This is a genomic window from Pseudomonas sp. C32 (genome assembly GCF_030417915.1).
Lineage (GTDB): Bacteria > Pseudomonadota > Gammaproteobacteria > Pseudomonadales > Pseudomonadaceae > Aquipseudomonas.
In genome coordinates this window covers 1-57,671 of record NZ_JAUHUK010000003.1, presented here as the reverse complement: position 1 = coordinate 57,671, position 57,671 = coordinate 1, and the positions used below count along the sequence as shown (strand labels likewise).

General features: G+C 59.5%; 48 protein-coding genes and 1 pseudogene. 36 read left to right on the top strand and 13 right to left on the bottom strand.

The window, feature by feature from the left end; translation table 11 throughout:
• The first annotated feature begins 51 nt into the window (after positions 1–51).
• From QYH43_RS04200 to QYH43_RS04175, 6 genes are all read left to right on the top strand, one after another.
• On the top strand, positions 52–1,212 hold the full coding sequence (locus QYH43_RS04200) for an acyl-CoA dehydrogenase family protein (protein ID WP_095060408.1): 1,161 nt from the start codon (positions 52–54) through the stop codon (positions 1,210–1,212).
• A gap of 18 nt (positions 1,213–1,230) precedes the next feature.
• The gene (locus tag QYH43_RS04195) at positions 1,231–3,330 is read left to right on the top strand and encodes an acetate--CoA ligase family protein (RefSeq protein WP_301156447.1); all 2,100 of its coding nucleotides are present in this window, start codon (positions 1,231–1,233) and stop codon (positions 3,328–3,330) included.
• Positions 3,331–3,340: 10 nt separating this feature from the next.
• Positions 3,341–4,948, top strand: a complete 1,608-nt coding sequence (locus tag QYH43_RS04190) for a 5-guanidino-2-oxopentanoate decarboxylase (protein WP_301156446.1) — start codon at positions 3,341–3,343, stop codon at positions 4,946–4,948.
• Positions 4,949–4,972: 24 nt separating this feature from the next.
• Complete coding sequence (locus tag QYH43_RS04185; protein WP_301156445.1) at positions 4,973–6,163, top strand: pyridoxal phosphate-dependent aminotransferase; 1,191 nt, start codon at positions 4,973–4,975, stop codon at positions 6,161–6,163.
• On the top strand, positions 6,156–7,571 hold the full coding sequence (locus tag QYH43_RS04180) for an aldehyde dehydrogenase family protein (protein WP_301156444.1): 1,416 nt from the start codon (positions 6,156–6,158) through the stop codon (positions 7,569–7,571). Before QYH43_RS04185 ends, QYH43_RS04180 begins: the two co-directional genes overlap by 8 nt.
• Positions 7,572–7,658: 87 nt before the next feature.
• The gene (locus QYH43_RS04175; protein ID WP_301156442.1) at positions 7,659–8,369 is read left to right on the top strand and encodes an NAD(P)H-dependent oxidoreductase; all 711 of its coding nucleotides are present in this window, start codon (positions 7,659–7,661) and stop codon (positions 8,367–8,369) included.
• A gap of 144 nt (positions 8,370–8,513) precedes the next feature.
• On the opposite strand, the gene QYH43_RS04170 is transcribed toward QYH43_RS04175, so the two are convergent.
• Positions 8,514–9,650 carry an RHS repeat-associated core domain-containing protein gene (locus QYH43_RS04170; RefSeq protein WP_301156441.1) on the bottom strand — a complete coding sequence of 379 codons (1,137 nt, stop codon included), beginning with the start codon at positions 9,648–9,650 and terminating at the stop codon, positions 8,514–8,516.
• A 93-nt stretch (positions 9,651–9,743) separates the two neighbouring features.
• On the opposite strand from QYH43_RS04170, the pseudogene QYH43_RS04165 reads away from it, so the two are divergent.
• Positions 9,744–10,190 (top strand): annotated as a pseudogene (locus QYH43_RS04165) (NAD(P)H-dependent oxidoreductase); the annotation flags it as partial.
• A gap of 121 nt (positions 10,191–10,311) precedes the next feature.
• Here the strand turns inward: QYH43_RS04165 and QYH43_RS04160 are convergent.
• Positions 10,312–11,418, bottom strand: coding sequence for an RHS repeat-associated core domain-containing protein (locus tag QYH43_RS04160; RefSeq protein WP_301156439.1), 1,107 nt, complete (start codon positions 11,416–11,418; stop codon positions 10,312–10,314).
• A 288-nt stretch (positions 11,419–11,706) separates the two neighbouring features.
• Here QYH43_RS04160 and QYH43_RS04155 point away from each other — a divergent pair, with 288 nt between their 5' ends.
• From QYH43_RS04155 to QYH43_RS04130, 6 genes are all read left to right on the top strand, one after another.
• Positions 11,707–12,162: a YMGG-like glycine zipper-containing protein gene (locus QYH43_RS04155; RefSeq protein WP_301156437.1), complete on the top strand. Its 456-nt coding sequence runs from the start codon at positions 11,707–11,709 to the stop codon at positions 12,160–12,162.
• Positions 12,163–13,046: 884 nt separating this feature from the next.
• A complete protein-coding gene (locus QYH43_RS04150) occupies positions 13,047–13,376 on the top strand; it encodes a DUF6124 family protein (RefSeq protein WP_301156436.1) in 330 nt (109 codons plus the stop codon).
• A 43-nt stretch (positions 13,377–13,419) separates the two neighbouring features.
• Positions 13,420–13,590: a hypothetical protein gene (locus tag QYH43_RS04145; protein ID WP_159953411.1), complete on the top strand. Its 171-nt coding sequence runs from the start codon at positions 13,420–13,422 to the stop codon at positions 13,588–13,590.
• 94 nt (positions 13,591–13,684) lie between these two features.
• The gene (locus tag QYH43_RS04140; RefSeq protein ID WP_301156435.1) at positions 13,685–14,185 is read left to right on the top strand and encodes a GNAT family N-acetyltransferase; all 501 of its coding nucleotides are present in this window, start codon (positions 13,685–13,687) and stop codon (positions 14,183–14,185) included.
• A 118-nt stretch (positions 14,186–14,303) separates the two neighbouring features.
• A complete protein-coding gene (locus tag QYH43_RS04135; protein WP_301156434.1) occupies positions 14,304–15,173 on the top strand; it encodes a transcriptional regulator in 870 nt (289 codons plus the stop codon).
• Complete coding sequence (locus tag QYH43_RS04130) at positions 15,166–15,666, top strand: hypothetical protein (protein ID WP_095060430.1); 501 nt, start codon at positions 15,166–15,168, stop codon at positions 15,664–15,666. The genes QYH43_RS04135 and QYH43_RS04130 overlap by 8 nt, the downstream gene beginning before the upstream one ends.
• Before the next feature lie 23 nt (positions 15,667–15,689).
• On the opposite strand, the gene QYH43_RS04125 is transcribed toward QYH43_RS04130, so the two are convergent.
• The 3 genes from QYH43_RS04125 to QYH43_RS04115 form a co-directional block, all read right to left on the bottom strand.
• Positions 15,690–17,012 carry a DUF1329 domain-containing protein gene (locus tag QYH43_RS04125; protein WP_301156433.1) on the bottom strand — a complete coding sequence of 441 codons (1,323 nt, stop codon included), beginning with the start codon at positions 17,010–17,012 and terminating at the stop codon, positions 15,690–15,692.
• 203 nt (positions 17,013–17,215) lie between these two features.
• Complete coding sequence (locus tag QYH43_RS04120; RefSeq protein WP_301156432.1) at positions 17,216–18,781, bottom strand: PAS domain-containing methyl-accepting chemotaxis protein; 1,566 nt, start codon at positions 18,779–18,781, stop codon at positions 17,216–17,218.
• A 316-nt stretch (positions 18,782–19,097) separates the two neighbouring features.
• The gene (locus tag QYH43_RS04115) at positions 19,098–20,441 is read right to left on the bottom strand and encodes an MFS transporter (protein ID WP_301156431.1); all 1,344 of its coding nucleotides are present in this window, start codon (positions 20,439–20,441) and stop codon (positions 19,098–19,100) included.
• A gap of 315 nt (positions 20,442–20,756) precedes the next feature.
• Between QYH43_RS04115 and QYH43_RS04110 the strand changes: the two genes are divergently transcribed.
• Positions 20,757–23,606 carry an EAL domain-containing protein gene (locus tag QYH43_RS04110; protein ID WP_301156430.1) on the top strand — a complete coding sequence of 950 codons (2,850 nt, stop codon included), beginning with the start codon at positions 20,757–20,759 and terminating at the stop codon, positions 23,604–23,606.
• A 256-nt stretch (positions 23,607–23,862) separates the two neighbouring features.
• Positions 23,863–24,126 carry a hypothetical protein gene (locus QYH43_RS04105; RefSeq protein ID WP_095060440.1) on the top strand — a complete coding sequence of 88 codons (264 nt, stop codon included), beginning with the start codon at positions 23,863–23,865 and terminating at the stop codon, positions 24,124–24,126.
• Between the two features lie 106 nt (positions 24,127–24,232).
• Here QYH43_RS04105 and QYH43_RS04100 read toward each other — a convergent pair whose 3' ends face one another.
• Both QYH43_RS04100 and QYH43_RS04095 read right to left on the bottom strand, forming a co-directional pair.
• Positions 24,233–24,502 (bottom strand): hypothetical protein, encoded by a 270-nt coding sequence (locus QYH43_RS04100; RefSeq protein ID WP_301156429.1) that lies wholly within the window; start codon positions 24,500–24,502, stop codon positions 24,233–24,235.
• Between the two features lie 158 nt (positions 24,503–24,660).
• Positions 24,661–26,133: a DUF1254 domain-containing protein gene (locus QYH43_RS04095; RefSeq protein ID WP_301156428.1), complete on the bottom strand. Its 1,473-nt coding sequence runs from the start codon at positions 26,131–26,133 to the stop codon at positions 24,661–24,663.
• Between the two features lie 407 nt (positions 26,134–26,540).
• On the opposite strand from QYH43_RS04095, the gene QYH43_RS04090 reads away from it, so the two are divergent.
• Positions 26,541–28,412, top strand: a complete 1,872-nt coding sequence (locus QYH43_RS04090) for a DUF1302 domain-containing protein (protein WP_301156427.1) — start codon at positions 26,541–26,543, stop codon at positions 28,410–28,412.
• A gap of 26 nt (positions 28,413–28,438) precedes the next feature.
• On the top strand, positions 28,439–29,806 hold the full coding sequence (locus QYH43_RS04085; RefSeq protein WP_301156426.1) for a DUF1329 domain-containing protein: 1,368 nt from the start codon (positions 28,439–28,441) through the stop codon (positions 29,804–29,806).
• A gap of 129 nt (positions 29,807–29,935) precedes the next feature.
• Here the strand turns inward: QYH43_RS04085 and QYH43_RS04080 are convergent, their stop codons facing one another.
• Complete coding sequence (locus tag QYH43_RS04080) at positions 29,936–32,632, bottom strand: LuxR C-terminal-related transcriptional regulator (protein WP_301156425.1); 2,697 nt, start codon at positions 32,630–32,632, stop codon at positions 29,936–29,938.
• 247 nt (positions 32,633–32,879) lie between these two features.
• Here QYH43_RS04080 and QYH43_RS04075 point away from each other — a divergent pair, with 247 nt between their 5' ends.
• The 10 genes from QYH43_RS04075 (at position 32,880) to QYH43_RS04030 (ending at position 43,081) form a co-directional block, all read left to right on the top strand.
• A complete protein-coding gene (locus QYH43_RS04075; RefSeq protein ID WP_301156424.1) occupies positions 32,880–34,010 on the top strand; it encodes a CaiB/BaiF CoA-transferase family protein in 1,131 nt (376 codons plus the stop codon).
• A 153-nt stretch (positions 34,011–34,163) separates the two neighbouring features.
• Complete coding sequence (locus QYH43_RS04070; RefSeq protein ID WP_301156423.1) at positions 34,164–35,351, top strand: lipid-transfer protein; 1,188 nt, start codon at positions 34,164–34,166, stop codon at positions 35,349–35,351.
• A 175-nt stretch (positions 35,352–35,526) separates the two neighbouring features.
• Positions 35,527–35,964, top strand: a complete 438-nt coding sequence (locus tag QYH43_RS04065) for a MaoC family dehydratase N-terminal domain-containing protein (RefSeq protein WP_301156422.1) — start codon at positions 35,527–35,529, stop codon at positions 35,962–35,964.
• Between the two features lie 10 nt (positions 35,965–35,974).
• On the top strand, positions 35,975–36,409 hold the full coding sequence (locus QYH43_RS04060) for a MaoC family dehydratase (protein ID WP_301156421.1): 435 nt from the start codon (positions 35,975–35,977) through the stop codon (positions 36,407–36,409).
• A 46-nt stretch (positions 36,410–36,455) separates the two neighbouring features.
• Complete coding sequence (locus QYH43_RS04055; protein WP_301156420.1) at positions 36,456–37,286, top strand: SDR family NAD(P)-dependent oxidoreductase; 831 nt, start codon at positions 36,456–36,458, stop codon at positions 37,284–37,286.
• A 72-nt stretch (positions 37,287–37,358) separates the two neighbouring features.
• Positions 37,359–38,504: an acyl-CoA dehydrogenase family protein gene (locus QYH43_RS04050; protein ID WP_301156419.1), complete on the top strand. Its 1,146-nt coding sequence runs from the start codon at positions 37,359–37,361 to the stop codon at positions 38,502–38,504.
• 61 nt (positions 38,505–38,565) lie between these two features.
• Positions 38,566–40,134 carry a long-chain-fatty-acid--CoA ligase gene (locus QYH43_RS04045; RefSeq protein WP_301156418.1) on the top strand — a complete coding sequence of 523 codons (1,569 nt, stop codon included), beginning with the start codon at positions 38,566–38,568 and terminating at the stop codon, positions 40,132–40,134.
• A gap of 90 nt (positions 40,135–40,224) precedes the next feature.
• Positions 40,225–40,560, top strand: a complete 336-nt coding sequence (locus tag QYH43_RS04040; protein WP_301156417.1) for a helix-turn-helix transcriptional regulator — start codon at positions 40,225–40,227, stop codon at positions 40,558–40,560.
• Between the two features lie 11 nt (positions 40,561–40,571).
• Positions 40,572–41,474, top strand: a complete 903-nt coding sequence (locus tag QYH43_RS04035) for an enoyl-CoA hydratase (RefSeq protein ID WP_301156414.1) — start codon at positions 40,572–40,574, stop codon at positions 41,472–41,474.
• 50 nt (positions 41,475–41,524) lie between these two features.
• Positions 41,525–43,081 (top strand): long-chain fatty acid--CoA ligase, encoded by a 1,557-nt coding sequence (locus tag QYH43_RS04030; protein WP_301156412.1) that lies wholly within the window; start codon positions 41,525–41,527, stop codon positions 43,079–43,081.
• Positions 43,082–43,517: 436 nt separating this feature from the next.
• Here QYH43_RS04030 and QYH43_RS04025 read toward each other — a convergent pair whose 3' ends face one another.
• Entirely contained in the window at positions 43,518–45,017 is a 1,500-nt protein-coding gene (locus QYH43_RS04025) for a DUF1254 domain-containing protein (RefSeq protein ID WP_301156410.1), read from the bottom strand.
• A gap of 58 nt (positions 45,018–45,075) precedes the next feature.
• Positions 45,076–46,572: a DUF1254 domain-containing protein gene (locus QYH43_RS04020; RefSeq protein ID WP_301156409.1), complete on the bottom strand. Its 1,497-nt coding sequence runs from the start codon at positions 46,570–46,572 to the stop codon at positions 45,076–45,078.
• Positions 46,573–46,899: 327 nt separating this feature from the next.
• On the opposite strand from QYH43_RS04020, the gene QYH43_RS04015 reads away from it, so the two are divergent.
• The 8 genes from QYH43_RS04015 to QYH43_RS03980 all read left to right on the top strand — a co-directional run bounded on the left by QYH43_RS04015 (position 46,900) and on the right by QYH43_RS03980 (position 55,181).
• Positions 46,900–48,093 carry an acyl-CoA dehydrogenase family protein gene (locus tag QYH43_RS04015; protein WP_301156407.1) on the top strand — a complete coding sequence of 398 codons (1,194 nt, stop codon included), beginning with the start codon at positions 46,900–46,902 and terminating at the stop codon, positions 48,091–48,093.
• A gap of 14 nt (positions 48,094–48,107) precedes the next feature.
• Complete coding sequence (locus tag QYH43_RS04010) at positions 48,108–49,250, top strand: acyl-CoA dehydrogenase family protein (protein ID WP_301156406.1); 1,143 nt, start codon at positions 48,108–48,110, stop codon at positions 49,248–49,250.
• Between the two features lie 64 nt (positions 49,251–49,314).
• Positions 49,315–50,142, top strand: coding sequence for an enoyl-CoA hydratase-related protein (locus tag QYH43_RS04005; RefSeq protein WP_301156405.1), 828 nt, complete (start codon positions 49,315–49,317; stop codon positions 50,140–50,142).
• Between the two features lie 55 nt (positions 50,143–50,197).
• Positions 50,198–50,959, top strand: a complete 762-nt coding sequence (locus tag QYH43_RS04000) for an SDR family oxidoreductase (protein WP_301156403.1) — start codon at positions 50,198–50,200, stop codon at positions 50,957–50,959.
• 35 nt (positions 50,960–50,994) lie between these two features.
• Positions 50,995–51,774, top strand: coding sequence for an SDR family NAD(P)-dependent oxidoreductase (locus QYH43_RS03995; RefSeq protein ID WP_301156402.1), 780 nt, complete (start codon positions 50,995–50,997; stop codon positions 51,772–51,774).
• A gap of 60 nt (positions 51,775–51,834) precedes the next feature.
• Positions 51,835–53,127, top strand: coding sequence for an acyl-CoA dehydrogenase family protein (locus tag QYH43_RS03990; protein WP_301156401.1), 1,293 nt, complete (start codon positions 51,835–51,837; stop codon positions 53,125–53,127).
• A gap of 34 nt (positions 53,128–53,161) precedes the next feature.
• On the top strand, positions 53,162–54,226 hold the full coding sequence (locus QYH43_RS03985) for a phosphotransferase family protein (RefSeq protein ID WP_301156400.1): 1,065 nt from the start codon (positions 53,162–53,164) through the stop codon (positions 54,224–54,226).
• 91 nt (positions 54,227–54,317) lie between these two features.
• Positions 54,318–55,181 carry an MBL fold metallo-hydrolase gene (locus QYH43_RS03980; protein ID WP_301156591.1) on the top strand — a complete coding sequence of 288 codons (864 nt, stop codon included), beginning with the start codon at positions 54,318–54,320 and terminating at the stop codon, positions 55,179–55,181.
• Positions 55,182–55,841: 660 nt separating this feature from the next.
• Here the strand turns inward: QYH43_RS03980 and QYH43_RS03975 are convergent.
• From QYH43_RS03975 to QYH43_RS03965, 3 genes are read right to left on the bottom strand one after another with little or no spacing between them, the layout of a single operon-like run.
• Entirely contained in the window at positions 55,842–56,168 is a 327-nt protein-coding gene (locus QYH43_RS03975; protein WP_301156398.1) for an AzlD domain-containing protein, read from the bottom strand.
• Positions 56,165–56,905 carry an AzlC family ABC transporter permease gene (locus QYH43_RS03970; RefSeq protein ID WP_301156397.1) on the bottom strand — a complete coding sequence of 247 codons (741 nt, stop codon included), beginning with the start codon at positions 56,903–56,905 and terminating at the stop codon, positions 56,165–56,167. Before QYH43_RS03970 ends, QYH43_RS03975 begins: the two co-directional genes overlap by 4 nt.
• A 39-nt stretch (positions 56,906–56,944) precedes the next feature.
• Positions 56,945–57,241 (bottom strand): NAD(P)-dependent oxidoreductase, encoded by a 297-nt coding sequence (locus QYH43_RS03965; RefSeq protein WP_301156396.1) that lies wholly within the window; start codon positions 57,239–57,241, stop codon positions 56,945–56,947.
• Between the two features lie 213 nt (positions 57,242–57,454).
• Here QYH43_RS03965 and QYH43_RS03960 point away from each other — a divergent pair, with 213 nt between their 5' ends.
• Entirely contained in the window at positions 57,455–57,643 is a 189-nt protein-coding gene (locus QYH43_RS03960) for a ribbon-helix-helix protein, CopG family (protein WP_095056214.1), read from the top strand.
• The last annotated feature ends 28 nt before the right edge of the window (positions 57,644–57,671 follow it).

Sequence of the window (57,671 nt, the reverse complement as noted above, 5' to 3'; positions counted from 1 at the left end):
TCGCCTTCAGCCTCGCACACCATTCTTTGTGAACGAACAACAGGTAGCAGCATGAATTTCCAACTGACCCAAGAACAAGAAATGTTGGTGGACTCGGTACGCAGCTTCGTCGAGAAGGAACTGCTGCCTTACGAAGAAGAAGTCGACCGTGCCGACGAGGTTTCCCCGGAACTGGCTGCACAGATTCGCGGCAAGGCCATCGCCGCCGGTTTCTATGCCTTCAACATGCCCGAAGAAGTGGGCGGTGGCGGTCTGGACTACCTGTCCCAGGCGCTGATCGAACGTGAGCTGTCCAAGGTGTCCTGGGCGCTGCACGTGTTCGTCGCGCGGCCGTCTAAAATCCTCATGGCCTGCACCGGCGACCAGATCAACGACTACCTGTTGCCGTGCATCCAGGGTGAAAAAATCGACTGTTTCGCGCTGACCGAACCGGGTGCCGGTTCCGACGCCAACGCGATCAAGACCCGTGCCGTGCGTGAGGGTGACGACTTCATCCTCAACGGCAGCAAGCACTTCATCAGCCATGCCGGTCATGCCGATTTCGCCATCGTCTTTGCGGTGACCGACACCTACGAACACAACGGCAAAAAGCGCAACGCCGTGACCTCGTTCCTGGTTGACCGCAACACCCCGGGCATGACCATTCGCCGTGGACCGAAGTGCGTGAGCAACCGTGGCTATCACACCTTCGAAATGTTCTTCGACGACTGCCGCGTGCCGGCCAGCAAAGTGCTGGGCGAAGTCGGCAAGGGTTGGGACGTGGCCAACGCCTGGCTGACCGCTGGACGGGTGATGGTCGCCGCCAACTGCGTCGGTCAGGCGCAACGTGCGTTGGACGTGTCGCTGCAATGGGCGGCGGACCGCAAGCAATTCGGCCAGCCGATTGGCACCTACCAAGGGGTGTCGTTCAAATTGGCCGACATGGCCACGCAAATCCGTGCCGCCGAACTGCTGACCCTGCACACCGCGTGGAAAATGGACCAAGGCACCATGACCGATGGCGAGGCCGGTATGGCCAAGCTGTTTGCCAGTGAAGTGCTGGGACGCGCCGCCGATGAAGCGGTGCAGATTTTTGGCGGCATGGGCCTGATGGATGAAGGTCCGGTGGAGCGCATCTGGCGCAACGCACGGATCGAACGGATCTGGGAAGGCACCTCGGAAATCCAGCGCCACATCATTTCCCGCGAATTGCTGCGTCCGCTGCTGCGCTGATTGGCCCGGAGAACTCCCATGTCGCAAACCATTCGTGACAACCTCAAACGCATGCTCGCGCCGCAACACGTGGCGTTTGTCGGCGGCCGCAGCATGGCGCGCGCACTCAAGCGCTGTGCCGAGGGCGGCTACCAAGGGCAGATGTGGCTGGTCAATCCGCAGCACGACAGCCTCGAAGGCGTGCCGTGCGTGCGCAGCATCGCGCAACTGCCGTGCGGGCCGGATGCGGTATTTATCGCCACCAACCGCGAACTGACCCTGAGCTGCGTCGCCGAACTGGCCGCCATCGGTTCAGGTGGCGCGATCTGCTACGCCTCCGGTTTCGCCGAAACCGGCGCCGAGGGGCAGGCACTGCAACAAAAGCTGCTGGAAGCCGCCGGCGACATGGCCTTGCTCGGCCCCAACTGCTACGGCCTGCTCGACTACCTGCACAGTTCCGCGCTGTGGCCGGTGGCCCATGGCGGCAAAGCGGTGGAGAAGGGCGTCGCGGTGCTGACCCAGAGCGGCAATTTCGCCTACAACCTGTCCATGAGCGACCGCTCGCTGCCGGTGGCCTACATGGCGTCGGTTGGCAATCAGGCGCAACTGGGCGTGGCCGAATTGATGGACGTGTTGCTCGACGAACCTCGGGTCACCGCCATCGGCCTGCATCTGGAAGGTCTGAAGAACGTGCCGGGTTTTGCCCGCGCCGCGCACAAGGCGCTGGAGAAGGGCATCCCGATCATCGCGCTGAAAACCGGCGTGTCGCAGATTGGCGCCGAACTGGCGCTGAGTCACACCAGCTCCTTGTCCGGCTCCGATGCGCTGTACGACGCGCTGTTCGACCGTCTCGGCGTGATCCGTGTCAGCGGCCCGGTGAGTTTTGTCGAAACCCTGAAAGCGGCGGCGTGTGGCAACTTGCCGGCGGGCAATCGCCTGATCGCGCTGGCCTGTTCCGGTGGCGATGCGGGACTGATCGCAGATTACGCCGAACGCAACGAGCTGGACCTGCCCAAACTCGACAACGGCCAGGTCGGCGAACTCGCACAAGTGCTGCCGACCTACGCCAACCTGGTCAACCCGCTGGATTTCACCACGGCGATCTGGGGCGATGGCGAAGCCTTGAATCGCATGCTCGACAGCGCGCTGCGCACCGAAGCGGACGCCGCAATGCTGGTGCTCGACTACCCGTCGGAGTTCACCGGTGAGCGCAAGGAATGCGACCTGCTGCTGGAGCTTTACTGCGCGGCACTGCAACGCCACGGCAAGACCGGTTTTGTCACCTCGGCCTTCCCTGAATTGCTGCCGGCCCATGCCCGTGAGCGTCTGCATGCGCAAGGTGTGGCGGCGCTGCAAGGCGTAGAAGACGGCTTGGCCGCGTGGGGGCGCATCGCGGGCTATCAGCGTAATCGTCAGGCGTTACTGGCCTTGGGCGAATCGACGTTGGTGCCGCTGTGCCCGCAAGCGCTGTACGGCGAAGGGCAGTTGCTCAATGAGTGGGATTCCAAGCAGGCGTTAAAAGCCTTTGGCCTGCCGACGCCCAACGGCGTTCTGAGTACGGTAGTCAATGCGCTGAAAGACGCGGATTCGCTGGGTTATCCGCTGGTGTTGAAAGCGGTCAGCGCACAATTGCCGCACAAGACCGAGGCCGGTGCCGTGGCGCTGAACCTCAAGGACGGCGCGGCAATAAGCGCTGCGCTTGAAAAAATGACGGCCAGCATTGCCGCTTACGCGCCGGGCGTGCCGTTCGATCAAGTGTTGCTGGAACCGATGGCCAAGCCGCCGCTGGCGGAACTGATCGTCGGTATCAAGCGCGAAAACGATTTTTGCCTGGCGTTGGTGATTGGCGCAGGCGGCATTCTGGTGGAATTGCTCAAGGACAGTCGCAGCCTGTTGCTGCCGACCACTGACGGCGCGATCCGTAATGCCGTGCTCAGCCTGCGCAGTGCGCCGTTGCTGCAAGGTTTCCGGGGTCGCGAATCTGCTGACCTGGACGCCTTGGTGACCGCCATCCGCGCCGTGGCGGACTACGCCTGCGAAAACGCCGCACACCTGCTGGAACTCGATGTGAACCCATTGTTGGTCGGTGCCCAGGGCACGACTGCGGTCGACGCGTTGATTCGCCTCGGCCATGCGTGAGGACATGAACATGCAAAGCAAAACCTTGACCGGTGGCCAGGCGCTGGTGCGTCTGCTGGCCAATTACGGCGTTGATACCGTGTTCGGTATTCCCGGCGTGCACACCCTGGAGCTGTACCGCGGCTTGCCCGGCAGCGGCATTCGTCACGTACTGACCCGCCATGAACAGGGCGCCAGCTTCATGGCCGACGGCTATGCGCGGGTCAGCGGCAAGCCCGGCGTGTGCTTCATCATCACCGGCCCCGGCGTGACCAACGCCGCCACCGGCATTGGCCAGGCCTATGCCGATTCGATTCCGATGCTGGTGATTTCCAGCGTCAACCACAGCGCCAGCCTGGGCAAGGGCTGGGGCAGCCTGCACGAGTGTCAGGACCAGCGAGCAATGACCGCGCCGATCACCGCGTTCTCTGCCGTGGCGTTGACCGCTGAAGACCTGCCGGAACTGATCGCCCGTGCCTACGCGGTGTTCGACAGCGAGCGTCCGCGCCCGGTGCACATCTCGGTGCCGCTGGACGTGTTGTCGGCACCGATTGCCCGTGACTGGAGCCATGAAGTGGTGCGTCGCCCGGGTCGCGGCCCGGCTTCTTCCACGGCACTGGATCAAGCCGTGGCCAAACTCAACGCTGCCAAACGCCCGATGATCATCGCCGGTGGTGGTGCGCTGAATGCGACTTCTGAACTGCAAGAAATCAGCACCCGTCTCGCCGCGCCACTGTTCACCAGTGTCGCCGGCAAAGGCCTGCTGCCACCGGATGCGCCGTTGAGCGCCGGTTCATCGCTGTGCGTAGAACCCGGCTGGAACCTGATCGCCGAGGCCGATGTGGTGCTGGCGGTCGGCACCGAAATGGCCGACACCGATTACTGGCGCGAACGCCTGCCACTGAACGCCGAACTGCTGCGCGTCGACATCGATCCGCGCAAGTTCAATGACTTCTACCCGTGTGCGGTTGCCTTGCACGGCGACGCACAACAAACCCTCAGTGCCTTGCTTGAGCGTCTACCGTCCGAGGTGCGCGATGCCAGCGCTGCGATTGCCTCGGTCGCCGTCCTGCGTGAAGCGGTCAAGGCCAGCCATGGCCCGTTGCAGTCGATCCATCAATCGATTCTCGACCGTATCGCCGCCGAGCTGCCGGACAACGCGTTCATCAGCACCGACATGACCCAACTGGCCTACACCGGCAACTACGCCTTCGACAGCCTGGCCATCCGCAGCTGGTTGCACCCGACCGGCTACGGCACGTTGGGTTACGGCCTGCCGGCCGGCATCGGCGCCAAGTTTGGTGCACCGCAACGGCCGGGTCTGGTGCTGGTGGGCGACGGTGGTTTCCTCTACACCGCCCAGGAACTGGCCACCGCTGTTGAAGAACTGGACAGCCCGCTGGTGGTGCTGCTGTGGAACAACGACGCGCTGGGGCAAATCCGCGACGACATGATCGGCCTGGATATCGAGCCCATCGGCGTACTGCCGCGCAACCCGGACTTTGCTGCCCTCGGCCGCGCTTTCGGTTGCACCGTGACCCAGCCACAAAGCCTCGCCGAGTTGCAAACCGACTTGCGCCACGGCTTCAAACGCAACGGCGTGACGCTGATTGAACTCAAGCATGCCTGTGCGCATTGATCTGTATTTCAAGGGGATGAAGCCATGCGCTTTTCCGATCTGACTCAACGAATCGCCGGTGACGGCGCCGCCGCGTGGGAGATTCACTACCGCGCCCTGGCGCTGCGCGAGCAAGGCGAAGACATTCTGCTGTTGTCCGTGGGCGATCCGGATTTCGACACGCCGCAACCCATCGTGCAGGGCGCTATCGACAGCCTGCTGAATGGCAACACCCATTACGCCGAGGTGCGCGGCAAGCGCGCCCTGCGTGAAGCCATCGCCAAACGTCACCAGCAACGCAGCGGCCAAACCGTCTCGGCGGATCAGGTCACCGTGCTGGCCGGGGCGCAATGCGCGCTGTTCAGCGTCGCCCAATGCGTGCTGAACCCGGGCGACGAAGTGATCGTCGCCGAGCCGATGTACGTCACCTACGAAGCGGTGTTCGGTGCTTGCGGCGCGGTGGTGGTGCCGGTGCCAGTGCGTTCGGAAAACGGTTTTCGCGTGCTACCCGAGGACGTTGCTGCGCGCATCACGCCACGGACCCGGGCGCTGGCCTTGAACAGCCCGCACAACCCGTCCGGCGCGAGCCTGCCGCGCAGCACGTGGCAAGCCTTGGCCGAACTGTGCATCGCCCACGATTTGTGGCTGATTTCCGATGAGGTCTACAGCGAACTGCTGTTTGAAGGCGAGCACATCAGCCCGGCGAGCCTGCCGGGCATGGCCAAGCGCACCGCGACCGTCAACAGCCTGTCGAAATCCCATGCCATGACCGGCTGGCGCGTCGGATGGGTGGTGGCGCCGCCATCCCTGGCCGCGCATCTGGAAAACCTGGCGCTGTGCATGCTGTACGGCTCGCCGGATTTCATTCAGGACGCCGCCGTCATTGCGCTGGAAAACGACCTGCCGGAACTGAACGCCATGCGCGAAGCCTATCGCCAGCGCCGCGATCTGGTGTGCGACAGCCTGGCCGATTGCCCAGGCTTACGCGCCCTGAAACCCGATGGCGGAATGTTCGTGATGGTCGATATCCGCGAAACCGGGCTCAGTGCCCAGGCGTTTGCCGACCGCTTGCTGGATCGTCACGGCGTGTCGGTCCTGGCGGGCGAAGCCTTCGGGCCGAGCGCGGCGGGGCATATACGCCTCGGCCTGGTGGTTGGCGCCGAACCGTTGCGTGATGCCTGCCAGCGTATTGCCCGTTGTGCTGAAGAACTGATGGAGGCGTTGGTCGATGCTTGATCACAAGGCACTGTTTATTAATGGCCGCTGGCAAAAACCGTCGGGGCAGGGTGTCGCCGAGGTGATCAACCCAGCCACCGAGCAAATCTGCGGCAGCGTCCCGCTGGGGGACGAACTCGACGTCGAAAACGCCGTGGCGGCTGCACGTCGGGCGTTCGATTCATGGTCGCGCACGCCGTCCAGCGTGCGGGCCGGCTACATCCGCGCTCTGGCCGATCAACTGCGCAAGCGCGCCGATGAGATGGCCGCAGTCATCACCACGGAACTGGGCATGCCGGTGCAATGGTGCCGCTCGGTGCAGGTCGAAGGGCCGATCGCGGGCCTTGAGCAATACGTCGAACTCGCCGGCTTGATGGACGAAGTGCGCGAAGTCGGTAACTCGCTGGTGATCCGCGAAGCGGTCGGCGTCTGCGCGTTCATCAATCCGTGGAATTACCCGCTGCATCAGTTGATCGGCAAACTCGCGCCAGCACTCGCCGCCGGTTGCACGGTGGTGGTGAAGCCGAGCCAGGAAACGCCCCTGCACGCGTTCCTGCTGGCACAGATGATCGAAGACATCGGCCTGCCGGCCGGGGTGTTCAACCTTGTCAGCGGGCCGGGCTCGAAAGTCGGTGAAGCCTTGGCCAAACACCTGGACGTAGACATGGTGTCGTTTACCGGTTCGACCGGCGCAGGCGTGCGGGTTGCGCAAGCGGCGGCGCCTTCGGTCAAGCGTGTGTGCCTGGAACTGGGTGGCAAGTCGGCGCTGCTGATTGCCGAGGATGCGGACCTGGCGGCCGCTGTGCGCTACGGCGTGCAGGACGTGATGATCAACTCCGGCCAGACCTGCACGGCGTTGACCCGCATGCTGTTGCCGGCCAGTCGTTATGCCGAAGCCGTGGAACTGGCACTCGAAGAAACCCTCCGCTTGCGCATGGGCGATCCCCTCGACCCGCAAAGTTTCCTCGGGCCGATGTGTTCGGCCGGGCAAAAACGCACCGTGCTTGACTACATCAAGGTCGGCCAGGAGGAAGGTGCGCGGCTGCTGTGTGGCGGTGATGCCGCGCCTGCATTCGAGCGCGGCTTCTATGTCAGCCCGACGCTGTTCGCCGACGTCGACAACCGCATGCGCATCGCCCAGGAAGAAATCTTCGGCCCGGTGCTGTGCCTGATTCCCTACAACGATGAGGCGCAAGCGGTCCAGATCGCCAACGACTCACCGTTCGGCTTGTCCAGCGGTGTCTGGGCCGGCAGCCCTGAGCGCGCCTTGCAACTGGGGCGTCAACTGCGCGCCGGTCAGTGTTTCCTCAATGGTGCGGCGTTCAATTATCAAGCGCCGTTCGGTGGCTACAAACAGTCGGGTAACGGGCGCGAATGGGGAGAGGAGGGGCTGAACGAGTTCGTCGAAGTCAAGGCAATTCAGGTGTGACGGTTGGTGATTCAAACCGTTCATTACCACCGATATCGCTACTCCATACCTTCAACCGATACGCTGGAACAATGCTAAGGAACCCCTATGAAAGTACTGATCGTCCACGCTCACCCGGAGCCGCAATCCTTCACCGCCGCCCTGCGTGACCAGGCCGTCACCACCCTCGAAGCCCAGGGCCACGAAGTGCAGGTCAGCGACCTCTACAAAATGAACTGGAACCCGGTGGCCAGCGACGCCGACTTCTCCAACCGGGAAAATCCGGAATACCTGGTCTATGCCCTGGAACAACGCCTGGGCGTGAAAAGCCAGTCGCTCGCGGCAGACATCCAGGCCGAACTCGACAAACTGCTGTGGGCCGACCTGCTGATCCTCAACTTCCCGATCTTCTGGTTCTCCGCCCCGGCCATGCTCAAAGGCTGGATTGATCGGGTGCTGGTGTCGGGCATTTGCTACGGCGGCAAGCGGTTTTACGATCAGGGCGGGTTGGCGGGGAAGAAGGCGCTGGTGACCGTGACCCTGGGCGGGCGTGAGCATATGTTCGGCGAAGGCGCGATTCATGGACCGCTGGAGGATATGTTGCGGCCGATTTTGCGGGGGACGCTGGCGTATGTGGGGTTTGAGGTGCTGCAACCGTTTGTGGCTTGGCATGTGCCGTATATCAGTGATGAGGCGCGGCAGCAGTTTTTGGTTGAGTATGGGCAACGGTTGCAGCATTTGAGTGATGAGCAGGTGTTGGTGTTTCCGAAGTTGGCGGAGTTTGACGATAAACTCTATCCGCTCACCAGGAATGCCTAACTAACCCCACAACCCTTGAAGCAGCAAGTTTTCTCGCGATTAGGCCATCAGCCTTTATATCAATGCTGGCTGATTCGCCGAAATCACGAGTAAACTCGGTTATTGTATTTTTTAGTTTCGTTCTCGCTGTTTTCAGTCACCGGCCTAGAAACCTTTAAAACGGATCTTTTTGGCTTTTACTTTGACAGAAATATATCCATAGCGCTCATGCTTACGAAAGATGTCAGGTAAAGGCACGTCAGCCTGTCTATATATTTCGTTTTGCCTAGCCATGTTGATTTTATTGCCCCAAAACTTATCCGATTTTGATATTAGTTTGCGGCTTGTCGTTAAAAATTCTGTTCCTTCCGACACTTGAATTGAATACTTCATCGCTCTAGAGGGTAAGACGCCATTAAGTTCGCCTCTCAAGCCTGAACTAATTACATCATACAGTGATGAGTCACCGATGCTGTCACCAGCGTGTCCTCGCATGTAATGAAGTCCGTGTTTTTGATCCCAGATTTCTATGGCGTTGTCTCCTCGGCTGTTGGCCAGGGATTCTAGCTGCCTGCCAGGCTTTGAACCAAATTCATGTGCGAATTTTTGTTGCTTGGCTAGTTGTTCAGGTGAGAGTGAGGGTGATGTCAGATCTAAAAAATCAGAGTAGTTAAACCTGTTCGTGGGGTTAGTTGTTTTGGCTCCTTTTGCTATATTGGCAGCTGAATTGCTTTTCCAGAACATAAGTTTTGATAGTTTGAATGTTGGCCAGTGCCCATTGGGATCGAAGAAGTTAACGGGGTCACCTAAGCAGTAAGCATACGAATTAAATCCTCCCTTCCCAAACGGACTCAAACTATCCGGGCTATTAAACCGCATCAAAACCGGGTTAAACGCCCGATACCCATTCCCCAACAAATAACACCCCGTCACCGGATCCCATCGTTCACCGTTGAAGCCCAGCAAACTGGTCAAACCGCTTTCAGCAGGATGATGTCCGTAGGGGGAATAGGCGATGGGTTGGGGTGGATGGTTGGGTTTGATTGTTTGCAAGACCGAACGTTGCAAGTCAGTGGCCAGCAAGGTGGTGTCGAGCACATCGCCTTGACGCTGTTGTTGCGCCAGCAACTGATCGCCGGCCTGGACGATGGAGCGACGAGTTGCCCCTTGTATTTCCGTGGCCAGGCGGCTTTTGCAGTAGAAGCGTTGGTGGACAGGCGTCCCTGACTGCATCTGTCCGATGAGGCGGTCCAATGGGTCATATCGATACTGGCAGAGCAAGGTGTTCGGTGAGGTAGGCATCGGTTGTGTTCCTGTCTTCCAATGTCTGGCGGTGCTTTAGTATCGGCCCGATTGTTTGGGGTGGGTACTAGCAGAACTGATAGGTAACGTGAGGTGTGGGGCGACTTGATGATCCTCAATTTTCCGATCTTCTGGTTCTGTGCCCTGGCCATGCTCAAGGGCTGGATTGATCGGGTGCTGGTGTCGGGCATTTGCTACGGCGGCAAGCGGTTTTACGATCAGGGCGGGTTGGCGGGGAAGAAGGCGCTGGTGACCGTGACCCTGGGCGGGCGGGAACATATGTTCGGCGAAGGCGCGATTCATGGGCCGCTGGAGGATATGTTGCGGCCGATTTTGCGGGGGACGCTGGCGTATGTGGGGTTTGAGGTGCTCGCGCCGTTTGTGGCTTGGCATGTGCCGTATATCAGTGAAGAGGCGCGACAGCAGTTTTTGGTTGAGTATGGGCAACGGTTGCAGCATTTGAGTGATGAGCAGGTGTTGGTGTTTCCGAAGTTGGGGGAGTTTGATGAACATCTTTACCCACTGTCAGCGGATGCCTGAACTAACTGTTTGATCCGCCAGCCCCACACAATGGGGCTAGTGGATACCTTTCGGTAGTGACTTCGCTGTCTTAGATAGTGCAGCGTGATGCTATGGAATTAATCATTGCGTCTTAAAAAGTTTATCCATAATAAACCCTGCCAGTTACTCGGTATAAAAGTCCGCCATGCCTCTCTATGACTTCCTCCCTAACATTATCGACTGCATGGTTTATTCTATCTCTGTATGCATTGATGGTTGTTGGGTTTATTGAGCGGCCGGATGAATGCGTTAAAGGATAATTCGACAGAAGTGAGTTTATGTCGAATTCCATATTTTTGGCGGGGTTGCTTTTAAGTACCTCAAGCAAGTCGCTGGAGTCATATGGTAAGTGAGGAGTCTTGGCAAATTTTTGCAAAGTGACGGGCAGGCCATCTGTTCGCAAATTAAACTGATTCACGACACCTGCACTTAGGTTTTTCAAATTTGGCGTTTTTCGGTTTTCATAATCTAAATTGAAAACACGATCTTGGTGTGAATCTATTTTGCTAAAATCATCGTAAATTTGGAGAAGCTCGTCGGAAGCTTTCAGTCTTTCCGTTGGATTCATGCTGAAGTGTGGCGTCTGGATTTGCCGCCTGTTTGGCAAGATTTTATTAAGTCTAAAATTTCTTGATATTTTTTTAGCTATAACAATACTTGATATGCTGTAGCCTGCATGCCCGTTGCTGTCTGTTTTATTGATGGGGTTTCCCAAGCAGTATGCATAAGGGTTTAAGCCCCCTTTCCCAAACGGACTCCAACTATCCGGACTATTAAACCGCATCAGCACCGGATTAAACGCCCGATACCCATTCCCCAACAAATAACACCCCGTCACCGGATCCCGTCGCTCACCGTTGAAGCCCAGCAAACTGCTCAACCCGCTTTCCCCAGGATGATGACCGTAGGGGGAATAGGCCACGGGTTGGGGTGGATGGTTGGGTTTGATTGTTTGCAAGATCGAGCGTTGCATGTCTGTCGCTGATAGCGTGGTGTCGAGCGCATCGCCCTGACGCTGTTGTTGCGCGAGCAACTGGTCGCCGGCCTGGACGATGGAGCGGCCAGTTGCCCCTTGTATTTCCGTGGCCAGGCGACTTTTGCAGTAGAAGCGTTGGTGGACTGGAGTGCCTGACCGGGTTTGTCCGATTAGGCGGTCCAGTGGGTCATATCGATACTGGCAGAGCAAGGTGTTCGGTGAGGTAGGCATCGGTTGTGTTCCTGTCTTCCAATGTCTGGCGGTGCTTCAGTATCGACCCGATTGTTAGGGGTGGGTACTAGCAGAACTGGTAGGTGGATAGTTTTAAGTTTTCGCGTATTGAGGCGCTGTAAACCCGTATTTCTGTATAGACGCCTGATCGACGGAGCGGAAGGTGAGCGGCAGTGAACTACACTTAATGGTTGTTTCACTTGATCGGCATGGCGACGCGTGTGGTCGCTTGCCGTTTGCCACTAGACCTGAGGCTTGCCCCGTGCGGCAGGCCTGTCGGAGCTCATTATGAAAAGGTTTTCGCCGGTTAGCCTGTGCGTCGTATTGTCGATTTTAAGTGCCCCGGTATGGGCCCAGACGGTCGTGCCGTTGAAGGGGCAGACTTCGCAGCAAACGCAGACGGACATGACCGAATGCCAGAACATCGCCAACAGTCAGAGCGCATCGACGTCTTCTTCGTCGTCCGGTGGGCGGGTCAAGGGCGCGGCGGCGGGGGCGGCGGCTGGGGCCGTGGCGTCGGGCGTGCGCAGTAATCAGCACGAGGAGTTTGATGATCGTGTGGACAGTGATGTGAAACAGGACGTGCGCCAGGACCGGGCCAAGGAGACTGCGGCGGCCGGCATGGTTGTCGGTGGTTCGCGTCAACGTCAGGATCGCCGCGAAGAGGAGAAAACCTCGGCGGCCAATACCACGACGGCCTACAACAGTTGTCTGCAGGGCAAGGGGTATCAGATCAATCCTTGAGCTGACATTCACCCAACCCTCCTGTAGGAGCGAGCCTGCTCGCGATGGCGGTGGCACATGCAGTATTTATGTGTCTGACAGACCGCTATCGCGAGCAAGCTTGCTCCTACAGGTTTTTGTGTTTGCAGCTTTTTATCGAGGACGGTCACCAACATCCCCTGTAGGAGCGAGCCTGCTCGCGATGGTGGCGTCACATTCAGTATTTATGTGTCTGATAGATCGCTATCGCGAGCAAGCTTGCTCCTACAGGTTTTTGTGTTTGCAGCTTTATATCGAGGACGGTCACCAACATCCCCTGTAGGAGCGAGCCTGCTCGCGATGGTGGCGTCACATTCAGTATTTATGTGTCTGATAGATCGCTATCGCGAGCAGGCTCGCTCCTACAGGTTTTTGTGTTTGCAGCTTCACATCTAGGAAGATCACCAACATCCCTTGTAGGAGCGAGCTTGCTCGCGATGGTGGCGGCACATTCAGTATTTATGTGTCTGATAGATCGCTATCGCGAGCAAGCTTGCTCCTACAGGGTTTTGTGTTTGCAGGTTTGTTTAAGGGGGGTAGGACGTTACTTCTCGCAAGCTACAGCAGCTTGCGTAGTTGCCTACAGCTACGCCAGAATCCGCCGGCTTGTGCGCCTTGGCGCCGGGTTTTATCGTTTGCCGGTCGCTGAAAAAACAGCAGCGATCGGGTTTGGTAGCCCGGATTTACAAGGTGCAGCACGTCACTATTTGCAGTCTTTTTCAGCTCTGCTCAATGGTGGCCATGCACAGGGCGTCCTCGGGCGCGCCGGTTTCCTTGTACCCGGTCTACCAACCTGCGTATGGCCACCACCCTACGTTTGGTAGCGTCAGAGTGATGGCTCCTTTTACGGTACAAGGAGTTTCACTATGTTCAAAGTCACCCCCAACCCCCCAGACACCGACCCCGCATCCCTCAACGAAACCACCACCAACACACTCGACGCGGGCGCCAGCATCATGGCCATCCCACGCAAACTCAACTCCATGTTCATCGTCGACCCAACGCTCGATATCGAAACCCTGCTGGCCCATGCCTGCGAGTCGCTGGCGTCGGCCAATGTCATGACCATGGATCTGGCGGACCAGATCGACGGGCCCAGGCGCAACGCGCTGCTGGGCATCGCACAAGTGATCATGCTGGGAGAGTTGGCGGTGAACCGGGCGCTGGATCAGCTCGAACCGCCGGAGCGGCCCTGACAGCATTCGGCCGGGTTTGCGCCCGGCTGCGACGCTTTTGGTGATGACCTTATCGTTCATCGCATACGCGACGGGGCCGGGTTTGCTGGGGCAAGAGGGTTCCGGTGGGTACGCCGGTGATGTAAAAGTCAACGTTGGTTTGATCGACCACGACGGTCACGGTGCCGGTGAGGCTCGTCGCGATCAACAGTGCCGCATTGCCAACCTCCAGTAGAGGATCAATTGCGTGATGGCGTTATTGGGTATAGCGCATTAATGCAGCCCTGCGAGCCGATTAAATGCAGCCGCAAAAAATGGAGATGTGTTGAATGAAGTCATTTCGCGTTCGCGAGCTCAAACGTACCGATGTTGAGGCGCTGCTGGCGTTCGAAACGCATAACCGCGCATGGTTCGAATCGCATATCGATGCGCGCGACCTCGATTTTTACTCCGAGCAGGGTGTCGCCGAGCATATCGAAGGCTATTTGTCCGGGTTTGCAGTGGGCGCCTGGCACCCATTCGTTATCGAAGACGCCAACGAGCGGATAGTGGGCCGCGCCAATCTGAAGTGCATAAACGCACTGACGGGCCGCGCGGAAGTCGGTTATCGGATCGATCAGGGCGCATGCGGGCAGGGGCTTGCCACCCTGGCGCTTCGACATTTGATCCAGGAGGCCAAGGTGCGCTGGCAACTAACGCAGCTGGTGGCTTACGTGTTTGAGGAAAATGTCGGTTCCAGAAAAGTACTTGATCGCTGCGGCTTCCTGCTTGAGCAACCTGCTTGTACCGACAAAACAGCGGGCGAGTGTCGATTCGTTCTGTCGATCTAAACGAAAGTGCTTCACCGAAGCTCAATCGATTGCCGTCAAATCCGGGACAACATTGCTAAAGACCGCAAAGCAGACTTGAATTACCAGACTGTTGAATTGCCAAGTATGGAAAGGCGCTATGGGCCTCGTGCTAATTGATAAACAACTGGTATTCGACGAAGACAATTTCCTCTTGTTTCGGCTTGATACCGCTGGTGAAGAGCCCTTGCGGGTAGGTGCAATCGCCAGCCGTTGCCTGGCGATGCTGCTCAGGTCCGGTGGTTCCGTGGTGCGCAAACGCGATCTGATGTCCGGGGCATGGGGCCAATACGGTTTGGAAGTGACCGACAACAGCCTGGCCCAGGTGGTCCGCCAGTTGCGGTTGGCGTTGGAGAAACTGCAACCTGATCGGGACTTCATCCAGACGCTGCCCCGCATCGGTTACAAGCTCTCGGATGGTGTGCGCGTCGAGGAGTGGCCGGGCCTGCCAATCGATAACGCGGATGCCGTTGAAAGCGCGATCCCCATTGATGCATCGCCGGTGGCAAGCCCGGTCGATCAGGCAGAAGAGGTGATTGCGTGCCGGTCGATGCCGCCGACACACGCCGCGGCCGACACCGATCCTGCGCCATCGCCCGTAAGTCCTGTGACACCGCAACGGCGTTGGGGCCTATGGCTCGCGTTGCCCGTGTGGGGCGCGTTGGCATTCCTGCTGGGCAACCTGGGATGGGGACTGTCCGTTGATGCGCCAGCGCCCGAATTCACTGCGCCCGTGACCATGGGGGACGTGCACGTGCATCGTTCGGCTCAAGACGTGCAAATTCTGGCAGCGCCCCATCTGCAACGGATGGTCGAGCACAGTCGAAAACTGGCGGAGTTGCTGGATCTCTCGGCGCAAAACATCCACCTGTACCTGTTACCGTCGCGTCGTGGGGCGGATCAGATCCTGTGCGATGGCGAACTGGAGAACGCCGACAGCCGCTGCATAGGCGTAAAACAAAATGACTAGACGCGCGGAAAATGCAGCGTGGTGCCTGGCCTTCGTGGTTCTGGGGCTGTTGGGTGTGGCGCTGGGCCGGTGGACAGCAGAGCGTGATGCGCGGCTGGACCTTTGGTGCACGGGGGAGAGCGCGCATGAAGCGTCTTCCGGCGTGCGTCCGGCCTGGTTGACGACGCGTTTCAGGCTGGATTTGAGCCCCGACGGGATCAGCCATATGCGCATGATCGCCCAATTGGTCGATGCCGAAACCGGGGCTGAAATCGGCACGATCCACCGCAACAGTGCCTTTGAAGTGGCTCAACAGAAGCAGCGCTTGCAGCTCAATGTGATGCGCGGTGCCAAGGGCGAAGCCGACAGCCCGATTGCTGATTTGTCAGGCAGGTTGAGCATGTTTATTTTTCGCCCCGACAGCAGCCTGAGCTACTGGGTGCGGTCGTTGTCGCAGACGCGTTACCTGTTCGACGATGGCAATGACATGTTCATCTTATGCTCGAAAAGGTAACGCATCGGCTGGGCCGATCCGCGTCAGCGAACGCCGGCGCCCGCCATGGATTCTGGTACCCACTGCGCCGTCGATAACGGCTGGATGTAGTGGATTCCGCCATGGGGACCGACCACGCCGTTAATGTTGTAGGTGCCGAGGGACAGGTCGTAGGTCATGAACGGCGTGGCATCCGGGACCTGCTCGTCATAGCTCTGGCTGAGGAATGCGAAGGAACCACGGTAAAGCTGACCACGGGTGTCGAACTGATCGGAGGCGACGGCGGCCCAAGTGTCTTCATCCAGGTAGAAACGGCGTTTCTGGTAGATGTGCTTTGCGCCCGGCTTGAGGTTGCCTTCCACGACATAGACCCGGTGTTTTTCCCAGCGTACGAAGTCCGGGGAAATGAAGTTGGGGGTGGTCAGCGACTTGGCATCCCGGGCATAGGTCAGTTTGTACGTGTTGTAGGGCACGATCATTTCTTTCTTGCCCACCAGCGTCCAGTCATACAGTTCCAGGGCACGGGCGGTGCCGGGGTTCGGGGTGTCGTAGGCCAGGATCGAAATCTGTTTGACCCGGCGCTGGGCCGGCATGTACTGCCAGGCGCGGCCGGGACGCTGCAGTGGGTTGGTGGCGTTCTTGAGCATGATCGACTCGCCGGCACGCCGCGCAGGTCCGGTGTAGGACAGTTTCAACTGGTAGTAGATGTCGGAGTTGTTGATCGGCTTCGACATGTTCTCGTAAATCGGAAACGAGACAAATGCCTCGCCGGTGACAGCAAGGCTCGGCACACCCGCCGAGTCGACACTCCAGGAATCGTACTTGGAACGGGTGTTGACGCCCTGGTAGCGCAGCAGGAAATTCCACATCGCCTCGGCACCCGATTGCGGAATCGGGAACGGCACACCAGGCAATACATTATCGAACGCTAGCCCGCCATTGAGTGACCGGGCGTCGGTGGCGTTCTTGCGGCTATTGTCCAGCACCGCTTGCGGCAGCGATGCCGTGCGGTGGGTCGGGTAAACGTCGATGCGGTAGTCGGGGAAACGCTTGGCCAATGTGACGGTGGTTTCCGTCAACATGCTCTTGTACTGATCAACGTTCTTGCCGTTGATGACCAGTAGCGGTTTCTCGCCTGCATAGGGGTCCGGGCGCATGCTGTCACCGGTCTTGAAACCGGTCGGCGCAGTGGTCAGGCCTCCGCTGTATGCCGGGATGGAACCATCGGCATTCCCGGCTTTTTCAGCCCCCACCATAGTGAGGCGGGCGCCCAGTTCAGACGCTTCCTGACTCGTTACCAAGGCCTGTGCATCAAAGGCCAGTGTCGTCAGGAATGAAGCAGTCACAAGACTTTTCACGAATTTCATATTGTTATTCTCCTGCTCGGCGTACCAAACATCGCGTGACTCAGGCGGAGCTTTTTAGTGCGGACATTAAAACGCCCCCGAATAGGGGGCGCTTTTCATTTGACGACAGTCGCTTGGCTATCAATGACAGCCGCCAACTCATGCGCGGGCATGTCAGCTGCGGTTTAGACAGCTGGATGCGGGGAGGGAGGTGCCTGCGATGGCTATCGGTTGAAGCGCTCGGCCAGGCCGTGCAGATAATCGGCCATTGCCTCAAGGTCCTGGCTGATTGCTGCGCCTTGCTCGGCTTGTCCGGCACTGTGATCACAGAGTTGAGCGATTCGAGTGATCTGTTGATTGATGTCTTCCGTTACGTGGCTCTGTTCTTCGGAGGCAGACGCCATCTGTTGGCTCATTTCGGTGATGCGACTCACGGCTTGGCTGATACCGACCAGGGCCGACTGCACCGCCTCGACACGCTGCATGCTCTCGCGGGAAATCTGCTCACCTTTGCTGGCCGATGAAACGGCGCGATCAACGCCGACATGCAGTGAGGTGATGATGCCGTGGATCTGCTCGGTAGAGGTGCGAGTGCGCTGAGCCAGGGAACGCACCTCATCGGCCACCACCGCGAAACCTCGTCCTTGCTCGCCTGCCCGGGCCGCCTCGATTGCCGCATTGAGCGCCAACAGATTGGTCTGTTCGGCAATGGACGTGATGACATCCACGACCGTGCCGATCGATTGCGTCTCGCTCGCCAACGTGTTGACTGCCTGGCCGATGTCGTTGACGGCCTCATTCATGGCTTCCATGGCGCTCAGGCTTTGCTGGGCCAGCTGACGGCCGTCTTTGGTTAGCTGATCGGCTTCGGACGCGGCATGCGCCGTACTGATGACGTTTTCCGTCACTTGTTGATTGGTGGCAGCCATCTGCGAAATGGCAGCGGCGGACTGATCCGTTTCATTGCGCTGACGATCCAGCGACTGCGCTTGCGAACCGGAAAGTTCGGATGACTGGGACGCCTTGGCCTTCACGTTGACCACCGCATCGACAAGCCTGGTCAGGGCTGTCTGCAAACGCGCTTCCTCACTGAGCATGGCCATGTCCAGTCGACCCTGGGGACCATGGTTGTCGCTGTAGGTGAGCGCAACCAACGGATCGGAAAATGCTTTCGGGTGCTCGGCCAAGGTGCGCTCAATCGCTCGGCGCTGCCGGGACTCGATCAAGTACCAGGCAATACCCAGACTCGCTACCAGCACGCCCTGAGCCGCAGCGTCGGGTAACAAGTGCTGAGCCAGCAGTGAAGCCCCGCCAGCCACTACCAATGGCCAACCGTTTTTCAGGGGTCGCAGAATCCGCGCGCTCCGGGCAACGATCGGCTTGCCGGCCCGCATCCTGGCATAAAGGGCGGCTGCCCGACGGACCTGGTCACGGGTGGGCACCGAGCGCACCGACTCGTAACCACTCAGGCGTCCGTGTTCATAGATGGCCGTGACGTAGGCACTGACCCAATAGAAATCACCATTTTTCGAGCGGTTTTTCACAATGCCCATCCAGGGCTTGCCTTGCTTGATGGTGTGCCACATATGAACAAACACCCCGGGTGGCATGTCGGGGTGTCGAACCAGGTTATGCGTCTGACCGACCAATTCGTCGTAAGTGAAACCGCTGATGTCAGCGAAGGCGTCGTTGCAGTAGGTGATGCGGCTGTCCAGGTCGGTCGTGGAGATCAATCGCTGGTCGGCGGGGAAGGTTCTTTCATGCTCGGTAACGGGCAGATTCACTCGCATAGAGTGCAATTCCTTTTCGGATTATTAGTATGAGTCAGAGCATGTAAATCAGAACTGGCAGAGCGGCGGTACCGGACAAGTACCCGTGCCTCAGGCTTCGTTCTACGCGGTTTTCCTTGCGGTAGACCACGCATTCGACGACATCCACTTTTCATTTGATGACACATTTCGGCGCCGTTATTGCGCCAAATCAGTTGAAGTGGCCTTTGAGGCCTGGCGTCAGCAGCACCAGCGCCATACCGGTCACCCGTTGGCTCAAACCTCGATCGGCCCAGCGTCCGGCTCGCCTGGCCGCAAGGGCACCGTCTTCGCTCTTTTACGTTTCAACCGTAGCGTTCACACCCACGCCTTTTTCTGGCGACGCAATGTCATGCAGGGAAATCCGTGACGTCTCTGGCAGTGCCAGCCCGCCGGCCAGCGCGAGCAACGCAATCGCGATCAGATAGAACGCTGGCGACAGGTTGCTGCCGGTGGTGGTGATCAGCCACGTGGCCACCAGCGGTGCTGTGCCGCCGAAAAGGGTGTACGCCATGTTGTAGGTGATCGCCGAGGCGGTGTATCGCGTGCGGGTGGGGAAGGTTTCTGACAGCAGGGCCGCTGTGACCACGCCGCACAACACCGCGCCGACCGCCAGGAGCATCACGCCGACGACGGACGCTGCGAACGAACCGGAACTGGCCATCAGGAACGAGGGGTACACGACCACCATCAACAGCACGCAAGCCGTCACCACCGTCATTCGACGTCCGAACCGGTCTGAATACAGCCCGGCCAGCGGGCAGATCGCCGCAGCGAACAGCAACGCAATCAGTGACACCAGCAACGCAGTGGCACGACTCAGGCCACCCGCAACTTGCAGGTAGGTCGCGAAGTAGGTGGTGAACATATAAAACGAAAGTGCGGTGAGTGACACAAAGGCGCCCAGGCAGCAGATCGCCGCACCATGATTGCGCAAGGTTTCCTTGAGGGGAGAGTGGGCGACGGCATGCTCCTCAGTCACTGCCTGGAATGCCGGTGTCTCATCCAGTTTCCAGCGCAAGTAAAGGCCCACCAGGCCCAGCGGCGCCGCAATCAGGAACGGCAGGCGCCAGCCCCAGCTGCCCATCGCTTCGGCGGAAAGTGACGCCTCGAGTGCGTAGGCCACCACCGCTGCCGCAGCGAAGGCGGAAAATGTCGACACTGGAATGAAGCTGCCGTACCAGGCGCGTTTATCGCTCGGTGCATGCTCCATCAGGTACGCACAGGCCCCCGCGTATTCGCCCCCGGCGGAAAATCCCTGGGCGCAACGGATCAACGACAGAAGAATCGGCGCCATTACCCCGATTGCGGCATAGCTGGGCAAAAGACCGATCAAGGTCGTCGCTGCAGCCATCAGCAGGATCGTCATCGCCAGGGTTCGTTTGCGGCCGATCCGGTCGCCCAGCATGCCGAAGAAAATCCCGCCAAGGGGCCGAAACGCAAACGCCACGGCGAATACCGCAAAGGTCTTCAGCAGCGCGGCACTGGCATCGCCACTGGGGAAAAATTGCTGGGCGATGGTGGTGGCCAAAAAACCATAGACCGCGAAGTCGAACCACTCGACGAAATTGCCGATGCCGGCGGCCACAATCACTTTTCTCAGCGTACGTGGGCTGACTTGTTCGGTAGTTGCGCTCGTCATACCTGACCTCGACGGTTCATCAATTAGCATTCGATTATCGAGGCAGGCATTGAGGAGGCTCACTCCAAAAGTGTCGTCCACATAGTCAGCACCGACTTCACCTGTTCAAACACGCATGATTCGCGCCAGTTGGATTGATTACTGATGTCAGAGCCGGGGGCGTTATGTCGGTCCCAAAATTGCTACTAAAGTGAACAAAGTCATTGATAAAAAACTTTATTAGCTTTAAACGGGAAGCTCGATGGTGCACGGCTAGTATTGAGTCAGCGCGCATCGCCGGTTTTTGGCTCAGGGAGTGCAGATGAGTTTTCGTACATGACCCAATTCCCGTGGCAATCCACAGACTGCGAGGGTGTCGGCACGGTCTGCGCTGGCAATGAGAACACGATCGAACAATTACTCGACTCAGCGCGGTCTTGGGACCATACCCGCGCGTGGGTGGTTTACCGCGCCGGTGAACAAATGCATCTGCTCGGGCAGGGCGACCCGCAGGCGCAGTGGCCATCAAATGTCGCCAATGAAGCATTCGATGCTTTCTGCGCGACCCGGCGCTTGCAGCGTTGGCCGACCGGTAAAGGTGAAAGTGTTCTGGGTTGGTTACTGGCGCCAGTCAATGACGCCGAGGAGCCGGCGCTTGCCGAGTTCGCCCGGCGCCTGGGGATGGAGGTTCAGACCAATTCCCTTGCCCGTGCGCAGATTACTCAGCGTGTGCTGTATGAAATTACCTACCTGGCCAGTTCGACCCGCGACCGGTCTGTGTTCCTGGTCGGTGTTCACCAACTGCTGGCCAGCCTGATCGACGCCGAGAACTTCTATCTCGCCCTGTATGACCCGCACACCGGCAAGATTGACTACCCGTATTACGTCGACATCATCGACGTTGATGCCGTGGAAGCCGAGCATTACGAATATCTCGACATGACGCACTTGTCGTTGACCGGCCAGGTGTTGACCTCCGGCCAGCCGTTGCTGATCGACTCCGCCGGCATTCTTGCGGCTCAGGTCGAGGACCGTTTCCATTGTGTGGGTGATCGTCCGGAGTTCTGGATGGGCGCTCCGCTGAAAAACGCTTCGGATGACGTGTTCGGCATGCTGGCGATGCAGGTCTACGACGTTTCTCGTACCTACAGCGCTGAAGACCGCGCGCTGTTTCTGGTGGTGGCCCGCCACGTGGCCATGGCGCTGGACCGCATTCTGCACCGAGAGGATCTGGAGCAGACGGTGATGCGTCGCACCCTGGAGCTGTCGGCGCTCAATGACGCATTGCGCCAGGAAGTGGCGGAACGGGAGCGTGCCGAACATCTACAGAGCGCGTTGTTCCAGATTGCCGAGCTGTCGAGCCGGCCGGGCGATATGGCTGAGCTGTTTCAAACACTGCATGGCATCGTCGGCGAACTGCTGTTCGCGCAGAACTTTTACATTGCACTGTTCGAGGACGCGACCGGTGAAGTGACCTTTCCCTATTACGTCGATGAGCGGCAGACGACCCGTCCGATGGCTCGGCGTGGGCGACGCGGTTTGACGGAATATGTTATCCGCCAGCGTCGTCCGTGCCTGATTGACGCAGACGAGGCTGAGCGCTTGGCTGCGCAGGGTGAAATTGAACGGGCCCATGAGTCTGTCCGCTCCTTCTCCTGGCTGGGCATTCCATTGTTCGATGGCGATGTGGTGCGGGGCATGCTGGCGGTGCAAAGTTATACCTCACCGGTGCGCTATACCCTGCGTGACCAGGAACTGCTGACGTTTGTGTCGCGCCACATTGATACCGCGTTGTCGCGGCGTACGGCTGCCGAAGCGATTCATGCCGCCAATCTCAGGCTGGAGGCCCGGGTGCAGAACCGCACCCGCGAACTCGATCACGCCAATGCCAAACTGCAACACGAAAACTCTCACGATGCGCTGACCGGGCTACCGAATCGCACCTACCTGCAACAGCGCCTCAATCTGGCCTGGTCGCAGTTCCTCAGCGAAGCTGGACACCTGGCGGTCATGTTCATCGACCTCGACCGTTTCAAAATGGTCAACGACAGCCTCGGCCACCATTTTGGCGACCTGCTGTTGATGCAGGCTGCCCACCGGTTACGCGGGTGCCTGCGCGAAGCCGACATGTTGGCCCGTTTGGGGGGCGATGAGTTTTCGGTGCTCGCGCCCGAGGCGCCGCTGGATGTGATGATCGAAATCGCCGAACGGATCCTGGTGGCGTTTGACCTGCCGTTTTTCATCAATGGCTATGAAGTCTTTTCGTCCTGCAGCATCGGTATTGTCAGCGCCGACACGCAGTTCCATGATGAGCCCGCCGACCTGCTGCGCGATGCCGATGCGGCAATGTATCGGGTCAAGAGCGCCGGACGCGACAGTTACGCCGTGTTCAACCAGGAAGTGCGCCGTGAAGTCTCTGACCAGGTCGAGCGTGAAGGCGCCTTGCGCAACGCGCTCAAACGGACCGACGAACTGCTGCCGTATTTCCAGCCGATTGTCAGCGTCGAAACCGGCGAGCTGTTGGCCCTTGAGGCGTTGATCCGCTGGCATCAACCGGGCGGCCGGGTGATCGCGCCGGGCGAGTTCTTGCCCGATGTCGAAGGTTTGCGCCTGATCGGTCGCCTGGACCTGTACATGCTCACCAGCATCGCCGTGATCCTTGCACAGCCCGAGCACGCCAATTGGCCTGCGGTGCACGTCAATTGCTCCAGCTACAGCATGACGCGCCCCGAGTTCGCCGCAGAGGTGCTTGCCTTGTTGGAGCGGCATCGGGTCGCGCCGTCACGGATCTGCCTGGAACTGACGGAAGGGGCGCTGGTGGCCGAGCCGGCCATTGCCCGGCTGACCATGCAGCAACTGGCCGACAACGGTATGTCGGTGGTGCTCGATGACTTCGGTGCCGGGTTTTCATCCCTGAGCTATGTGCATCAATACCGGTTCAGCGGTTTGAAGATCGACAAATCGTTCATCCTCGAATTGACCACCAGTGCTCGCAGCCGCGCCATTGTCCGGGCGATTGTGCGAATGGCTGAGTCCCTGGACCTGAGTGTGGTGGCCGAAGGTGTCGAGGATAAAGCGACACTGGACCTGCTGCGTGAAATAGGCGCCGGGCAGGCCCAGGGTTACTACTTTTCCAAGCCGATGGGGCTGGAAGCGTTGTTGGCCAGTGCACTGGTGAGTGCCTAGGGTTTGTGGAGGTTTCGCGACCGGCGGGAAGCGACTTCCTTGTGGGACGGCCTATGTCGACCTATCGTTAAATCCCCTGAGGTCATGCTGCTGTTGTAGGAGCGAGCCTGCTCGCGATGGTCGTTAACGATAACGCGCGTTTACTGATTAAACGTATCGCTCTAGCGTCCATCGCGAGCAGGCTCGCTCCTACAGAGAAGAATCGGCATTGCCGACCAGGCAAGAACTGATTGATGACTCTGGAAGGAGGTAAATCATGATTCGCACGTTTTATCTGACAGCCCTGGCCACTTTGGCCATTGCCGCGGGCGGTACCTGGTTGCCGACGCAGGCCTACGCGACCGATCAGGCAGACCAGCGACAGGAATCGCGAGATACCAAGCAGGAAGGGCGCGACGCATCCCGAGAGGTCAAGGAAGAATGCAAGGAAGGCGATGAAAAGAGCCGCAACGACTGTCGCCAGGACAAGCGCAGCACCAAGCAGGACAACCGTGACACCGCGCGAGACATCAAATACTAATCACCTGCCTCCAGCCCCCCGCATCACGCGAGGGGGCTGAAAAGGGGCGACTCTTTCCTGCTCGATCTATTCTCCGAATTCGCCTCGGGCAGCCGAACATACGGTCTCAGTTCTGGACTTCGTCCATCGAACGGCTCGACGACGCCGCGTCTTTTTCCGTTTCATGTGTTTGCGCCCCCGAATTTGAACCTGCCGCCTCTTCGCCTTTTTTGTCGGCCTTCTCCTCATTCGATTCAGGCCCTTGAGGCGTGTTGACGCCCGGAACAGCGTCCGGGGGGAGGGTGTGCTCATGAACATTCTTCTCGGCAGCCAGCGCTGAAAATGAGCCCATCGACAACAAGCTTGCCAGCGTAAGTACGGCTATTTTTCTGTTCATGACGGGGCGCCATCCATTCGAGGGGTATAGAGCGTTGGAAGCGCAGGCACGGCGAAAGGTGCTGACTCGCTGACGAGCGGCAGCAAGTTGCCGCCCGGAAGGACACTCGGTGAGCCGTCGTGGCTCACGAGCTTGAATAATTTGACCTACAGCCTCGGTCAGTTGGCCTTCACCACCGGCGGCGGGGTCCAGTCACCGTCGAGGGCATCGGCTTGCGGCCAGTAGGCGCGGATGTACAACGAGAAGTCGGCGTCTTTTGGCGCAGGCAACCAGTTGCTTTCCTTGTCTTTGCCCGGCGACTCGCTCTGCACATACAGCGTCAGCGACCCGTCAGGGTTGGTTTGCAGGGATTTGTTCTTGGTGCCGATGGAGTACCGCTTCAGCTCATTGGGTGAGAAGAAGTGCTGTTCGTTGTACAGCGTCAGTGACCAGAAACCCTTGACCGGCGGCAGCTTGCCCTTGGCGAACGTCACGCTGTAGCCGTACCGGCCATTGAGGCGCAAACCGTTCTGGTCGAGGTCCTGGTAGAAGTATTTGGTTTCTTTCTGCGGGTTCACGAAAATATTCGAACGCGCCACCGCCGTACGGGTGAAGTAGTCCGTGCCAAAGGCTGCACCATTGTTCACGGTGCTCCAGTGATCCGGTAATTGCAGGCCATAGTTGCGGAACTGCAACAACGGGTCGATCACTTCGCTGTCGGCTTTTCTCGCTTCGTCGATCATCGCGGCCCGAAGTTTCGGATCGGCCTTGGCGATGGCCGCCAGGGCAGACATTTGCGCGTAACGAGCCTCTTCGCCCGGCAAAGGCTTGGCGTCCTTGAGCAGGGCCGGCAGCTCGTCGAAGAACGTCTCCGGTGTCACCCACTTGGTTTCGGCGTTGCCTTCGGCGCCCTGAGCGGGGAATTTCGGCTGTTGCCTCCAGTCGCGTCGTTTGGCCTTGCCGTCGTACTTGGACAGCGGGTACATGTCGATCCCGGCCAGTGCCGGTTGTACAGCCAAGCGGTCTTCGGCGGTGTCGTCCTGGAATACCCGTGGAATCACGAAGCCGGTGTTGGTGCGTGCGCGGTAAACCCGGGTAATGCCCGGCGGTACCTTACCGTTCCAGTCCGGGCCCACCAGCAGGTAAAACCCCGGCTGAGTGTTATACATCTTGCCCAGTTCGGCGAAGCTGTCGGAGCGCAGGTCCACCACTTGGTAGACCCAGAAGCGTTTACCGAAGTCTGGCACTTGCAACACCACCGGCTCGATATCCAGCGCAATGCTGCCGGCGCCGTACACCACGTCCTGGTTCGGGTAGGCCACCAGCCGTTCGGCCGGGTCGATGTAATCGCTGAGCATCGACAGCTGATTGATCGGCGCCACAGGCACAATCCCGCCCATCAAGCCTGGCTGGGGCAGGTCCTTGAACGTCTGGCGGCGGTTGAAGATGTTGGCCATCGGCCAACCCCAGAAATAGGCCTCGCGCGCCATCATGCGCACATAGGGCTCGGTCACTTTTGTGCCCGCGACGGGGCCGGCGACGGCGATGGCGGCTGGGGCAGCAGGGCTCTGGGCGGCCAGCACGGAGGTTGTGCCGAAGGTACTGACGAAGGTCAGGGCGAAGAGGGCTTGGCGCCGGGACAATCGGTTCATAAAGCGTCCTTACTTGATGGCAATGACCTGATACAGGTGATCTGGCTGAAAGATAGCTCATCTTGGTTGTGACATGAAATTACCGGGCCGATTAACACCGTCAATTCAATGCGTCCGTTTGTTGAACACCAGCAGCGGGGCACGGGCGGCACAGCAACGGATTGGGGGCGACTTCGCTGCCACCCATTCCACTCCCCCCCGTTTTCCACCCCTTTGAGGGGCCGAAACAGGCACCGCGACTCATAGCATCGCCTCGCGGTAACGGTAAAAAAAATACAAGAAAACACCGAGCAATTTACGCCCCCCGCAAGCCTTGAGTGCCTCGCGGCGCTACAGGCATTCGGGGCGTTCTTGACTCGTCAGAGCGATCGATGTTCGCTTTTCCTCATCCGTAATCGGAGTGCTGCATGATAAGAACAACAATGCACAGAGGCTGTCGGCCACACCTGTTGGCCATCGCTGTCGCTTCCGGCTTCAGTGCTCAGGCAAACGCTGTAAGTTTCAATATCGGGGAGGTACAGGGGCAATTCGATTCATCGTTGTCGGTGGGCGCCAGTTGGGCCGTGCGTGGCCCGGATCCTGACTTTATCTCCAGCTTCAATTCCCAGGGCAAGCGTGGCGAGGCGTCGACCCGGGTATCCGATGACAACCGCTTGAACTTCAAGAAAGGCGAGACCTTCTCGAAGATCTTCAAGGGCGTGCACGACCTGGAACTGAAATACGGTGAAAGCGGCGTGTTTGTGCGTGGCAAGTACTGGTACGACTTCGAACTCAAGGATGAGCACCGTCTGTTCTATGACATCGACGACAGTGGACGCAATGATCTGGCCAAGGCGTCCGGTGCGGAATTCCTCGATGCCTTCATCTATCACAACTACACCATCGGCAATTTGCCGGGCAATGTGCGCCTGGGCAAACAGGTGGTCAGTTGGGGTGAAAGTACCTTCATCGGCAACGGTATCAACTCGATCAACCCGACTGACGCCGCGGCGTTGCGCCGTCCTGGCGCCGAGGTCAAGGAAGGGCTGATCCCGGTCAACATGTTCTACCTGTCGCAGAACTTCACCGAGAACCTGAGCGCCGAGGCGTTCTATCAACTGGAATGGGAAAGCACCGTCGTCGATAACTGCGGCACCTTCTTTGGCTCCGATGCGGTGGCCAAGGGTTGCAATGATCGACTGGTGGTTTCCGGTCTGGACCTGGCGCCAGGCGTGGCCAGAAATACCGGTGGCGCGGCGGCGGTCGGTGGCAGCAGGGCTCAGGGTGGCGGTGTCGACGACGTGTACATTCCGCGAGTCGAAGACAACGAGCCCAGTGACAGCGGGCAGTATGGGGTGGCCTTGCGCTGGTTCGTTCCGGAGATGAATGACACCGAATTCGGCGCCTACTTCATGAACTACCACAGCCGCAACCCTTTGCTCAGTGCGGTTCGTACCACCGGCCCCGGCCGGCCGGCCAGCTCACTGAACCTCATACGCAATTCACGTTACTTTGTGGATTACCCCGAAGACATCCGTCTATACGGCTTGAGCTTCCAGACCAACCTGGGTGGCACCTCACTGGGCGGTGAGGTCAGTTATCGCCCCAACATGCCGCTGCAACTCAACAGTCAGGACTTGATCAACGGCAGCATCGGCACCGCCTCGTCGCCTCTGATTTCCACGGGCTTTGCCACGAGCACGCCCGGCGGCGAGATCAATGGCTACAAGCGCATGCCGGTGTTGCAGACGCAGATGACCGCTACCCAATTTTTCGATCAAGTCTTTGGCGCAAGCCGACTGACCCTGGTCGGTGAGGTTGGGTACAACCGCATCAACGGCCTCGGCGAGACTGACGGCACTGACCTGCGTTTCGGCCGCAGCGGTATCTTCGGCAGCGGTATTTTGCCAGGCGCCGCCGGGTTGGCGGCTTGTCGGGGTTCGGTGTCGCAGGTTCCAGGGCAACCGGCAGGCGTGACCGCACCGACCAATCCTCAACAGGAATGCAACGACAAGGGCTTCTACGATACCGACTCGTGGGGTTACCGCGCCCGTGCGCGCCTGGATTATCCGAACGTGTTCGCCGGCATCAACCTGGCGCCGAATATGGCCTGGTCCCATGACGTGAATGGTAACGGCCCCAACTTCGAGGAAGGCCTCAAGGCAATAAGTCTCGGCCTGGATGCCGACTACGCGAGCACTTACACCGCAAGCCTCAGTTACACCGATTACTTCGGTGGCCACTTCAACACCAACGGTGACCGTGACTTTGTCGCGCTCAGCTTTGGCGTGAACTTCTGAACGAAGACAGGCGAGAGAATCTCAACATGAAAACAAAAAAAATGATGCAAACAGGTGCGCTGTTATTGGCACTGTTGATCGGCAACGCGATAGCGGGTGTTTCTCCCGAGGAAGCAGGCAAACTGGGTACCAGCCTGACCCCGCTCGGTGCTCAGAAAGAAGGCAATGCCGATGGCAGCATTCCGGCCTGGACCGGTGGTCTGAAGTCGGACGCGGCACCGGTGACCAACCTGTTTGTGGGCGACCCGTTCGCCGGTGAGCAACCGCTGTTCACCATCACCGCCGCCAATGCCGAGCAGTACAAGGCCAGGCTCAGCGACGGTCAGATGGCAATGTTCAAGCGCTATCCGACCTCCTATAAGATCCCGGTGTACAAGTCCCACCGGACCGCCGCCAACCCGCAGAATATCTACGACGCAGCGAAGAAGAGTGCGCTCAATACCCAGCCGGCGGATGGCGGCAACGGTTTGCTCAACTTCACCGACTCGCGTTATTACGCGTTTCCGATCCCTAAAAGCGGGGTCGAGGTGTTGTGGAACCACCTCACTCGTTATCGGGGCTTGAATCAGAAACGCGAGAGCGTCCAGGCAGTACCGCAGGTCAACGGGTCGTTCACCATTGTTCAACTCTCGGATGAAATTGCCTTCCCGCAGTTCATGCCTGCCGATGCCCAAGCCGACTCGGGCAACATCCTGTTCTATTACAAGCAGGAAGTGACGGCGCCGTCGCGTCTGGCCGGCAGTGTGGTGCTGATGCACGAGACTATCGATCAGGTTAAAGAACCGCGCCTGGCGTGGGTATACAACGCAGGGCAACGCCGTGTGCGTCGTGCGCCGCAGATTGCTTATGACGGCCCGGGCACCGCCTCGGACGGCATGCGTACCGCGGACAATGGCGACTTGTTCAATGGTTCGCCCGACCGTTACGACTGGAAGCTGATCGGCAAGAAGGAGATGTACATTCCTTACAACAACTACCGTTTGGCGTCGCCTTCACTCAAATACGCGGACATCCTCAAGCCTGGCCACATCAATCAGGACCTGACCCGCTACGAGTTGCATCGCGTTTGGGAAATCGAGGGCACGGTCAAGCCAGGGGTGCGGCATATCTATGCCAAACGCCACATGTACCTTGATGAAGACACCTGGCAGGCGGCATTGGTTGACCATTACGATGGGCGGGGGCAACTGTGGCGTGTGGCCGAGGGCATGGCTTACAACGACTATGCGAACGGCATCAGCACTTACGCGGCTCAGGCCTTGTACGACCTGATCGCCGGCCGGTATCTGGTCAATGCCATGATGAATGAATCCCGGCACGGGAGTGTCTACGGCGGTACACCGAACCTGGCTGAATTCACCCCGGCGGCACTGCGTAGCGCGGGTATTCGCTAACACCAATTGAGCACCATACCCCCTGTAGGAGCGAGCCTGCTCGCGATGGTCGTCAACGATAACGCGTGCATTCTGGTTGAACGCGGCGCTTTCAAGTCCATCGCGAGCAGGCTCGCTCCTACAGGGGCATTATCCGTTCTGGGAGAGTCGTTGCCGCGCTGCGATCAATGCTTCGTAGCGTCCGGATACGCCGAGCTTGGCGTAGATGTTCTTGAGGTTCCACTTGATGGTTTCCTGACTCAGGTTCAGGGTCTGGGCCATGCGTTTATTCGACATGGCTTGCTCAAGCAGATTGATGATTTCCATTTCACGCTTGGTGAACAGCGCTGACTCGTTCACACCGGCTTCCGTCGCGGCCCGCGCAGACATTGAAGGCGCTACGGTGAAGTTCAGCGGTGCGGCGATCAACCGGCTGCGATAGCTTTCCAGGACCGGATCATCTTCGCACTCCAGTTCAGCCAGCAACGAGATCAGCGGAGTGCCTTCGTCCAGCAAGGTACGCACCAGACCAAGACGCAGGCTTTCGGCCACAACCTGACGCAACAGCGTCTGGGCCTGCACAGTTTGTCCAAGTTCATTCAGTGCCAAGGCGCGCAGTAATTGCGACTGCACTTTCCATATCCCGCGAGCATAACGCGTGGCCAACTGCTCCAGGCTGTCGAGGGCTACCAGTGCGCGCTCCGGTTCTTGCCGTGCCAGTGAGGTGCGGGCCCGTGACAGGGCGGCGAGGGCGGCGATCTGATGGGCGGCCGGGCTGTCGCCGTCATGACGATGTGCCAGCGCTTCGAGTGCCGCACGCTGGCTTTCGCATTGGCGCCAGTCGCCACTGCCCAACAGGATGCGGATCTGCTCGGCCAGGTTGTACGCTACGGCGCGGTCGAAACCCTGGGCACGCAGCCCGATGGCCTTGCTGGCCAGATAATCCAAAGCGCTCGCCGATGACTCCTGCAAGTAAATAAGGCGGGCCATGCTGACCATCGCGCTGATGGTGATGTCCGGTGGCGACAGGTGCAGCAGATTGAGGCGATTGCCTAACACCTGCCGCGCATCGTCGATACGGTCCATTTCATAATGGGTTTCGGCGGCTCCCACGCCACAGCAACTGGCGCTGATCGAACGATGGCCATGGGCGCGCTCGGCCACGAGCAGCACGTCGACGATGTTCCGGGAAGCCTCGCGCACATTCCCGCGAAGCATGGCGCCATGGGCGGCGGTGACGACGGCCAGTAGGGCCACTTCGTCATGGCTGGTGCGTATGGCCCGGGCCTCGGGCGCGTTGATGTAATCCCAGGCCGCTTGCTGCTGGCCGGTCTGGTTGAGGCAGTGGATGTGCAGGCACGCACGCATCTGCTCATTGAATGGATGGTTGAAGCGATACCCGCGGATGCCTTCCAGCAGCTGTTGGCACAGGGGCAGGTTGTCCTGTTGCGTGGCGATCGATGCCCTGACCAACGCAATGTGCGGGTTCAAATGGGCTTCATCGTGGGGACTTTGTTCCAGTGCATCGATCCAGGCCTGGGCCTTGCCGGTCATCATCGTCAGCACACAACCCCAGGCGCCTTGCAGCAACACACCGGGATGTTGCACCAAGCGCTCGAGTGGTACGCAGTCGAGCCAGCGCACGAACTGACCGAGATAACTGATGTTGTGCTGGTCGGGCTGACTGCGTTCCAACAGCGCCACCAGGGCTTCGAAATTCTCGCTCTGGACCGCGTGATGTACGGCTTCGTTGACCACACCTGCCTGCTCGAACCACGCCGAAGCGCGCAGATGCAGCGCCTGCAGGTCAGCGCCCGAGGCGCTCAGGCGGTGCTGGAGAAACTCGGCGAACAACGGGTGCAGGCGATACCAAGGGGTCCGGCACTCCATGTCCATGGGCACGATGAACAGGTTGCGCGCCTCGATATTGGCAATCAGTGCGGGTGCGTCGCTAGCTTGGCTGACCTCGGCGGCCACCTTTTCATTGAAGCGGCGCAGGATCGAAATCTGTTCCAGAAAAGTGAGCGTCGCAGCCGGCAAATCGCTAATCACGTCTTCGACCAGGTAATCCACCAGGCCGGCCTTGCTCGACAGCAGTCGTTCGCTGTTGAGGCCTTTACGCGGGTTGGCCTTGAGCGAGATCGACATCATTTGCAGACCGATGGGCCAGCCGTCAGTCGAGGCGTGAATGCTGTGGGCCAGGTCTATGTCGACGTCGTCGTCCAGATAGGCTTTGAGGAACGCCAGCGACTCGTCGAAGCTGAATCCCAGATCGGTGCTGCTGATTTCACACAGCTCGGCCATCGCCCGCAGCCTGCCCAGTTTCAAGTCGGGAAACACCCGTGAGGCAAGCACTACGTGCAGTTGTGTTGGCGCACTGTCGACCATGGTCTGCATGAGCATTGAAATGGCGGAGTCCGTGGCGAACTGAAAATCATCGATCATCAGGTACAGCGCCGTATCGACCCGCGCCAGCGTGTTGATCATCACCGACGCCAGGGCCAGCGAGCCATTCTGTGCACCTCCCTTGACCAGCAACAGCAGGTCGTCTTCCAGCGGCAGGCCAGCCTGTTGCAGCGCGCCGATCAGGTTGGCGCAGAACGATTCCAGCGTCGCGTCCTCCTGAGACAGAGACAACCATACCACGCCACAGCCTTCCTTGAGCAAGCTCTGACGCCATTGCGCCAGCAGCGTGGTCTTGCCGAAACCGGCACTGCCGTTGATCAGCGTGAGGCGGCAATTGCGCGCCGCCAGCAAGCGCGACAGCAGCGGCGCGCGCAACACCGCATGGCTGCTGATGCGCGGAGGCGAAAAACGGGTGGTGATCAAGGGACGGGTGGCAGGCATGGGAATCCAATCGACAGCTGTTCTTGTTATGGACGGGTGGGGTGGGACCGTGCCCCCAAGTGGAGTGGGTACACCGTGACACCGGACGTCTAGGGTGCTGAATCACTACGGGCTGACGAGCAGGCGCGCAGCAGATCGACGCCGTGATGCTACCCGCGTGTTGCCCGTAATTCCAGTCGTCATCACCGACCTTAACGGACCGGCCATATCCGCCTGTCCCCTCATGACAACAGTAGAGAACCCGACAATGCCCGGACCTTTGGCAGGTGTGAAAGTAGTTGAAATGAATGCGATCGGCCCTGCGCCGTTCGCCGCCATGTTGCTGGCGGACATGGGCGCGGAGGTCATTCGTGTGGATCGCCAGGTGGCCGGGTTTCTCAATGCCGACGGGAGCTTGCTCGGACGCGGGCGACGCAGTATTGCCATCGATCCACGCAAGCCCGGCGCCGACGAAGTGCTGCTCAAACTGATCGACGGCGCCGATGTGCTGATCGAGGGCTTTCGTCCCGGAGTCATGGAGCGCTTGGGGCTGGGGCCGGAAGTCTGTCTGGCGCGTAATCCAAAACTGATCTACGGACGCATGACCGGTTGGGGCCAAAGCGGACCGCTAGCCCCAACGGCGGGGCATGACCTGAATTACATCGCGCTCTCGGGCGTACTCAATGCCATGGGCCACGCCGACCGACCGCCAACGCCGCCGCTTCATCTGGTGGGGGACATGGGCGGCGGCGCGATGTTCCTGGTGACCGGCGTTCTCGCGGCGCTGTTCGAAGTACAGAAGTCCGGCCTTGGGCAAGTCGTCGACGCCGCGATCTGCGACGGCACCACGCTGTTGGGCAGCATGTATTACGACCTGCGTCATCAGGGCCAATGGGGTGATCAGCGCCAAAGCAACATGCTCGATGGCGGCGCGCCTTTCTACGGTTGCTACACCTGCGCCGACGGCAAATTCGTGTCGATTGGTGCCATCGAGCCGCAGTTCTATCAGCTTCTGCTCGAGCTGTGCGAAATCGACGATCCGGACTTCAAGCAGCAGTGGCAGCAGCAAGCCTGGCCGCTCCTGCGCGAGAAGCTTGAGGCGCTGTTCCTGACCCGCTCGCGCGATGCCTGGACGCGGCTGCTCGAAGGCACCGATGCCTGTTTCGCCCCTGTATTGGATTTCAGCGAAGCCCCCACCCACCCACACAACCAGGCCCGCGGTCTGTTCATGGAAACCGCCGGCGTGCTGCATCCGGCCCCGGCGCCACGTCTGAGCCGTACACCGGCGCAGGCGGGTGGCCTGGTGAGAAACGGCGAAAACACCCTGGAAATCCTTGAACAACTGGGGCTCAGCGCTGCGCAGATCGATGAACTGCGCAGCGCTGGCGCGATTGTTTGAGCGAGCGACTGAACCACCTCGCCTAAACCCCACCCCACCCGAGCTCCCCCCGTCCGAGCGGGTACAGCCCAGAGCGGCTGCGCAAGGATATCGGGGTGGTTTGCTCGGGACCGCCGATCAACAAAAACAACAAAGAAATCCCAAGGAGTATGTATGTCGCACAAACCTTACGTCGCCGGTGTCGGCATGATCCCGTTCCTCAAGCCGGGTGCCAGCGGTTCCTACATCGAAATGGGCGCCGAAGCCACGCGCCGGGCGCTCAAGGATGCCGGCCTGGACTATCGCCTGGTGCAGCAGGCCTATGTCGGCTACGTCTATGGTGACTCCACATCGGGCCAGTCGGCGCTGTATGAAGTCGGCCTGAGCGGTATTCCGGTGGTCAACGTCAACAACAACTGCTCCACCGGTTCCAGCGCCCTGTTCCTGGCGCGTCAGGCCGTTGAAAGCGGTGCGGTCGAATGTGCGTTGGCCCTGGGCTTTGAGCAGATGCAGCCCGGCGCCCTGAAAAACCAGTGGGAAGATCGCCCAATGGCGATGGGCAAATGCTCCGAAGTGGCGAACCTGCTGACCGCCGATGCCGACGGTGTGCCCATGGCACTGCGCATGTTTGGCGGCGCCGGTCGTGAGCATATGCACAAGTACGGCACGCAGATGAGCACCTTCGCCGCGATCCGCGCCAAGGCCAGCCGCCACGCTGCCAACAATCCTTTGGCCCTGTTTCGCAAGATCGTCACCACCGAAGACGTGATGAACGACCAAGTGGTCTGGCCGGGCGTGATGACCCGCCTGATGGCTTGCCCACCGACCTGCGGGGCTGCGGCAGCGATTATTTGCAGCGAAGCCTTTGCGAAAAAGCACGGCCTGCGCACCGACGTGGTGATCCTCGCCCAGTCGATGACCACCGACGCACCGATCGCCTACGAGCCGCCGTCGATGATTCAGATGGTCGGATTCGACATGGCTCAGCGTGCAGCCAGTGAAGTTTACGAGAAGGCAGGCGTTGGTCCGCAGGACATCCGCGTCGCCGAAATGCACGACTGTTTCGCCCATAACGAACTGCTGACCTATGAATCCCTCGGCCTGTGCCAGGTGGGCGGCGCCGAGCGTTTTGTGCTCGATGGCGAGAACACCTACGGCGGTCAGGTGGTCACCAACCCGTCGGGTGGTCTGCTTTCCAAGGGCCACCCATTGGGTGCCACCGGCCTGGCCCAGTGCTACGAGCTGACCCATCAGCTACGCGGCAGCGCCGAAGCCCGCCAGGTTGAAGGCGTGAACCTGGCCCTGCAACACAACCTCGGTCTGGGCGGTGCTTGTGTCGTGACCCTTTACGGTCGCGCCTGACCCCAGGCCGTAATGCTGATCCCTGTAGGAGCGAGCCTGCTCGCGATGGACTTGAAAGCGCCGCGTTCATTCAGAACGCCAGTGTCATCGTTGACGACCATCGCGAGCTGGCTCGCTCCTACAGGGGTTTGAGCAGCATTGCGGGATTTAAACAACCGCAGAGGAGACAAGTGAAATGGCAGACAAAAGTCTGATCGGACGCTCCATGGGCGTCACACACGTTGAAGTGGAAAAGGGCCGTCTGCGTTTCTTCGCCAAGGCCATCGGTGAAACCGACCCGATCTACACCGACGAAGCCGCCGCCAAGGCTGCCGGCTACACGTCGCTCCCAGTACCTGCAACCTTCCTTTTTTGCCTGCAAGGCGAAGGTCGGGACCTGGTCGAACAGTTAAACGTCTACGGCTTCGATTTAGGTCGCATCCTGCACGCCGAGCAATCGTTCGTGTACCACAAGCCTGCCGTGGCCGGCGATGTGCTGACCTTCGACAGCCGCGTTGCCGACGTTTACGAGAAGAAGGGCGGTGCGCTTCAGTTCGTGGTCAACGAAACCCGCGTGACCAATCAGCACGGCGACCATGTTGCCGATATCCGCGGCACGCTGGTTCAGCGTTGAGGAGAACGCCATGAGTCATTTCCTGAAAAGCGGCACTCAGTACAGCGACATCCAAGTCGGTGACCAGATTCCGTTGCTGCAACTGCCGGCGATCAACCGCACCACCCTGGCCCTTTATTGCGGTGCCTCGGGCGACCACAACCCGATCCATGTCGACATCGATTTTGCCCGTAAGGCGCGCATGTCCGATGTGTTTGCCCACGGCATGTTGTCGGCGGCCTATCTGGGCCGCTTGCTGACCAACTGGGTGCCACAGCAGCAGATCCGTTCGTTGTCCATGCGTTTCACCGGCATCACCCAACTGGCCCACGTCCCGACCTGCACCGGCACCATCGCCGAGAAGTTCGAAGTCGATGGCGAGCAATGCGTGCGCATCGACATCACCTGCAGCAACCAGTACGGCGAAGAAAAACTCGCAGGCAGCGCTGTTGTGGCCTTGGCCTGAAGCATCCGCGAACACCCACACTCGAATAAGCAATGAGAACAGAACCATGAAAAAGCTTGAAGGCAAAGTAGCCCTGGTGACCGGTTCCGGTCGCGGCATTGGTCGCAGCGTGGCCCTGCAATTGGCAGGTTATGGCGCCAAGATCGTGGTCAACGACCTGGACGCAGCACCGGCCGAAGACGTGGTCGCCGAGATTCGTGCCGCCGGTGGCGATGCCGTTGCCTGCGTGGGCAGCGTGACCACCGCCGACTTCGCCGAGCGCTTCGTCAAGACTGCCGTTGAAAGCTTTGGTGGCATCGACATCATCGTCAATAACGCCGGTTACACCTGGGACAACGTTATCCAGAAAATGACCGACGAGCAGTGGTACGCGATCATCGACTGCCACCTGACCGCGCCGTTCCGCATCCTGCGCGCCGCCCAACCGGTGATCAGCGCCCAGGCCAAGAAAGAGGCTGCCGAAGGCCGCGAAGTGTTCCGCAAGGTCATCAACATTTCCTCCATTGCCGCTGGTGGTAACGCCGGGCAAGCCAACTATTCCGCAGGCAAGGCCGGCATCCTCGGCATGACCAAGACCCTGGCCAAGGAGTGGGGCCGCATGAAGGTCTGCGTCAACGCCGTGGCTTTCGGCTTTATCGAAACCCGGTTGACCCAGGCTCTGTCGGGCGACGAAAGCAAGACCGTCACCATCGAAGGCCGCGAGATCAAGGTCGGCGTGCAGAAGGCCATGATCGACGGCGCGAGCCAGGTGATTCCGCTGGGCCGCCCGGGCACCCCGGACGAAGCCGCCGGTTCCGTGGTCATGCTGTGCCTGCCGGAAGCCAACTACGTCTCCGGCCAGACCCTGGTCTGCGGCGGCGGCCACGGCGCCATCTAAACGCGAACGTGCATGCCCGGCTGCCCTTGGTGGTATCCGGGTGTCCATTCCCAAGCATTCGAGGCTTTCACCATGCTGGATAACTACCATTCGCCCTGGCTGGACGATGACGTTGTACCGTTTGCCGACAGCGTTCGCCGCTTTGTCACCCAATCCCTGGCGCCACTGGAAGAACAATGGCGCGAGCAACATCAGGCTGACCGCGCTTCCTGGCTGAGCGCTGGCGAGATGGGCATGATCCTGCCCGATGTGCCGGTGGAATACGGTGGCTCGGGTGGCACACCGGCGCATGTGGCGGCCGTGGTCAGTGAAATGACCTATGCCGGTGTCACCGGATTGGGGCTGGGCATCAGCCACATCGTGGGGCATTACATTCTGGCCAGTGGTACTGAAGCGCAAAAGCAGCTCTGGTTGCCGAAAATCGCCTCGGGCGAAGTCATTTGCGCGGTGGCCATGACCGAGCCAGGCACCGGTTCCGATCTGCAAGCCATCCGCACGCGGGCGGTAAAGCAGGGCGACCAGTACGTCATCAACGGTTCCAAAACCTTCATCACCAACGGTCAGATCTGCGACATGGTGGCGGTCGTGGCCAAGACCGATCCCGAGGGCGGCGCCAAGGGCCTGTCGATCTTCCTGGTCGACACCCGCTTGCCGGGGTTCCGCCGCGGCAAGACCCTGGACAAGCTCGGCTGGGCTGCTCAGGACACTGCGGAAATGTTCTTCGACGACTGCACCGTGTCGGCCGACTGCCTGCTCGGTGGCATCGAGGGCAAAGGCTTCATTACCTTGATGAATCAGCTGCCTTACGAGCGCATGCAGATCGCCATCAACGCGGCGGCTGCAATGGAGCGCGCCTTGGCGTTGACGCTCGATTACACCAAGGAGCGCAAAGTGTTTGGCCAGCGCGTACTGGATTTTCAGAACACTCGCTTCACCCTGGCCGACATCAAGGCGACCACCTTGGCCTCGCGGACCTTCTGTGACTGCCTGATCAAACAATGGGTCGACGGCAAGCTCGATTCCAGCCAGGCCTCGATGGGCAAATTCTGGCTGACTGAACGGGCAGGGGAAGTGGTCGATAAATGCCTGCAGTTCTTCGGCGGCTACGGCTACATGAATGAGTACCCGATCGGCCGCATGTGGACCGAAATGCGGGTGACACGCATCTACGGTGGCGCCAACGAAATTCAGCGCGAGCTGGTGGGCCGTTCGCTCTGACCAGTCTTGGCTGAAATCGCATCAATTGAGCTCCGTATAAAAACAAGAGAGGGAGGTTTCGATGTACATGACTCAAGGGCTGCATCGCCACATGCAGCAGCGCCCCGATGCCACTGCCATTCGCTACCAGGACGGCGGTGTCACGTTTGCCCAATTGGGTGATCGCGTGGCCCGTCTGGCCGGTGCACTCAAGTCATTGGGTGTGGTCAGTGACGAGCGCGTGGCGATGCTTTCGCTGAACTCGCAACGTTTTATCGAATATTACCTGGCGGTGCCTTGGGCCGATGCCGTTCTCAACCCGGTCAACATTCGCTGGAGCGTGGCGGAAATTGTCTACTCGCTGGACGATTCACAAACCTCTGTACTGATCGTCGACGACACCTTCCTGGCGCTGGCGGAAAAAATCGGCAGCACGGCGAAAACCCTACGCCTGATGATTTATGCCGGCGACGGTGAAACACCCGCCGGCATGCTCAATTACGAATCACTGATCGCCAATCATGCGCCGATGGAAGATGCCCGGCGAGGCGGCGATTCGCTGTTGGGGTTGTTCTACACCGGCGGTACCACGGGCTTTCCAAAGGGTGTGATGCTCAGCCACAACAACATCGGTTTTTCTGCGCTGGCCGTTCTCGGTCAGGCGCTTTTTGGCCCGCACACCGTGTATTTGCATGCCATGCCGATGTTCCACCTGGCTGACCTGTCGGCAATGGTCGCGCTGTTCATCAGCGGCGGTACTCATGTGGTGTTGCCGGCGTTCAAGCCCAAAGAGGCGCTGCAACTGATCAGCGGGGAACGGGCCAGTGACACGTTGCTGGCGCCGACCATGATTCAGATGTTGCTGGACACACGGGAGGCCGACCCAGCCATCGCGGGGCTTGACTTGAGCCCGTTGCGGGAAATCACCTATGGCGCATCGGTGATCTCACCGGCCTTGCTGGATCGCGCCCGTCAGGCCTTTCCCGTTGCGCGCTTCCAACAAGGCTACGGCATGACCGAAATGGCCCCGAGCATCAGCTTGCTCGCCGCTGAGTATCACAGCGAAGAGCATCATCGCAGCGGCAAGATGTATTCGGCCGGGCGACCGATCAACTGCGTCGAGGTGCGCATCGTCGACAGTGAAGATCGCGAGGTCCCTCGCGGCACAGTCGGTGAGGTGGTGGCACGCGGTCCGAACGTCATGCTCGGCTACTGGAACAAACCTGAAGCGACCGCCGAAACGCTGCGCGGCGGCTGGATGCACACCGGCGACGGTGGCTACATGGATGAGGACGGCTTCATCTACATCTGCGACCGCCTCAAAGACATGATCGTCAGTGGCGGTGAAAACATCTTCACGGCGGAAGTCGAAAATGCCATTGCCAGTCATCCGGCGGTCGCCCAGTGCGCCGTGATCGGGATTCCCTGTGACAAGTGGGGTGAATCGGTGCATGCCGTCATCGTCTGCCGGGCAGCGTCGGGTATCAGCGAGCACGAAATCATCGCGCATTGTCGCGAGCGTATCGCGAGCTACAAAGTCCCTCGCAGTGTGGAGCTGCGCGACTCCTTGCCGCTGTCCAGCGTTGGCAAGGTGCTGAAGACCGAGCTGCGCAAACCCTTCTGGGAAAACCGCTCGCGTCATATCGCCTGACGCACCACAGGCAGCCCATCGCCACGGTTGTCTCGCCTTCCTCGGAGGGCGGGCTTCGTGTTGCCCCTGGGCATCGCAAGGAGGTCAGTGATGACACCGTCAATGCAAATCCCGCAGTCCATGGCTGACGCTGTGATGCAACAGCTCGATGCCGGTTTTTTCGATCAGCAGGCAGTGACGCAACGCCTGAGTATCAGCGTGCGCACGCTGCAGCGTCGGCTGGCAGCTGATGGCACCAGCTTCAAGATGCTGCTACGCGAGGCACGTCGACAAAAGGCCGCATGCTACCTCAGCGAAGGGCGCCATACCGTCAAGGAAGTCGCCTACTTGCTGGGATTCCAGGACCTGAGCAACTTCGCCCGCACCTGTCGCGACTGGTTCGGTGTGCCTGCGACCCAACTGCTTAACCCTGACAATCATTCATAAGAGCATTCATCATGAGCCAGCCCCTTGTTCGTGAATTCAAGACCATCGCCTACGAAAAACCGGCGCCGCACATCGCGCGCATCAGCCTCGACCGCGCCGACAAGCGCAATGCCCAGGACACCCATCTGCTGTACGAGCTCAATGCCGCAATGGATTGCGCCAACCGCGATGACGAGGTCAAGGTGATCATCCTCGCGGCCAAGGGCGAGCATTTTTCTGCCGGCCACGACGTAAGCGAGGTAGACCCCACTGACGCCATGGCCCAGTGGGAAACGGTCGGCACTTTTTGTGGATACGGTTGCGCGACGTCAACGGTCGAGTCGCAGATGACCCGGGAAAAGGAAATCTACATCGGTTTTTCCGAGCGCTGGCGCAACATCGCCAAGCCGACCATCGCCCAGGTCCAGGGCAAGTGCATTGCCGGCGGTCTGATGCTGGTCTGGCCATGCGACCTGATCGTGGCCAGTGAAGACGCCTTGTTCATGGACAACACCGTGGCGATGGGCGTGTGCGGCATCGAGTTCTTTGCCCACCCGTGGGAAATGGGCTTGCGCCAGGCCAAGGAATTTCTCTTCACCTCCGGTTGGCTGAATGCCCAGGACGCTTGGCGTATGGGCATGGTCAACCATGTTGTGGCACCGGAGAAACTGGCTGACTTCACCTTGGCCCTGGCCGCCAACATCGCCCAGAAACCGTCGTTCGCCCTGAAACTGGCCAAGGAAGCGCTCAACGCAGCCCAGGATGCACAAGGTCGGGTCAGCGCCATGCAAACCGCCTTCGCCCTGCATCAAGTCACCCACGCCCACAATACCCAGCGTTTCGGCATGTTGCTGGACCCGACCGGTATGCCGCGCATGACGGCTGGCGCAGCCAAGAAGCCCGTGGCAACCGAAAGCGAAACGTCGGTGAAGTGAAGTGCAGGGTCGTTTCGACGGCCCGATCAGAACAAAAACAGGGGAACCGCATGTACATCACTCAAGGCCTGCATCGGCATATCCAGCAGCGGCCCAACGCAATAGCCGTGCGTGACCGAGGTCACGCAATGACCTTTGCGCAACTTGGCGAGCGGGTCGCAAGACTGGCCGCGGGTCTGCAACGACTCGGTGTCAAACCTGGTGAACGAGTGGCCATGCTGGCGCAAAACTCGGCGCGCTATATCGAATATTTTCTGGCCGTTCCCTGGGCGGATGCGGTGCTCAATCCCGTGAACAGCCGTTGGAGCCTCGGTGAAATCCTGTATTCGCTGGACGACTCTGAAACCTCGGTGCTGATCGTCGATGACGCGTTTATGGAGCAAGGCAAGCAGATCGCGGCTCAAGCGATGACGGTCGAACGCGTGATTCATGTCGGTAGCCTCCAGACACCGGCTGGGATGCTCAATTACGAAACATTGATCGCGGAAAATTCTCCGGTAGAGGATGCACGCCGGCGTGGAAATGCGCTGCTGGGGATTTTCTACACCGGCGGTACGACCGGATTCCCCAAAGGCGTCATGCTCAGCCACAACAATGTTGCCAGCTCCTCGATGGCGACTGTCGCGATGGGCTCCTATGGCGCCGACGCCGTGTTTTTGCATGTGATGCCGATGTTTCACCTGGCCGATATCTGGGCCATGACCGGGCTGTTCATCAGCGGTGGCAGCCATGTGGTGCTGCCAGCGTTCGATCCGGCGACGGTGCTGCGGACCATCGCCGAGGAGCGGGTCAACCAGGTGCTGTTGGCGCCGACCATGATCCAGATGCTGTTGGACTGGCGCGACAGTCATCCACAATCGGCCTCGCTGGATCTGGGTTGCTTGACCACTTTGTACTACGGCGCATCAACCATCACCCCGGCGTTACTGGACCGGGCGTGCAAGGCTTTCCCGCGGGCGCAGTTTTTCCAGGGGTATGGCATGACCGAACTGTCGCCGATGGCCACCACCTTGAGCGGTGAGTTCCACAGCGTTGAACACCAGGCCAGCGGCAAGATGTACTCCGCGGGACAGGCCTCGGTCTGCACCGAGGTGCGCATCGTCGATGAGGACGATTGTGAAGTGCCTCGTGGCAGCATCGGAGAAGTCATTGTGCGCGGGCCGAATGTGATGCTCGGTTATTGGAAAAAACCGGACGCTACCGAGGCCGCCTTGAAAAACGGCTGGATGCACACCGGCGATGGGGGCTATATGGACGCAGATGGTTTTATTCATATCTGCGATCGGCTCAAGGACATGATCATCAGCGGTGGCGAAAACATCTACAGCGCCGAAGTCGAAACGGCTATCGCCAGCCATCGGGCCGTAGCGCAGTGCGCGGTGATCGGCATTCCCAGCGAAAAGTGGGGGGAGGCCGTGCACGCCGTTATCGTCCTGAAACCCGATGCCGATGCAGGCTTCGATGACATTCTCGCCCATTGCCGTGAACGCATTGCCGGCTATAAATGCCCGCGCAGCGTTGAATTTCGCGCAATGCTGCCGCTTTCAGGTGTCGGCAAAGTGCTGAAGACCGAATTGCGAAAACCCTTCTGGGACGCTCAGCCTTGATGCTGGAAGATAAATGCGGAACACGCGGACCCTGTAGGAGCGGGCTTGCCCGCGATGAGGCCGGCATGTCCAGCATCCCCTTTGTCTGAACCTCCGCCATCGCCGGCAAGCCGGCTCCTACAGTGTTTTTTGTCGTTCACACATCTCGTGGCCACCCAATAACCCTGTAGGAGCGGGCTTGCCCGCGATGAGGCCGGCAGGTCCAGCATCCCCTTTGTCTGAAACTACGCCATCGCCGGCAGGCCGGCTCCTACAGTGTTTTTTTGTCGTTCACACATATTGTGGTCACCCAATAACCCTGTGGGAGCGAGCCTGCTCGCGATGAGGCCATCACATCCAACATCTTCATTGGCAGAAGTACCGCTATCGCGAGCGAGCTCGCTCCTACAGTTGATGTTACGCCCGGGCCGGGAATGCTGGTCCGGGCGTTTTTCTTTCAACCAACCTTGACGATGCCAGGCATCGCATAGCTCGCATCGATCAGTGGCCCGCGGGGACCATAAAAACGTGCGGTGAACTGGAAGGCATCCCGTGGGGCGGGTAGCCAGTTGCGACGTTGATCGGGGTCGCCGGGTTCATCGGCCTGGATGTAGATCACCAGTTTTCCATCAGCCGTGTGCAGCTTGCCGCGTTGCAGCATGTAGCTGTTGAACGAGTAGCGATCGATGGGGTTGTCTACGAAAAATCCTTCCTGGTCGTACAGCGGCAACTCCCAGAACTCGGTCACCGGCGGCATGTCGTTGAGGTCGAAGGTGATGGTGTAGCGGTGTTGCCCGTTGAGCGTTTGTCCCGCAGCGTCATTGAACATGCGTGCGGCGGTGTGTGACCGAACGGGCACCGGACCAAGCACGGCGATGTAACCGGCCAGGGCGCGACGCATCCAGTCGGTGTCGTGGTAACCCAGGTCTGTGGCCAGGGACCAGCCGTTCATGGACTTGCCCGTACCTTTCGCCAATTTCGTCTTGAGCGCGGTGACGCCGTCCTCGATACCCTCGGCCACGGCGGATTGCAACGCAGGGGACAGACGGGTCGGGTCGAAAGATTGCCCCGCCTTGAGGCCAAGCCGTTCGAAGCGAGCGAACGCCTGCAGCTCCTTATGCCCGTCGGCCTGTTTGGTGAAGCTCGGATCGTTGAGGATCAGGCTGACCCATTGCAGAAACTCCGTGCCCCGCAGGCGACTCGGCTCGCGCACGTTTTCCATTCCGGGATACGTCGGATATTCAGCCTTGCCCGGGACCACGTCTTCGGCGCGTACATCCTTTTTGCCGGTGGCCAGCCATTGGCTCAACGGCATCAGCGTGATGCGGTCCATGAACGCATTGATCGCCATGAGTTCTTCCGGTGTGTCGTCGGTCAGGGCCAGGCGGCCGAGGGCCACGGCGAAATCCGACGGCGACTGCACGACCTCTTCACCGACGAAGTCGGCGGGCAGGGCGCCGCTCCAGTTTGGCCCGACAAACAGGCGGCGCACCGGGCCTGGGGCATTGAACTGACTGCCGATCATGTGCCACCAGCGTGAATAGTTGTCGGCCATCTGCACGCTCCAATAGCGCTCGTCGGCCTTGGACATCGTCAACACGACGGGCTCTTGACTGAGGTCGAGCATTGCCAGTCCGTACAGCGTCGTGGCATTGGGCGTGGTCGCAAACCGCGGCAGTGCCTTGGCAGGCTGGCGTGACCAATTGAAGCGATTAAGCCCCACGAACCGCGGGCTCTTCGGGTTCTGCGCGTGGATATAGCGCAGGTGATAAAGCGCCACCGGGTGCATGCCCCAGAGGAATACTTCCTGGGCAATGGCGCGGGCCTCTTCGGGCGTCAGGGGCACGGCGGCCGAGCTGGCATGGGCGGGTTTGGGGGCGAACCCGCCGACGGTCAACGTCGGGGCGATCACGGCACCGGTCAGCAAGGGCAAGAAGTTTCTACGGGTGAATTTCATCACGGGCACTCTGAAGAATTAAAAGTGGCGCAAAAGGTCGTCATCAAAACCTCGGGGATCAACTCACCCGAACAGCACCGGGCATGGCGAAGCTGGCGTCGATCAGTGGTCCGTGGGGGCCATAGAAGCGAGCGGCGAACTGGAAGCCATCCTTGGGCGCCGGCAGCCAGTTGCGGTGTTGGTCCGGGTCGGTCGGCGCGTCGTGCTGCACATAAATCACCAGCTTGCCGTCGGCGGTGTGCAACTTGCCGCGCTGGAGCATGTAGCTGTTGAGCGAGTAGCGGTTGATCGGGTTATCGACGAAGTAACCTTCGCGGTCGTACAGCGGCAGTTCCCAGAATTCGGTGACGGGCGGCATGTCGGCCAGATCGAACGTGAGGGTGTAGCGGTGCTCGCCGTGCAACGGTTGGCCCTGGGAATCGCGCAGGGCAAAGCCCGCAGTGTGCGAGCGCGACGGAATCGGGCCGAGAACGGCGACGTAGCCGTACACGGCACGCATCAGCCAGTCGCTGTCCTGGTAACCCAGATTGGTGGAGAGTGACCAGCCATTCATGTCAGCTCCCAGGCCGTTGGCAATCTGGGCCTGCACCGCTTTCCTGCCATCCTCGATTCCGGCTTCGACAGCGGCCAGCATGGGTGCGGGCAGGCTACCCGGATCGAAGGTGTGCCCAGCCTTGAGACCCAGCCGCTCAAAACGGGCGAAGGCAGCGATTTCCTTGTGCCCGTCCGCCTGCTTGGTGAAGCTCGGATCGTTGAGAATCAGGCTGACCCAGCGCAGGAAATCCGTGCCCTTGAGGCGACCGGGTTCGCGCATGCTCTCCATACCTGGAAACGTCGGGTAGCTGGCGCGCATCAGTGGCACGTCTTCGGCCCTGACTTCTTTTTTACCCGCTGCGATCCATTGGCTCAGGGGCATGAGCGTGATGCGGTCCATGATCGCGTTGATGGTCTTGAGTTCCTGCGCGGTGTCGTCGGTCAGGGCGATACGCAGTACCGCTGCGGCAAAGTCTGAATCCGACTGCACAACTTCTTCACCGACGAATTCGGCGGGAAGCTTGCCGCTCCAGTTCGGCCCGACGAACAAGCGGCGGACCGGACCCGGGGCATTGAACTGACTGCCGATCATGTGCCACCAGCGCGAATAGTTATCGGCCATCTGCAGGCTCCAGTAGCGCTGCTCGACGGCCGGCACCGTGACCACCACCGGCTCCGTGCTCAGGTCGAGCATGGCGCTGCCATAAAGTGTGGTGGCGTTCGGCGTCGTGGCCCCGCGTTGCTTGGCGGAGTAGGGCGCACGCGCCAGACGCAGGCGGTTGAGGCCAACGTAGCGAGGGTTCTGTTCATTCTGCGCGAGGTTGTAGCGCATGTGATAAATCGCCACCGGGTGCATGCCCCACAGGAACACGTCCCGGGCAATGTCGCGGGCCTGTTCGGGCGTCAGCGGCACCTCGGCGGGTGTGGCGTCGGCACCGGCCTTGTAGGCGCTGATACCCAGCAAGGGTATGGCGCTGGCGGCGGCCAGCAGGGTCAGGGTTTGGCGTCGATTGAACTTCATGGGCAGTGCTCCAGGTGGCGCCAGTGACGACGGCGCGTCTGTTCTTCTTGTTGAGTGACTGTCGTTGCCAGCCTGCGATTTCGCCTCCCAATGGTTGTGTAGTGAGGCTGCGCGGCGATAGCCCCAAGGCTCGTCATCGGGCGCCAAAGCATCGTCATTCGACGACAGAGCAGTGATCCGAAAGTGCAGCCGGCGGCGGGAGAGGGGGGTGGGGTTTTTTCCCCCTGAGCGGGTGGGTGCGCGCTTGGGGCAATCCTCTACCGTGGCTGTCGGTGGGCGAGTCGGGCCGTTCCCGACCCCCTTCAGCCGAATGCGAGGAGTACATCAGTGGATATCCAGTTCACCCCTGCCGAACAGGCCTTCCGCGAGGAAGTGCGCGCGTTCTTGCGTCACACAGTACCGGCCGATATTGCTGCACGCGGACGCCATGGCAAGCATTTCAATAAAGAGGACCAAGTGGCCTGGATGCGCCTGCTCAATGAGCGGGGATGGCTGGCCGCCGGATGGCCCGTGGAATTTGGTGGCACCGGGTGGGGGGTGGTCGAGAAGCATATTTTCGAGGAAGAGTGCGCCGCGTTCGGTGCACCGGGCATCGTGCCGTTCGGTGTCAACATGGTCGCTCCGGTGATCATCAAGTTCGGTACGCCCGAGCAACAGGCGCGATTCCTTCCGCGCATTCTCAGCTGCCAAGACTGGTGGTGCCAGGGTTACTCCGAGCCGGGCGCCGGCTCTGACCTGGCCGCTCTGAAGACCCGTGCTGTACGCGATGGCGATCACTACGTGGTCAATGGCCAGAAGGCCTGGACCACCACGGCCCACTACGCCGACTGGATGTTTTGCCTGGTCCGTACCGACCCCGACGCACAACAGCAACGCGGCATCAGCTTCCTGCTGATCGACATGAAAACCCCGGGCATCACCGTGCGGCCGATCATCACCCTCGACGGTGAACACGAAGTCAATGAAGTGTTCCTCGACGACGTGCGGGTGCCGGTGCAGAACCTGGTCGGCGAAGAGAACAAGGGCTGGACCTGCGCCAAGTATCTGCTGACCCACGAACGCACCAGCATCGCCGGCATCGGCCAGGCCAAACAGATGCTTTCGCGGCTCAAGCAGATCGCCAGCCAGGAACAGCGAGACGGTTTGCCCTTGATCGATGACGAACAACTGCGCCTGCAAATTGCCGATCTGGAGATCCAACTGACAGCCATCGAGATGAGCAACCTGCGCACCCTGGCGGCCGCCCGTGACGGTGGCATTCCCGGCGCCGAGAGCTCCTTCCTGAAGATCAAGGGCTCGGAAATCCGCCAGGCCATTACGTACCTGATGAGCAAAGTCCTGGGCCCGTATGCCATGCCCTTTGTCGAAGAGGAGCTCGGTTACGGCGACCAGCCTGACCTGTACCGCGAGTACAGCACCGCACCATTCAGCCAGTACCTGGACATGCGCAAGACCTCGGTCTACGGCGGTTCCAACGAAATCCAGAAGAACATCATCGCCAAGATGATTCTTGAGTTGTAAGGGGCTTATCGATCATGGACTTCAAACTTTCCGAAGAGCAGCAGATGCTGCAAGACACCGTCTCCCGGCTGGTACGTGACAGCTACGATTTCGAGTCGCGCGAGCGCTTTGCCGCAAGTGAAGAGGGCTTCAGCGTCGCGTTCTGGCAGCAGCTCGGCGAGCTGGGCCTGACCGCCGTGCCCTTCGTGTCCGAGTACGGCGGCTTCGGCGGCGGTGGGGTAGAGACCCTGCTGACCATGACTGAACTGGGCCGCGGGCTGTGCCTGGAACCCTACCTGCATTCGGTGATTTTTGCCGGTGGCCTGCTGGCTCAGCTTGGCAACGACGAACAACGTGCCGAGTTATTGCCACAGGTGGCCAGCGGCCAACTGCAATTGGCGGTCGCTGTCGATGAGCCGACCAGTCATTACCAGTTGCACGACGTACGTACTCGCGCCGAAGCGGTGAGCGGTGGCTGGAAACTCAATGGTCGTAAATCGGTGGTGGTCGCCGGTCACAGTGCTGGAATGATCGTGGTGTCGGCGCGTACTGCTGGCAGCGATCGCGATGAAAGTGGTGTCAGTCTGTTCCTGCTCGACCCCAATGCACCGGGTGTCAGCCGTCGTGTCTATCCCACCATGGACGGACGCAAGGCGTGCGAGCTGTACCTCGAAAACGTCGTGGTCAGTGCTGCCGTGTTGCTCGGTGAAACGGACCAGGCGCTGACGGCGTTGCGGTATCAGCAAGGCCGGGCGATTGCCGCCCAGTGCGCCGAAGCGGTGGGCAGCATGGAAGCGGTGTGCGACCTGACCCTCGACTATCTGAAGACGCGCAAACAGTTCGGCCAGGTGATCGGCAAGTTCCAGGTTTTGCAGCACCGCATGGTGGACATGCGCATCGAACTGGATCAGGCCACGTCGATGGCCATCCTTGCCGCTTGCGCTGCGGATGCACCGGACAGCGACGACCGTAGTCGCACCCTGGCGGCCGCCAAAGTGCTGATCGTGCGCGCCGGCCGGTTCATCGCCGACCAGGGCATTCAGTTGCACGGTGGCATCGGCCTGACCTGGGAGTATGTGCTGTCGCACCACGCCAAGCACTTGCTGATGCTCAGCCACCAGTTCGGCAACGATGACCACCACCTCAAGACTTACAGCCGACTGATGCAGGTCGACTAAAAAATCGGCATCGCCTAGCTCCTTTATGGGCCTTCGGGCCCTTTTTTCAGGAAAACCAGCCACCGTGAACTACCAGCTGATCACCTTCGAAAAACGAGACAACGTTGCCGTCCTCACCCTCAACCAGCCCGAACTGCTCAACGCCTTGAGTGCGGCAATGCTGGGGGAAGTCCTCGAAGCCCTGGCCGAAGTACGCCGCGACAACAGCGTGCGGGTCTTGCTGTTGACCGCCAACGGCAAGCTTTTCAGCGCCGGGGCGCAACTGAATGAACTGTTACACGGCGGTGAGCCGGGGCTAAGTCGCGGGGCCAATGTCGCACGCATGATGGAAGGGGTGTTCAACCCCGTTATAGCCCAACTGCGCGAGCTGCCGGTACCCGTGGTGATTGCCTTGAACGGCGGTGTCGCCGGGGGCGCCGTGGGGGTAGCACTGGCGGCAGACGTCATCATCGCCGCGCGTTCGGCGTACTTCTATCTGCCGTTCGTGCCGAAACTCGGCCTGGTGCCGGATCTCGGTTCGTCATGGTTCCTTGAGCGCCTGCTCGGTGGCCCTCGGGCGTTGGCCCTGACCTTGACGGGCGGGCGCTGGTCGGCTGAACAGGCCGAACGCTGGGGCATGATCCATGCCTGTGTGGACGATGCAGTTTTGTCGGATCAGGCCATGGACCTGGCCCGTCAACTGGCCTCGTTACCCGCCCACGGCGTGATTGAGGCGCGGCGCGTATTCGATGCGGCCAGAGGCCATTCGCTGAGCGAACAGTTGACCTATGAAACGGATCGCCAGCGCGAGCTGTTGGACAGGCCCACCTTCGAACAGGGTGTCGAGGCGTTTCTGGCGAAACGCTTGCCGCATTTTCCCGGGCGCGAGTCCGCCGTCATGAACACTCACTGACTCATTCGCTATGACAGACGCTGGCACAGCGTCGCCATCCATTGGAGCAAAAATAATGAACAGTAGTTTTTCCGGTCAGGTTGCACTGGTAACAGGGGCTGCGGGTGGAATCGGCAGGGCCTCGGCCATGGCTTTCGCCGCGGCAGGCTTGAAAGTTGCGGTGGTTGATTGTCAGCGCGACGGTGGCGAAATCACCGTGCGGATGATTCGCGAGGCGGGTGGGGAAGCCAGTTTTTTCGCCTGCGACGTAACCTCTGATACCGAGGTCAAACAACTCACGGAACAGGTACTCGCTGCTTACGGAGCCATTGACTATGCCCACAACAACGCCGGAATCGAGCGTGAAAAAGGCCGCGTGGGTGACAGTGGTGAAGAGGTTTACGACGCCTTGATGGACGTGAACGTCAAAGGCGTCTGGCTGTGCATGAAGCATCAGCTGGAGGTCATGCTGGCTCAGGGGAGCGGGGCGATCGTCAACACCGCCTCGGTTGCCGGCCTGCGCGGCGTTCGCAAAATGGGCATTTACAGTGCCGGCAAACACGCCGTTGTCGGGCTGACCAAGTCCGCAGCCATCGAGTACGCGAAAAAGGGTATCCGCATCAATGCCGTGTGCCCGGCCGTCATCGAGACGCCCATGCTCGAACAGATGATCAAGATCGACCCTCTGGTGGCGGAACGCTCCGCGGCCATGCATCCCATCGGCCGACTGGGTCGTGCCGACGAGGTCGCCAACGCCGTGCTGTTTTTGTGCAGCGACGGCGCCAGTTTCATCACCGGGCAGGCGCTTGCCGTCGATGGCGGATTAAGCGCCAGCTGATTCGGCACTGCTCAATCAACAGAGAGATTACATTCATGACGCTACCGTTATCGTCGTGCGCCCCGGCGCGCAACTTCGCCAACGCACTCGACTTCACCGGCAAGACTGTTTTGGTGGTCGGTGGCTCCAGTGGCATTGGCAATGGCATTGCCCAGAGCTTCCACCAACTCGGCGCCCAGGTGCATGTGTGGGGCACTCGCTCGCACGCCTGCGACTACAGCGCAGAAGAAGGCTCAGGCCTGAAAGGGTTGCACTATGCCCAGGTCGATCTGAACGAACAGTCGGCTATCGAACAGGTTCAACCGGCATTCGAAAGCCTTGATGTATTGGTGCTGGCCCAAGGCACGATTTTGTACAAGCGCGCGGAGTTCGACATGCAGGGCTTCGACAAAGTCATGCGGGTGAATCTCGGCAGCATGATGGCGTGCGCGCTCAAGTTCCAGGCATTGCTGCAACGCAGCCAAGGGGCGTTGATCACCCTCAGTTCCACGGCGGGGTTCCGCACCACCCGTGGTAATCCGGCCTATGCCGCCTCGAAGTCGGGCGTCGTCGGGCTCACCGCGACCTTGGGCGACGCTTGGGCAAATCAGGGCATTCGGGTCAATGGCATTGCTCCGGGACTGGTCGATACCAAGTTGACCCGGGTCAGCACGCAATCACCCGAACGTCTGCAGGGGCTGTTGGCACGTATTCCTCTCCAACGCATGGGCTTGCCCGAGGAGATGGCGGGGGCAGCGTTGTTCCTGGCCTCGCCGTTGTCCTCCTACATGGTGGGGCAAACCTTGCTCGTGGACGGCGGACTGACGCTGGCTTGAACCCTTCGACCCCCAAAATTGACCACCGCCCGGTGGTGCTGATTGCAATGGAGTAATGACATGAGCTGGTCCTTTGAAACCGATGCCCAATTCCAGGCTGAACTCGACTGGATGGATGAATTCGTGCGCACCCGCGTCGAGCCGCTCGACCATATTCTGGACTGCGCGTATGACGTGAAGAACCCGGCCAACGTGCGTCTGGTTAGACCGTTGCAGGCTGAGGTCAAGGCCCGTGGCTTATGGGCCAGTCATTTGGGACCTGAACTCGGCGGGCAAGGTTTTGGGCAGGTGAAGCTTGGCCTGATGAACGAAATTCTCGGGCGTTCGGACTTCGCCCCGATCGTATTCGGTTGCCAGGCGCCTGATACCGGCAATGCAGAAATCCTCGCCCACTTCGGCACCGCGGAACAGAAGCGACGCTGGCTGGAACCGTTGTTGGCCAACGATATTGTTTCGTGCTTCTCGATGACTGAACCCCAGGGCGGTTCCGATCCTCAGGTGTTCACCACCCGGGCTGTCCTCGAGGGCGACGAGTGGGTCATCAATGGCGAAAAGTGGTTTTCATCCAACGCCCGCTATGCCGACTTCTTCATCGTGATGGCAGTGACCGACCCGCAAGCCCCACTGATTTCCAGTCAGTCGATGTTTATTGTTCCGGCCGGTACACCGGGCCTGGAGATTGTTCGCGATGTTGGTTTTGCCTCGGAGAAGGTCGCCACCCATGCCTACGTGCGCTACACCAACGTCCGCGTGCCGGCCGATCACATTCTCGGTGGCGTCGGCCAGGCCTTCGTGGTCGCACAAACACGCCTTGGTGGAGGTCGCATTCACCATGCGATGCGCACTATCGGTGAGGCAAAAATGATCCTCGACATGGCCTGCGAACGAGTACTGTCGCGGGTGACCAAGGGCGAACGCCTGGCCCGCAAGCAGATGGTGCAGGAGAAGATCGCCGACAGCTGGATCGAGCTCGAGCAGTTTCGTCTGCTGGTCTTGCGAACAGCCTGGCTGATCGACAAACACCAGGACTACAAACGCGTGCGCAAGGACATCGCTGCCGTCAAAGCCGTCATGCCCAAGGTCCTGCACGATATCGCCTCCCGCGCCCTGCACCTGCATGGCTCGATCGGCGTGTCCGATGAAATGCCATTCGTTCATAGCGTGGTCAATTCGTATTTTCTTGGACTGGCCGACGGTCCCACCGAAGTGCACAAGATCACTGTGGCTCGGGAAATCCTCGATACCTATCAGGCGTGCGACGAGTTGTTCCCGACGTACCACCTGCCGCGTCAACGCGCCCGTGCATTGAGCCAGTACGGCGACGTGCTCGAAGACCTGCAAGGCGTTCTATGACGGACGTACTTGGGATGAATGACGGGAGCGTCTGATGAGTAAAATGGGAAACGGCCTGGATTGGCAGGCACTGGTGGATATCCCGCGCCTGCAACGGTGGATGGACGTCGAGGGACTGGGAGAGGGGCCGATCAGTGGCGCGCAACCCTTGTCCGGTGGTACCCAGAACCTGCTGCTGCGCCTGCACCGTAGCGGCCGCGACTATGTCCTGCGCCGACCGCCGCTGCATCCGCGCATGGACGGCAACGGAACGATGCTCCGTGAAATGCGAGTCTTGCAGGCGCTGGCCGACACCGACGTGCCGCATGCGGGATTCATCGCCGGGTGTAAAGACGCTGAGGTGTTGGGATCAGCGTTCTATTTGATGGAGCCCATCGAGGGCTTCAATGCTTGCGAACGTATGCCGGCCTTGCACGCCGGCGACCCGGCCGTACGGCATGCCATGGGTATTGCCCTGGCTGATGGTGCCGCGGCCTTGGGCCAGGTCGATTTGGCGCGGGTTGGCTTGAGCGACCTGGGCAAGGTCGAGGGTTTTCTCGAGCGCCAAGTCCCACGCTGGCAAGCGTTACTCCATAGCTACGAGGAGTTCGCTGGCTGGAGCGGGACGCAGGCTCTGGGCGACGTGGGAGCAATCGGACGCTGGCTGGAGCAACGACGCCCCCCAATCTTCGAGCCGGGGCTGATGCACGGTGACTATCACCTGGCCAATGTGATGTTCCGCAATGACGGGCCGCAATTAGGCGCCATTGTCGATTGGGAAATGACCACGGCGGGTGATCCATTGCTGGATCTCGGCTGGATGCTCGCAACCTGGCCAGATGCCGATGGCGCCGCCACGGGCCCGGACACTCCGAAACCATGGAGCGGATTTCCTGACGCTGATGAACTGATTGCCCGTTACGCCAAGGGCAGCCAACGCGATCTGAGCAACGTGCAGTGGTACGCGGTACTGGCCTGTTACAAGCTGGGTATCGTGCTTGAGGGAACCCATGCTCGTGCCTGCGCCGGCAAGGCATCGCGAGAAATCGGGGTGCAGTTGCATCAGGCCGCGCTGAGGCTTTTTGAACGTGCGAGCCAATGGATCGAAGGCAGGCGCTAAAGAAAGAGGACGCTTGGCAGCAAAAAGCGTCCTCGCTTTTTCGATCCATCATGCAGTCATCGCAGATGACGAAACTAAAAAGGTAGGCATAGTGGAACGCACCATTTCCACCCTGGCGGGCATATCACGCAGGATTGATGGCGGCATCTTGTTTGGGCAGACACCGCGCCGGCGTTGGGCAGACTTGATGAGGCCCGACCACGACAACCTGGTGGAGATCGCCGCACGGACAATGCTGGTGCAAGAGCAGGGCAGGAATATCTTAGTCATGGCAGGCGCCGATGGACTGCTGGCTCCCCCACATCGCGATTGTCGGTGTCGACCGCGCAAACCGGGATTGCTCGACAGCCTGGCTCAACGTGGTCTGGATGAAAACGCGGTGGATGCCGTGGTGTTGACCCACTTGCAGGCGCATCTTTCCAGCGAAATGAGTGAACTGATCAGGGAAGGGGAGATGCCACGCCTGTTGTTCCCCCGGGCACGCTACTTCTGTGGCGAGCGTCATTGGCTGCGAGCACGCCATCCGCATCCGCGTGATCGGGACTTGTTCGTCTCACCGCTGATTCATCGGCTAGAAGGCAGTGGGCGGTTGACGTTGATCGGGGATACCGGATGTGAAGCGTTCGGTGAAGGCTGGCGGTTTCAGACCAGCGATGGTTTTACCCCGGGGCAGTTACTACCGGAAGTTCAGTTACCCGGTGGGCCGGTGCTGTTCGCCGGCGATCTGATACCGGGGATCCATTGGCTGAACCTGGAAATGACCAGTGCCTATGATCGCAACCCCGAACGCGTGATCGATGAAAAAGAGCATGTACTCGACAATCTGGTGGCTAACGGAGGGCGGCTGTTTTTTGCGCGCGACCCTGAGGTGACGATGGTCAAGGTTATGCGGGACAGGCAGTCGCGCTACATACCGTTCGATCACTACAACACGTTGATATGGTTCGATACTTGAGTCTGAAAAAGTTAGATCAACTAAATAGCCGTTTAGTCGTTTTAAGTCGCTATTGTCTTCAATTATGGCGCTAAATGACGTGAAAATACACAAACATCAGATTGCGCGCGCTCGAAACCACCCTCGAATGCAGTGGCTGTTTCCAGGGTGAATTCCAGTAAATCAGGCAAGGGATGAACGAATCGATCCTGCCAACGCCATTCAACGACATCCAATTTCACGTTCTTTCAGCATTCATCTGTGGCCGTTCATTCGTGTTTTGATAGTTTCACGTCGCGCATCATTAGCGTTTAAAAAACACCGTTCATTCCTGGCGAGCTTTACAAGGCGGCACGCAATCTTGATATGGAAAAAGCAGGAATCTTTGGTTGCAGGAATCTTTGGTTGATGCCTGGCATGGCTTGCAGAATTCGTTTGATCAGCAAAAAAGGCTCAGCCAAGTGTGATTCGTATCTGGCGCTGAGTGAATGTCTTGCCTCGAACCGTTCCCGAAGAAGGACTTAGACAGGATAAGAACTGGTAGCTGAGTTGAGTGCTTCAAAAGCAGTGTGTAACGAGGCTGATCTTGAAATACGCTGTTACGTGTAATGTATATTATGTTAAACACGATGCCATGTTAGAAATGTTCATGCTACTGAAGAAAACACACGGATAAGGGTTTCACGAAGCGATGAGTTTGAACCCCCATAGGGCTGCCATACCTACTGCCAGTGTCAGGACAGTGCTTCGAGTCTTCCAGGCGATCCAGGCAGCAATAATCGCCGCTGGTATCTGAGGATTATCGAACGCAAACTCACCCTGTCCATGGGGGTACACCACTGCGGGTAGAACCAGCGCTGCCAGCACACTCGCCGGCACATACACCAAGGCTCGACTCAGCAGTGTAGGAATTCGCCACCGACCATAAAGCTCGACAAAGGAAAGTCGCATGACAAACGTTCCTATGCCGACCGCTAGAAACATTACCCACAAAGACCAATCACTCATCGCGTTTCCCTCTCGACGTTATTGGCTGAAACACTGCTCAACGTTTTTTTGCAAATGGTTTCAATCAACAACCCTGCAATGACTCCGCCTATGGAAGCCGTTATCAACCCGAGGTTATATGGCAGCTTTACGGCCAACACTGCGATCAGCCCACCTACTACTGCGGCCCCCAGGCTCGCCGATCCACGTATGCTCGGAACGAGTAGCGCTAAAAATGAAAGCGGTACTGCAAAGGTCAACGACCACGTCTCCGGGATGCTTGCGCCCAGGTACACCCCGGCAAAAACCGAGAGCTGCCAAGTCAGCCACATGGCAACAGCTGTCCCGGCATAAAAATGAGGTGCAAACCTACCTAGCTCTCCTGACGAAAATTTCAGACTGCAAAGTGCATAGGACTGGTCAGAAAGCAGGTAAGAAACTGGCCACGTCCAGCGACGAGGCAAATGGTGCAGATGAGGAGCTAACGAAGCGCTGTACATGATAAAACGTAAGTTGATGATCAAGGCCGTGACCACGATCGTCACGGGCAAGGCACCATTTTGTAGTAGCTGGAGTGCAACGAGCTGCGCCGAACCAGAGTAAAAGAGTAACGTCATCCCCATACTCATGCTCGGCGACATTCCCATCTCAATAGCCATAACCCCGGTAACCAGCCCGAAAGGAACGACTCCGGGAGTCAATGGGATCAACGTTCGGACGCCGTGTGTAAAAGCTTCTCTACCTGTTCGGTACGTCATTTCGCATCCTCGAATTGGCGCACGCGCGCCCACACTAAGTTAGATCTGATAGCCTCTCGACGGATCAACCAAATTCAGAAACGGCGTCCACTCGCGTTCTCTTCGAAGGTTCTCGACGATCACCGCCACACCACCTTCCACCTGCACATCGCTAGCAATATGCGGAGTCAGGAGAATCCGTGGATGTTTCAAGAAAGGGCTATTGGGAGACGGAGGTTCATGCGCAAGGACATCCAGCACCGCTCCACCCACACGACCTTCATTCAGTGCAGCAAGTAAATCCTGCTCAACGACATGGGCACCCTGCCCCACATTAACCAATCGACCAAGTCCCATGATACCGACTCGCCGCTGCGAAGCATTCATGGAGCTGACACTCTGGGTCGAGCAGCGCGGGTCAGCGGAGGTCGCCGGCAACGATCGTGGTGCTTTGGACACAATCAGCAAGAACAAAGGGGGCTGAGCGGCAATCCGCCTGTGCAGTGACAGCACAGAACAAGGCAATTACAATTTGATTAACATCCAGCGACTTGAGCGATTAAATACCCCATGGAAAGCAAGACTGCGCGCCTCACTGTACTCATTGACCCCATCAAGAAAAAAGCTTTCGAGGAACTCTGTGCAGCACAAGACCTGACGTCTTCGCAGGTAGTCCGCCAGTTGATTCGTGACTACCTGGATACTCACGGCGCCAGCTATTCGACCAAGAGCAAGCATGCCGCCAGTACCAAGTCATAACCCAACACTGGCAGTTGTTCTCTAGAGC

Excerpts from the sequence above, each read along its gene's own strand:
- QYH43_RS04200 (WP_095060408.1), top strand. The coding sequence starts at position 52 with ATGAATTTCCAACTGACCCAAGAACAAGAAATGTTGGTGGACTCGGTA.
- QYH43_RS04195 (WP_301156447.1), top strand. The coding sequence starts at position 1,231 with ATGTCGCAAACCATTCGTGACAACCTCAAACGCATGCTCGCGCCGCAA.
- QYH43_RS04190 (WP_301156446.1), top strand. The coding sequence starts at position 3,341 with ATGCAAAGCAAAACCTTGACCGGTGGCCAGGCGCTGGTGCGTCTGCTG.
- QYH43_RS04185 (WP_301156445.1), top strand. The coding sequence starts at position 4,973 with ATGCGCTTTTCCGATCTGACTCAACGAATCGCCGGTGACGGCGCCGCC.
- QYH43_RS04180 (WP_301156444.1), top strand. The coding sequence starts at position 6,156 with ATGCTTGATCACAAGGCACTGTTTATTAATGGCCGCTGGCAAAAACCG.
- QYH43_RS04175 (WP_301156442.1), top strand. The coding sequence starts at position 7,659 with ATGAAAGTACTGATCGTCCACGCTCACCCGGAGCCGCAATCCTTCACC.
- QYH43_RS04170 (WP_301156441.1), bottom strand. The coding sequence starts at position 9,650 with ATGCCTACCTCACCGAACACCTTGCTCTGCCAGTATCGATATGACCCA.
- QYH43_RS04160 (WP_301156439.1), bottom strand. The coding sequence starts at position 11,418 with ATGCCTACCTCACCGAACACCTTGCTCTGCCAGTATCGATATGACCCA.
- QYH43_RS04155 (WP_301156437.1), top strand. The coding sequence starts at position 11,707 with ATGAAAAGGTTTTCGCCGGTTAGCCTGTGCGTCGTATTGTCGATTTTA.
- QYH43_RS04150 (WP_301156436.1), top strand. The coding sequence starts at position 13,047 with ATGTTCAAAGTCACCCCCAACCCCCCAGACACCGACCCCGCATCCCTC.
- QYH43_RS04145 (WP_159953411.1), top strand. The coding sequence starts at position 13,420 with ATGACCTTATCGTTCATCGCATACGCGACGGGGCCGGGTTTGCTGGGG.
- QYH43_RS04140 (WP_301156435.1), top strand. The coding sequence starts at position 13,685 with ATGAAGTCATTTCGCGTTCGCGAGCTCAAACGTACCGATGTTGAGGCG.
- QYH43_RS04135 (WP_301156434.1), top strand. The coding sequence starts at position 14,304 with ATGGGCCTCGTGCTAATTGATAAACAACTGGTATTCGACGAAGACAAT.
- QYH43_RS04130 (WP_095060430.1), top strand. The coding sequence starts at position 15,166 with ATGACTAGACGCGCGGAAAATGCAGCGTGGTGCCTGGCCTTCGTGGTT.
- QYH43_RS04125 (WP_301156433.1), bottom strand. The coding sequence starts at position 17,012 with ATGAAATTCGTGAAAAGTCTTGTGACTGCTTCATTCCTGACGACACTG.
- QYH43_RS04120 (WP_301156432.1), bottom strand. The coding sequence starts at position 18,781 with ATGCGAGTGAATCTGCCCGTTACCGAGCATGAAAGAACCTTCCCCGCC.
- QYH43_RS04115 (WP_301156431.1), bottom strand. The coding sequence starts at position 20,441 with ATGACGAGCGCAACTACCGAACAAGTCAGCCCACGTACGCTGAGAAAA.
- QYH43_RS04110 (WP_301156430.1), top strand. The coding sequence starts at position 20,757 with ATGACCCAATTCCCGTGGCAATCCACAGACTGCGAGGGTGTCGGCACG.
- QYH43_RS04105 (WP_095060440.1), top strand. The coding sequence starts at position 23,863 with ATGATTCGCACGTTTTATCTGACAGCCCTGGCCACTTTGGCCATTGCC.
- QYH43_RS04100 (WP_301156429.1), bottom strand. The coding sequence starts at position 24,502 with ATGAACAGAAAAATAGCCGTACTTACGCTGGCAAGCTTGTTGTCGATG.
- QYH43_RS04095 (WP_301156428.1), bottom strand. The coding sequence starts at position 26,133 with ATGAACCGATTGTCCCGGCGCCAAGCCCTCTTCGCCCTGACCTTCGTC.
- QYH43_RS04090 (WP_301156427.1), top strand. The coding sequence starts at position 26,541 with ATGATAAGAACAACAATGCACAGAGGCTGTCGGCCACACCTGTTGGCC.
- QYH43_RS04085 (WP_301156426.1), top strand. The coding sequence starts at position 28,439 with ATGAAAACAAAAAAAATGATGCAAACAGGTGCGCTGTTATTGGCACTG.
- QYH43_RS04080 (WP_301156425.1), bottom strand. The coding sequence starts at position 32,632 with ATGCCTGCCACCCGTCCCTTGATCACCACCCGTTTTTCGCCTCCGCGC.
- QYH43_RS04075 (WP_301156424.1), top strand. The coding sequence starts at position 32,880 with ATGCCCGGACCTTTGGCAGGTGTGAAAGTAGTTGAAATGAATGCGATC.
- QYH43_RS04070 (WP_301156423.1), top strand. The coding sequence starts at position 34,164 with ATGTCGCACAAACCTTACGTCGCCGGTGTCGGCATGATCCCGTTCCTC.
- QYH43_RS04065 (WP_301156422.1), top strand. The coding sequence starts at position 35,527 with ATGGCAGACAAAAGTCTGATCGGACGCTCCATGGGCGTCACACACGTT.
- QYH43_RS04060 (WP_301156421.1), top strand. The coding sequence starts at position 35,975 with ATGAGTCATTTCCTGAAAAGCGGCACTCAGTACAGCGACATCCAAGTC.
- QYH43_RS04055 (WP_301156420.1), top strand. The coding sequence starts at position 36,456 with ATGAAAAAGCTTGAAGGCAAAGTAGCCCTGGTGACCGGTTCCGGTCGC.
- QYH43_RS04050 (WP_301156419.1), top strand. The coding sequence starts at position 37,359 with ATGCTGGATAACTACCATTCGCCCTGGCTGGACGATGACGTTGTACCG.
- QYH43_RS04045 (WP_301156418.1), top strand. The coding sequence starts at position 38,566 with ATGTACATGACTCAAGGGCTGCATCGCCACATGCAGCAGCGCCCCGAT.
- QYH43_RS04040 (WP_301156417.1), top strand. The coding sequence starts at position 40,225 with ATGACACCGTCAATGCAAATCCCGCAGTCCATGGCTGACGCTGTGATG.
- QYH43_RS04035 (WP_301156414.1), top strand. The coding sequence starts at position 40,572 with ATGAGCCAGCCCCTTGTTCGTGAATTCAAGACCATCGCCTACGAAAAA.
- QYH43_RS04030 (WP_301156412.1), top strand. The coding sequence starts at position 41,525 with ATGTACATCACTCAAGGCCTGCATCGGCATATCCAGCAGCGGCCCAAC.
- QYH43_RS04025 (WP_301156410.1), bottom strand. The coding sequence starts at position 45,017 with ATGAAATTCACCCGTAGAAACTTCTTGCCCTTGCTGACCGGTGCCGTG.
- QYH43_RS04020 (WP_301156409.1), bottom strand. The coding sequence starts at position 46,572 with ATGAAGTTCAATCGACGCCAAACCCTGACCCTGCTGGCCGCCGCCAGC.
- QYH43_RS04010 (WP_301156406.1), top strand. The coding sequence starts at position 48,108 with ATGGACTTCAAACTTTCCGAAGAGCAGCAGATGCTGCAAGACACCGTC.
- QYH43_RS04000 (WP_301156403.1), top strand. The coding sequence starts at position 50,198 with ATGAACAGTAGTTTTTCCGGTCAGGTTGCACTGGTAACAGGGGCTGCG.
- QYH43_RS03995 (WP_301156402.1), top strand. The coding sequence starts at position 50,995 with ATGACGCTACCGTTATCGTCGTGCGCCCCGGCGCGCAACTTCGCCAAC.
- QYH43_RS03990 (WP_301156401.1), top strand. The coding sequence starts at position 51,835 with ATGAGCTGGTCCTTTGAAACCGATGCCCAATTCCAGGCTGAACTCGAC.
- QYH43_RS03985 (WP_301156400.1), top strand. The coding sequence starts at position 53,162 with ATGAGTAAAATGGGAAACGGCCTGGATTGGCAGGCACTGGTGGATATC.
- QYH43_RS03975 (WP_301156398.1), bottom strand. The coding sequence starts at position 56,168 with ATGAGTGATTGGTCTTTGTGGGTAATGTTTCTAGCGGTCGGCATAGGA.
- QYH43_RS03970 (WP_301156397.1), bottom strand. The coding sequence starts at position 56,905 with ATGACGTACCGAACAGGTAGAGAAGCTTTTACACACGGCGTCCGAACG.
- QYH43_RS03965 (WP_301156396.1), bottom strand. The coding sequence starts at position 57,241 with ATGGGACTTGGTCGATTGGTTAATGTGGGGCAGGGTGCCCATGTCGTT.
- QYH43_RS03960 (WP_095056214.1), top strand. The coding sequence starts at position 57,455 with ATGGAAAGCAAGACTGCGCGCCTCACTGTACTCATTGACCCCATCAAG.